Origin of the sequence: Pseudomonas sp. G(2018) (genome assembly GCF_005502415.1) — a bacterium.
Taxonomy (GTDB): domain Bacteria; phylum Pseudomonadota; class Gammaproteobacteria; order Pseudomonadales; family Pseudomonadaceae; genus Aquipseudomonas.
Window position 1 is genome coordinate 171510 of record NZ_SCOO01000007.1, and the last position, 54146, is coordinate 225655.

60 protein-coding genes and 4 pseudogenes (2 of these 64 cut by a window edge) are annotated in these 54146 nt (G+C 60.2%); 31 read left to right on the forward strand and 33 right to left on the reverse strand.

Annotated features, from left to right (window positions below; translation table 11 throughout):
- The 3 genes and pseudogenes from FFS64_RS32175 to FFS64_RS09850 form a co-directional block, all read right to left on the reverse strand.
- A pseudogene (locus FFS64_RS32175) lies at positions 1 to 517 on the reverse strand (methyl-accepting chemotaxis protein) (its annotated part extends 47 nt beyond the left edge of the window); the annotation flags it as partial.
- A gap of 195 nt (positions 518 to 712) precedes the next feature.
- Complete coding sequence (locus FFS64_RS09845) at positions 713 to 1051, reverse strand: hypothetical protein (RefSeq protein WP_137805211.1); 339 nt, start codon at positions 1049 to 1051, stop codon at positions 713 to 715.
- A gap of 132 nt (positions 1052 to 1183) precedes the next feature.
- On the reverse strand, positions 1184 to 1681 hold the full coding sequence (locus FFS64_RS09850) for a helix-turn-helix domain-containing protein (RefSeq protein ID WP_137805212.1): 498 nt from the start codon (positions 1679 to 1681) through the stop codon (positions 1184 to 1186).
- Positions 1682 to 1780: 99 nt separating this feature from the next.
- Between FFS64_RS09850 and FFS64_RS09855 the strand changes: the two genes are divergently transcribed.
- Together FFS64_RS09855 and FFS64_RS09860 are read left to right on the forward strand one after the other, a co-directional pair.
- Positions 1781 to 2404, forward strand: coding sequence for an isochorismatase family cysteine hydrolase (locus tag FFS64_RS09855; RefSeq protein ID WP_137805213.1), 624 nt, complete (start codon positions 1781 to 1783; stop codon positions 2402 to 2404).
- Positions 2405 to 2412: 8 nt separating this feature from the next.
- The gene (locus tag FFS64_RS09860; RefSeq protein ID WP_137805214.1) at positions 2413 to 3978 is read left to right on the forward strand and encodes an aldehyde dehydrogenase (NADP(+)); all 1566 of its coding nucleotides are present in this window, start codon (positions 2413 to 2415) and stop codon (positions 3976 to 3978) included.
- Positions 3979 to 4089: 111 nt separating this feature from the next.
- Here the strand turns inward: FFS64_RS09860 and FFS64_RS09865 are convergent, their stop codons facing one another.
- The 3 genes from FFS64_RS09865 to FFS64_RS09875 all read right to left on the reverse strand — a co-directional run bounded on the left by FFS64_RS09865 (position 4090) and on the right by FFS64_RS09875 (position 7229).
- Positions 4090 to 5160: a GGDEF domain-containing protein gene (locus FFS64_RS09865; RefSeq protein ID WP_256660430.1), complete on the reverse strand. Its 1071-nt coding sequence runs from the start codon at positions 5158 to 5160 to the stop codon at positions 4090 to 4092.
- Positions 5161 to 5314: 154 nt separating this feature from the next.
- On the reverse strand, positions 5315 to 6220 hold the full coding sequence (locus FFS64_RS09870) for a hypothetical protein (protein WP_137805215.1): 906 nt from the start codon (positions 6218 to 6220) through the stop codon (positions 5315 to 5317).
- A gap of 85 nt (positions 6221 to 6305) precedes the next feature.
- Entirely contained in the window at positions 6306 to 7229 is a 924-nt protein-coding gene (locus tag FFS64_RS09875; RefSeq protein ID WP_137805216.1) for a LysR family transcriptional regulator, read from the reverse strand.
- Positions 7230 to 7403: 174 nt separating this feature from the next.
- On the opposite strand from FFS64_RS09875, the gene FFS64_RS09880 reads away from it, so the two are divergent.
- The 16 genes from FFS64_RS09880 (at position 7404) to FFS64_RS09955 (ending at position 25123) form a co-directional block, all read left to right on the forward strand.
- Positions 7404 to 8543 carry an iron-containing alcohol dehydrogenase gene (locus tag FFS64_RS09880; protein WP_137805217.1) on the forward strand — a complete coding sequence of 380 codons (1140 nt, stop codon included), beginning with the start codon at positions 7404 to 7406 and terminating at the stop codon, positions 8541 to 8543.
- 107 nt (positions 8544 to 8650) lie between these two features.
- Positions 8651 to 9430, forward strand: a complete 780-nt coding sequence (locus FFS64_RS09885) for an enoyl-CoA hydratase-related protein (protein WP_137805218.1) — start codon at positions 8651 to 8653, stop codon at positions 9428 to 9430.
- 1 nt (position 9431) lies between these two features.
- Positions 9432 to 10640 (forward strand): CaiB/BaiF CoA-transferase family protein, encoded by a 1209-nt coding sequence (locus FFS64_RS09890; protein WP_137805219.1) that lies wholly within the window; start codon positions 9432 to 9434, stop codon positions 10638 to 10640.
- Positions 10641 to 10724: 84 nt separating this feature from the next.
- Positions 10725 to 11771, forward strand: coding sequence for a TRAP transporter substrate-binding protein (locus FFS64_RS09895; protein ID WP_137805220.1), 1047 nt, complete (start codon positions 10725 to 10727; stop codon positions 11769 to 11771).
- Positions 11772 to 11804: 33 nt separating this feature from the next.
- Positions 11805 to 13682: a TRAP transporter large permease subunit gene (locus tag FFS64_RS09900; protein ID WP_256660432.1), complete on the forward strand. Its 1878-nt coding sequence runs from the start codon at positions 11805 to 11807 to the stop codon at positions 13680 to 13682.
- Between the two features lie 67 nt (positions 13683 to 13749).
- Entirely contained in the window at positions 13750 to 14208 is a 459-nt protein-coding gene (locus FFS64_RS09905; protein ID WP_137805222.1) for a thioesterase family protein, read from the forward strand.
- A gap of 10 nt (positions 14209 to 14218) precedes the next feature.
- Positions 14219 to 15178, forward strand: coding sequence for an amidohydrolase family protein (locus FFS64_RS09910; protein WP_137805296.1), 960 nt, complete (start codon positions 14219 to 14221; stop codon positions 15176 to 15178).
- A complete protein-coding gene (locus FFS64_RS09915; RefSeq protein WP_137805223.1) occupies positions 15171 to 16130 on the forward strand; it encodes an amidohydrolase in 960 nt (319 codons plus the stop codon). Before FFS64_RS09910 ends, FFS64_RS09915 begins: the two co-directional genes overlap by 8 nt.
- Before the next feature lie 20 nt (positions 16131 to 16150).
- Positions 16151 to 17728, forward strand: a complete 1578-nt coding sequence (locus FFS64_RS09920) for an aldehyde dehydrogenase (NADP(+)) (RefSeq protein WP_137805224.1) — start codon at positions 16151 to 16153, stop codon at positions 17726 to 17728.
- Between the two features lie 130 nt (positions 17729 to 17858).
- Positions 17859 to 18431 (forward strand): PPC domain-containing DNA-binding protein, encoded by a 573-nt coding sequence (locus tag FFS64_RS09925; protein ID WP_137805225.1) that lies wholly within the window; start codon positions 17859 to 17861, stop codon positions 18429 to 18431.
- 73 nt (positions 18432 to 18504) lie between these two features.
- Positions 18505 to 19812 (forward strand): OprD family porin, encoded by a 1308-nt coding sequence (locus tag FFS64_RS09930; protein WP_137805226.1) that lies wholly within the window; start codon positions 18505 to 18507, stop codon positions 19810 to 19812.
- Between the two features lie 236 nt (positions 19813 to 20048).
- Entirely contained in the window at positions 20049 to 20177 is a 129-nt protein-coding gene (locus tag FFS64_RS31650; protein ID WP_256660434.1) for a hypothetical protein, read from the forward strand.
- Positions 20178 to 20384: 207 nt separating this feature from the next.
- A complete protein-coding gene (locus FFS64_RS09940; RefSeq protein WP_095193634.1) occupies positions 20385 to 21698 on the forward strand; it encodes a C4-dicarboxylate transporter DctA in 1314 nt (437 codons plus the stop codon).
- Positions 21699 to 21752: 54 nt separating this feature from the next.
- Positions 21753 to 22457 (forward strand): FadR/GntR family transcriptional regulator, encoded by a 705-nt coding sequence (locus tag FFS64_RS09945; RefSeq protein ID WP_137805228.1) that lies wholly within the window; start codon positions 21753 to 21755, stop codon positions 22455 to 22457.
- Positions 22458 to 22492: 35 nt separating this feature from the next.
- Positions 22493 to 23182 carry a GntR family transcriptional regulator gene (locus tag FFS64_RS09950; protein WP_137805229.1) on the forward strand — a complete coding sequence of 230 codons (690 nt, stop codon included), beginning with the start codon at positions 22493 to 22495 and terminating at the stop codon, positions 23180 to 23182.
- A gap of 315 nt (positions 23183 to 23497) precedes the next feature.
- A complete protein-coding gene (locus FFS64_RS09955) occupies positions 23498 to 25123 on the forward strand; it encodes a methyl-accepting chemotaxis protein (protein ID WP_137805230.1) in 1626 nt (541 codons plus the stop codon).
- 78 nt (positions 25124 to 25201) lie between these two features.
- Here FFS64_RS09955 and FFS64_RS09960 read toward each other — a convergent pair whose 3' ends face one another.
- Together FFS64_RS09960 and FFS64_RS09965 are read right to left on the reverse strand one after the other, a co-directional pair.
- A complete protein-coding gene (locus tag FFS64_RS09960) occupies positions 25202 to 25399 on the reverse strand; it encodes a YbdD/YjiX family protein (RefSeq protein ID WP_008051268.1) in 198 nt (65 codons plus the stop codon).
- A gap of 15 nt (positions 25400 to 25414) precedes the next feature.
- Complete coding sequence (locus tag FFS64_RS09965) at positions 25415 to 27472, reverse strand: carbon starvation CstA family protein (protein WP_137805231.1); 2058 nt, start codon at positions 27470 to 27472, stop codon at positions 25415 to 25417.
- Positions 27473 to 27779: 307 nt separating this feature from the next.
- Between FFS64_RS09965 and FFS64_RS09970 the strand changes: the two genes are divergently transcribed.
- The 3 genes from FFS64_RS09970 to FFS64_RS09980 all read left to right on the forward strand — a co-directional run bounded on the left by FFS64_RS09970 (position 27780) and on the right by FFS64_RS09980 (position 30357).
- Positions 27780 to 29141: a cache domain-containing protein gene (locus FFS64_RS09970; RefSeq protein WP_137805232.1), complete on the forward strand. Its 1362-nt coding sequence runs from the start codon at positions 27780 to 27782 to the stop codon at positions 29139 to 29141.
- Positions 29142 to 29174: 33 nt separating this feature from the next.
- Positions 29175 to 29807, forward strand: a complete 633-nt coding sequence (locus FFS64_RS09975) for a response regulator transcription factor (RefSeq protein ID WP_137805233.1) — start codon at positions 29175 to 29177, stop codon at positions 29805 to 29807.
- A gap of 145 nt (positions 29808 to 29952) precedes the next feature.
- Complete coding sequence (locus FFS64_RS09980; RefSeq protein ID WP_137805234.1) at positions 29953 to 30357, forward strand: hypothetical protein; 405 nt, start codon at positions 29953 to 29955, stop codon at positions 30355 to 30357.
- Between the two features lie 85 nt (positions 30358 to 30442).
- Here the strand turns inward: FFS64_RS09980 and FFS64_RS09985 are convergent, their stop codons facing one another.
- The 6 genes from FFS64_RS09985 to FFS64_RS10010 form a co-directional block, all read right to left on the reverse strand.
- Positions 30443 to 31462: an ABC transporter substrate-binding protein gene (locus FFS64_RS09985; RefSeq protein ID WP_137805235.1), complete on the reverse strand. Its 1020-nt coding sequence runs from the start codon at positions 31460 to 31462 to the stop codon at positions 30443 to 30445.
- A gap of 93 nt (positions 31463 to 31555) precedes the next feature.
- Complete coding sequence (locus FFS64_RS09990) at positions 31556 to 31771, reverse strand: molybdopterin-binding protein (RefSeq protein WP_007904463.1); 216 nt, start codon at positions 31769 to 31771, stop codon at positions 31556 to 31558.
- A gap of 352 nt (positions 31772 to 32123) precedes the next feature.
- On the reverse strand, positions 32124 to 33470 hold the full coding sequence (locus FFS64_RS09995; protein ID WP_137805236.1) for a glutamine synthetase family protein: 1347 nt from the start codon (positions 33468 to 33470) through the stop codon (positions 32124 to 32126).
- A 23-nt stretch (positions 33471 to 33493) separates the two neighbouring features.
- Positions 33494 to 34048, reverse strand: coding sequence for a helix-turn-helix domain-containing protein (locus tag FFS64_RS10000; RefSeq protein ID WP_137805237.1), 555 nt, complete (start codon positions 34046 to 34048; stop codon positions 33494 to 33496).
- Positions 34049 to 34073: 25 nt separating this feature from the next.
- The gene (locus tag FFS64_RS10005) at positions 34074 to 35363 is read right to left on the reverse strand and encodes an FAD-binding oxidoreductase (RefSeq protein WP_137805238.1); all 1290 of its coding nucleotides are present in this window, start codon (positions 35361 to 35363) and stop codon (positions 34074 to 34076) included.
- Between the two features lie 285 nt (positions 35364 to 35648).
- On the reverse strand, positions 35649 to 36851 hold the full coding sequence (locus FFS64_RS10010) for an NAD(P)/FAD-dependent oxidoreductase (protein WP_137805239.1): 1203 nt from the start codon (positions 36849 to 36851) through the stop codon (positions 35649 to 35651).
- 30 nt (positions 36852 to 36881) lie between these two features.
- Between FFS64_RS10010 and FFS64_RS10015 the strand changes: the two genes are divergently transcribed.
- Both FFS64_RS10015 and FFS64_RS10020 read left to right on the forward strand, forming a co-directional pair.
- Positions 36882 to 37148, forward strand: a complete 267-nt coding sequence (locus FFS64_RS10015; RefSeq protein WP_137805240.1) for a hypothetical protein — start codon at positions 36882 to 36884, stop codon at positions 37146 to 37148.
- A gap of 1 nt (position 37149) precedes the next feature.
- The gene (locus FFS64_RS10020) at positions 37150 to 37719 is read left to right on the forward strand and encodes an Rrf2 family transcriptional regulator (RefSeq protein WP_137805241.1); all 570 of its coding nucleotides are present in this window, start codon (positions 37150 to 37152) and stop codon (positions 37717 to 37719) included.
- A 3-nt stretch (positions 37720 to 37722) separates the two neighbouring features.
- On the opposite strand, the gene FFS64_RS10025 is transcribed toward FFS64_RS10020, so the two are convergent.
- Complete coding sequence (locus FFS64_RS10025; protein ID WP_137805242.1) at positions 37723 to 38064, reverse strand: hypothetical protein; 342 nt, start codon at positions 38062 to 38064, stop codon at positions 37723 to 37725.
- Positions 38065 to 38135: 71 nt separating this feature from the next.
- On the reverse strand, positions 38136 to 38354 hold the full coding sequence (locus FFS64_RS10030; protein ID WP_137805243.1) for a hypothetical protein: 219 nt from the start codon (positions 38352 to 38354) through the stop codon (positions 38136 to 38138).
- Positions 38355 to 38524: 170 nt separating this feature from the next.
- Here FFS64_RS10030 and FFS64_RS10035 point away from each other — a divergent pair, with 170 nt between their 5' ends.
- Both FFS64_RS10035 and osmE read left to right on the forward strand, forming a co-directional pair.
- Positions 38525 to 38764 carry a hypothetical protein gene (locus FFS64_RS10035; RefSeq protein WP_137805244.1) on the forward strand — a complete coding sequence of 80 codons (240 nt, stop codon included), beginning with the start codon at positions 38525 to 38527 and terminating at the stop codon, positions 38762 to 38764.
- A 13-nt stretch (positions 38765 to 38777) separates the two neighbouring features.
- Complete coding sequence (osmE, locus tag FFS64_RS10040; RefSeq protein WP_095193615.1) at positions 38778 to 39131, forward strand: osmotically-inducible lipoprotein OsmE; 354 nt, start codon at positions 38778 to 38780, stop codon at positions 39129 to 39131.
- Positions 39132 to 39175: 44 nt separating this feature from the next.
- Here the strand turns inward: osmE and FFS64_RS10045 are convergent, their stop codons facing one another.
- Positions 39176 to 39367, reverse strand: a complete 192-nt coding sequence (locus FFS64_RS10045; RefSeq protein ID WP_137805245.1) for an SPOR domain-containing protein — start codon at positions 39365 to 39367, stop codon at positions 39176 to 39178.
- A 218-nt stretch (positions 39368 to 39585) separates the two neighbouring features.
- On the opposite strand from FFS64_RS10045, the gene FFS64_RS10050 reads away from it, so the two are divergent.
- Positions 39586 to 39948: an NUDIX hydrolase gene (locus FFS64_RS10050; RefSeq protein ID WP_137805246.1), complete on the forward strand. Its 363-nt coding sequence runs from the start codon at positions 39586 to 39588 to the stop codon at positions 39946 to 39948.
- Positions 39949 to 39954: 6 nt separating this feature from the next.
- On the opposite strand, the gene FFS64_RS10055 is transcribed toward FFS64_RS10050, so the two are convergent.
- From FFS64_RS10055 to FFS64_RS10095, 9 genes are all read right to left on the reverse strand, one after another.
- Complete coding sequence (locus FFS64_RS10055; RefSeq protein WP_137805247.1) at positions 39955 to 40653, reverse strand: alpha/beta hydrolase; 699 nt, start codon at positions 40651 to 40653, stop codon at positions 39955 to 39957.
- Between the two features lie 42 nt (positions 40654 to 40695).
- The gene (locus FFS64_RS10060; protein ID WP_137805248.1) at positions 40696 to 41469 is read right to left on the reverse strand and encodes a 1,6-dihydroxycyclohexa-2,4-diene-1-carboxylate dehydrogenase; all 774 of its coding nucleotides are present in this window, start codon (positions 41467 to 41469) and stop codon (positions 40696 to 40698) included.
- 94 nt (positions 41470 to 41563) lie between these two features.
- A complete protein-coding gene (gene benC, locus FFS64_RS10065; RefSeq protein ID WP_137805249.1) occupies positions 41564 to 42577 on the reverse strand; it encodes a benzoate 1,2-dioxygenase electron transfer component BenC in 1014 nt (337 codons plus the stop codon).
- 10 nt (positions 42578 to 42587) lie between these two features.
- Entirely contained in the window at positions 42588 to 43076 is a 489-nt protein-coding gene (gene benB, locus FFS64_RS10070) for a benzoate 1,2-dioxygenase small subunit (RefSeq protein ID WP_137805250.1), read from the reverse strand.
- Positions 43073 to 44437, reverse strand: a complete 1365-nt coding sequence (gene benA, locus FFS64_RS10075) for a benzoate 1,2-dioxygenase large subunit (RefSeq protein ID WP_137805251.1) — start codon at positions 44435 to 44437, stop codon at positions 43073 to 43075. Before benA ends, benB begins: the two co-directional genes overlap by 4 nt.
- A 191-nt stretch (positions 44438 to 44628) precedes the next feature.
- A complete protein-coding gene (locus FFS64_RS10080; RefSeq protein ID WP_095193606.1) occupies positions 44629 to 45588 on the reverse strand; it encodes an AraC family transcriptional regulator in 960 nt (319 codons plus the stop codon).
- A gap of 207 nt (positions 45589 to 45795) precedes the next feature.
- Positions 45796 to 46725: a catechol 1,2-dioxygenase gene (gene catA / locus FFS64_RS10085; protein WP_137805252.1), complete on the reverse strand. Its 930-nt coding sequence runs from the start codon at positions 46723 to 46725 to the stop codon at positions 45796 to 45798.
- Positions 46726 to 46779: 54 nt separating this feature from the next.
- On the reverse strand, positions 46780 to 47070 hold the full coding sequence (catC, locus tag FFS64_RS10090; protein WP_008029082.1) for a muconolactone Delta-isomerase: 291 nt from the start codon (positions 47068 to 47070) through the stop codon (positions 46780 to 46782).
- A 10-nt stretch (positions 47071 to 47080) separates the two neighbouring features.
- Positions 47081 to 48229, reverse strand: coding sequence for a muconate cycloisomerase family protein (locus FFS64_RS10095; RefSeq protein ID WP_170948651.1), 1149 nt, complete (start codon positions 48227 to 48229; stop codon positions 47081 to 47083).
- A 127-nt stretch (positions 48230 to 48356) separates the two neighbouring features.
- Between FFS64_RS10095 and FFS64_RS10100 the strand changes: the two genes are divergently transcribed.
- A complete protein-coding gene (locus FFS64_RS10100) occupies positions 48357 to 49241 on the forward strand; it encodes a LysR family transcriptional regulator (protein ID WP_137805253.1) in 885 nt (294 codons plus the stop codon).
- 94 nt (positions 49242 to 49335) lie between these two features.
- On the opposite strand, the pseudogene FFS64_RS10105 reads toward FFS64_RS10100, so the two are convergent.
- From FFS64_RS10105 to FFS64_RS31655, 3 genes and pseudogenes are all read right to left on the reverse strand, one after another.
- A pseudogene (locus tag FFS64_RS10105) lies at positions 49336 to 49576 on the reverse strand (DUF1652 domain-containing protein).
- A gap of 101 nt (positions 49577 to 49677) precedes the next feature.
- Complete coding sequence (locus tag FFS64_RS10110) at positions 49678 to 50577, reverse strand: polysaccharide deacetylase family protein (protein ID WP_137805254.1); 900 nt, start codon at positions 50575 to 50577, stop codon at positions 49678 to 49680.
- Positions 50578 to 50727: 150 nt separating this feature from the next.
- A pseudogene (locus FFS64_RS31655) lies at positions 50728 to 50847 on the reverse strand (ABC transporter substrate-binding protein); the annotation flags it as partial.
- Between FFS64_RS31655 and FFS64_RS10120 the strand changes: the two are divergent.
- The 3 genes and pseudogenes from FFS64_RS10120 to FFS64_RS31660 form a co-directional block, all read left to right on the forward strand.
- Positions 50836 to 50964 (forward strand): annotated as a pseudogene (locus FFS64_RS10120) (ABC transporter permease); the annotation flags it as partial. The pseudogenes FFS64_RS31655 and FFS64_RS10120 overlap by 12 nt on opposite strands.
- A 90-nt stretch (positions 50965 to 51054) precedes the next feature.
- Positions 51055 to 51735, forward strand: coding sequence for an SOS response-associated peptidase (locus tag FFS64_RS10125; RefSeq protein ID WP_137805255.1), 681 nt, complete (start codon positions 51055 to 51057; stop codon positions 51733 to 51735).
- A gap of 262 nt (positions 51736 to 51997) precedes the next feature.
- Positions 51998 to 52270, forward strand: a complete 273-nt coding sequence (locus tag FFS64_RS31660) for a hypothetical protein (protein ID WP_137805256.1) — start codon at positions 51998 to 52000, stop codon at positions 52268 to 52270.
- A gap of 59 nt (positions 52271 to 52329) precedes the next feature.
- Here the strand turns inward: FFS64_RS31660 and FFS64_RS31250 are convergent, their stop codons facing one another.
- The 3 genes from FFS64_RS31250 to FFS64_RS10140 all read right to left on the reverse strand — a co-directional run bounded on the left by FFS64_RS31250 (position 52330) and on the right by FFS64_RS10140 (position 53562).
- Positions 52330 to 52485, reverse strand: a complete 156-nt coding sequence (locus FFS64_RS31250) for a hypothetical protein (protein ID WP_171017074.1) — start codon at positions 52483 to 52485, stop codon at positions 52330 to 52332.
- A 67-nt stretch (positions 52486 to 52552) separates the two neighbouring features.
- Positions 52553 to 52864: an AzlD domain-containing protein gene (locus FFS64_RS10135; RefSeq protein WP_137805298.1), complete on the reverse strand. Its 312-nt coding sequence runs from the start codon at positions 52862 to 52864 to the stop codon at positions 52553 to 52555.
- Positions 52864 to 53562 (reverse strand): AzlC family ABC transporter permease, encoded by a 699-nt coding sequence (locus FFS64_RS10140; protein WP_137805257.1) that lies wholly within the window; start codon positions 53560 to 53562, stop codon positions 52864 to 52866. Before FFS64_RS10140 ends, FFS64_RS10135 begins: the two co-directional genes overlap by 1 nt.
- A 147-nt stretch (positions 53563 to 53709) precedes the next feature.
- On the opposite strand from FFS64_RS10140, the gene FFS64_RS10145 reads away from it, so the two are divergent.
- Positions 53710 to 54066 carry a DUF2784 domain-containing protein gene (locus FFS64_RS10145; protein ID WP_137805258.1) on the forward strand — a complete coding sequence of 119 codons (357 nt, stop codon included), beginning with the start codon at positions 53710 to 53712 and terminating at the stop codon, positions 54064 to 54066.
- Between the two features lie 40 nt (positions 54067 to 54106).
- Here FFS64_RS10145 and FFS64_RS10150 read toward each other — a convergent pair whose 3' ends face one another.
- On the reverse strand, positions 54107 to 54146 hold the final stretch of the coding sequence (locus FFS64_RS10150) for a sensor domain-containing diguanylate cyclase (protein WP_137805259.1). It continues 1514 nt past the right edge of the window; the window shows 40 of its 1554 coding nt (coding positions 1515-1554); the start codon falls outside the window, past its right edge; it ends in the stop codon at positions 54107 to 54109.

Below are 54146 nucleotides of genomic sequence, written 5' to 3' on the forward strand. Positions count from 1 at the left end.
GTTCGGCCAGTTGACGCACTTCATCGACCACCACGGCAAAACCACGCCCCTGCTCTCCTGCCCGCGCCGCTTCGATTGCCGCATTGAGGGCCAACAGATTGGTCTGATCGGCAATGCTGCGAATCACCGCGATGATCCCTGCTATCTGCTGCGAGCGTTTTCCCAGATCGCCCACCGCACCGGCGACCACGTCCATGGTCTGGTCGATATGGGTGATGCCGGCCAGGGTCTGGCTCATGTCGGTGGAAATGTTGGTGGTCAGCACCTCGGTATTGCGCGCCAGTTGCTCCACGTCTTCAGCCTGCTGGGACATCTCGGTCACCGAATGCGCCAGTGCGGTGACGCCGCTGGCCATCTCTTCGGTGGCGGTGTGCTGCGAAGTCGCCCGATCGGCCACGGCCTGAGTGGTATCGCCCAGGTGATTGGAGATCTGCATCAGTGCCGTGCTGCTGTGGCGAATCGAACCCACCAGATCGCCCAGGCGCTGGATGAATTGGTTGAACGCGCAGGCCAACTGGAACCGTGCCAGTGGCACAGTGAAGTCCGAGGCGTTGAGCGGTTACACCCCGGAAAATGCCGACAACCAGTATTACTACCGGCCACTGGTGTTCAATCAAGAAAATGGCTGGAGAAAATTCGGCTACAAACACCCATCCAGACACGTCCGGCAAGAACGTGCCCAGGGGATGAAACGAGTCTTTTTTGTCAGCGCTTACAGGCACGCCTGCGCAGCACGCTCCAGTGAGGAAGCCCCGAACGTCGATGCCAGCAGCGCGCGTTCGTACAAGTACACCTTGCCACCCTCTGACGTCTTGTACGCCTCGAGTACATCGTTGGCCGTGACCTTGCTCGACACCACAATTCGATAGCTTCGCTGGGTTTCCGAGACCGTCGCGTGCAGCGAATCTTCCTGCAGTTTCGGCAAGACGCATTGCGCGTAATCCACGGGCGCCTTTTTCGTCTGCAAGGTCAGGGTCGGGTCGTTAGGGGTAGAAGCACAGCCCGACAACAGCAAGGATGCGGCAATAGCCAGTCGGGAAATCATGTTCATCGCGCCAATTCCTGGAGAAGCGTTTTTAGGTAGGCGCGATTTTCCTTGTTTCCCGGATACAACAGAACTTGTGATGGGTGATGGTCACTATTATTCGAACGAATAGTAAAAAACCGTGCTGTCTGTACCTCCTCACTTCTCCTTGAACGCTTCACGCCGTGCCTGTCGCTCCTGGACATAGGCTGGCGAAGGCTCGCTGACCAGCTCTTCCCGACGCAATAGTTCGCCGCAGTACTCGCAAAGCGGCCCTAAACCGGCGAGATGACCACAGGTCCGGTGGGTATAACGCACCGCCAACTCTTCCGCCTCCGATTTGCACCAGGTTTCTCCCCAGGCACGCAGGGCCAGCACCACCGAGTAAAACGCCTCGCCCTTAGCGGTCAGGTGATATTCGTAACGCAGCGGCCGTTCGTTGTAGGGGCGACGCTCGACCATCCCGTCCGACTCCAGGCTTTTCAAGCGCGCAGCGACCATCTGCGGCGTACCTCCTGTCTGCGCCTGGATCTCGTCGTATCGATGGTTGCGCATGAACAACTCGCGCAACACCAAGACCGTCCATCGATCTCCGACGATGTCCTCGGCCCGTGCAATCGGGCACAAAGTTTCGGGACTACTCTTTTTTACGGCCATGCAGGCTTGCCTCTTTCACAGTAACTATGATTATCATATCAACACCCTGCCGGGGCAAGCCCTTGGCACAGGTCAGCCAACCTCTCTGGAGAATTCGTCATGTCGAACGCTGCCTACCCGCTGGATCGCACCGCCTACCTGCTAGTCGATCCCTACAACGATTTCCTGTCCGAAGGTGGCCGGGTCTTTCCCTTGATCAAGCCGATCGCCGAGCAGGTCGACCTGCTCGATAACCTGCGAGCCCTGGATCGCACTGTTCGCGCCCTGGACATTCAGGTGGTCATCGTACCGCACCGTCGCTGGGAAAAAGGCGACTACGAAAACTGGGATCACCCAAGTCCTTCCCAATGCAAGATCCAACACATGCACCACTTCGCCCGCGGCGAATGGGGTGGCGAATGGCACCCCGATTTCGCACCGAAGGAAGGCGACATCATCGCCTCGGAGCATTGGGGCTCGAGCGGTTTTGCCAACACCGACCTGGATTTTCGCCTCAAGCAAAAAGGCATCACCCACGTGATCATCGTCGGTCTGCTGGCCAATACCTGCATCGAAGCCACCGCCCGTTACGCCCAGGAACTGGGCTACCACGTCACCCTGGTGCGCGACGCTACCGCCGCGTTCAAGCCGGAAATGATGCACGCCGCCCATGAGTTGAACGGTCCTACTTTCGCCCATTCGATTGTGACGACCGAGCAACTCATCGCCACCCTGCAGCCGTGAGACCAAACATGAAATTGACTGGAAACCTCCTGATTGGCAACCGTGAAGTCCCTGCCAGCGAAGGCACCATGAAGGCGCTCAACCCCGCCTCCAATCAGTGTATCGAACCGGATTTCGCCTTCGGCGGCATCGCCGATGTCGACCTGGCGGCGAACCTTGCCGACGAGGCATTCGACCTTTACAGCCATACCTCGCTTGCCGAGCGTTCGGCGTTCCTTGAGCGCATCGCCGACAACCTTGAGGCCGTGAGCCAGGAACTGGCGGCACGCACGGCGCTGGAAACCGGTTTGCCCCAGGCCCAGTTTTTAGGCGAAGTCGCCAGGGCCGCCACCCAGTTCCGTCAGTTCGCCGATGTCGTTCGCAAAGGACGTTTTCTGCATCTGGCCATCGATCCCGCCCAGCCCGATCGCCAGCCACGCCCGCGCATGGATCACCGCCTGCAGAAAATCGCCATCGGCCCAGTGGCCGTTTTCGGGGCGAGTAATTTCCCCATCAGCTACTCGGTGGCCGGGGGCGATACCGCCTCGGCACTGGCAGCGGGCGCAACGGTCATCGTCAAGGCCCATAACGCTCACCCGGGTTCCTCGGAAATCCAGGCCCGCGCCATCCTCAAGGCCGTGCAGGAAAGCGGCTTGCCGGAAGGCGTGTTCTCGATGGTGCGTGGTGGCGGCAACGCCATCGGCGAGGCCCTGGTCGACCACCCGTTGATCACGTCCGTGACCTTCACCGGTTCCGAACAGGGCGGCATGGCCCTGTATCGCCGCGCGCAACTGCGCCCTGACCCGATCCCGGTGTTTACCGAGATGACCAGCGTCAACCCGACGTTCATCCTGGCCCAGGCACTCGCGACACAAGGGGCGCAGATCGGTGACGGCTTTGTCGAGCGCATGCTGGTCAATGTTGGCCAGGCCTGCCTCAAACCGGCGATCCTGATCGCGGTCGAAGGCCCGGGCTTCGAGGCATTGCGTACCGCCATGGTCAAGCGCGTGACCGATGCACCGGCGCGGCCGATGCTGACGCCAGGGATTCACGGGGCTTACCTCAGTGGCCTCGACCAGTTGCAAAGCGCCGGTGCAACCCTGGTTGCCATCGGCTCGGTAGCCCATGCCGACCTTGATGGGCGATCAGCATTGCTTGAAGTCGACGGCCAGCGTTTCCTGGCCGAGAAAGCATTGGCCCATGAAGTCTTCGGGCCGGCGGCACTGCTGGTGAAGGTCAAGGATGAGGCCGAGATGTTTGCGGTCGCCCGCTCGCTTCGCGGTCAGCTCAGCGCGACGCTGCATCTGGAGGAAGGAGACATGGAACTGGCCCGGCGTTTGTTGCCGGTGCTGGAGCGGCGCACCGGACGGATCGTGGTCAACGCCTTCGCCCATCCACAGGAAGTGTCCTTCGCCACCATCCATGGCGGACCGTTCCCGGCTTCGTCGGACAGCCGCTTCACCTCGGTGGGCATGACCTCCATCGAACGCTTCCTGCGCCCGGTGACGTACCAGGGCTTCCCGGATGCGTTGCTGCCGCAAGCACTGCGTGAACTCAATCCCTTGGGATTGCCGCGTAGCGTGGAGGGTCAATAACCGATATGTGGGAGCGAGCCTGCTCGCGAAGGGGCCGTATCAGTCACCCACGATGGCAGATGCCAGCCCGCCTTCGCGAGCAGGCTCGCTCCCACAGGTAATCGGGTCAGGTCAGGAGTACGTGGTTGCCGGGGCTTTCTGCATGGCACACACCCGGTTCCGCCCATCACGCTTGGCCTGGTACAACCCGTCATCGGCACGGGTCAGCAAGCTTTCCAGATTGTCACCAGGTTGCACGAAGGCCACGCCGAAGGACGCGGTGATGGTGTCCAGCACGGTGTCGGTGCCCCGCGCCTTGATCCGCAACGACTGGACCTTCAGGCGCAACAGCTCGGCGAAGGCGCAGGCGCTGTCGAGGTTGGCGCAGTCTTCGAGTACTACACAGAACTCTTCGCCGCCGTAACGCGCGGCAAAGGTGTTGGGTGCCAGCGCACCGCGCAACACCTGACCGACATGCTGCAATACCCGGTCGCCCAACGGGTGACCATATTGATCGTTGAATTGCTTGAAGTGATCGATGTCCAGCATCACCAGCGCCACACGCGCGGTGCCCTTGGCCAACGCCTGCTCCAGCATGCGGGTGAAAGCCGTCCGGTTCAGCAGTTCGGTCAAGCCATCCAGCGTCGCCGCTTGTTGCGCACGCTCCAGTTTGTCGCGCAGGGTCTTGATCTCGTTTTGCGCCGAATACAGTTGGGAAAGGAACTGCTCCTGCTGACGCTGCATCAGCCGGGTACTCTGTTGCAGTTCGTTCAAGATGCCCGGCAAGCGATCGCTGACCGGCTCCTCAAGCATCTCCAGGCACTCCCCGAGTCGGTTCTGAAAATTGACACTACCTTTGACGCTGCGCGAGACATCGCGCTCCATGCCATCGACCAGGCTGATGACCTGCTGCTGCTCCGCGCGGGCATCTTCCAGCTCGTCACGGATGATGTACTCGCGAAACAACCGGGTCGCGGATTCCGGCGGGCAACCGTCGAAGTCTCTGACGACCCGGTCCAGATGGCGATTGAGCTCCGGTTCCTGGCCTTTGCTGTAGGTGTACCACAGCGCGTAATGCACCGGATTGGGCGGGATATTGTGGCGAACCATCAGGGGAACGGCTTGCTTGAGCAGCGCCGCCGCCTCGCGGGAGTCTTCCGGATAAAGCGCTAGAACATTCGCACGCGATTCAGATTGGCTCATAACATCACTGTGTTTGTTAATCATTGGCATTAAAGCAGCGCGCTGAGCATACCGATACGCCTGACAAACGGCTATCCCGGCTTTGTTTTGCACATGATTTTTATGAGCGTCACAACCCCCTGTGGGAGCGGGCTTGCTCGCTCCCACAATGGGTCTAGTGGTGTTCTGGCGGGTTGTAAGGCTCGATAAATCCGCAACCGAGGATTTCGTTCAGGCGCCTGGCATCGCTCAAACGCCGAAACAGCCCCGGCGTCATCCACGGCGCATGACCGTCAACATTGGGCGCCCCCAATCCGGTCCGCAGATCGTCGATCAGAATCGAGCGGGTTTCGAAGGAGATCCGCGTCAATCCGCTGCTGTTGCCGACGCCGACATGGGCATGCGCGCCGGAAAAGGCAATCAGGCTGCCCGGTGCGATATCGACGGCAATGCCCTGCTGCGGATCGATCGCCTCCAGCAGATGCGGGATGGCCTCATCGGCATCCACCGCGTTGCGACCGTCGCGATGGGAGCGTTGCAAAATCGCCTGCATGTCGAACTCCGCACTGGAATTGAGCAGCGGTCGCTGCCACAACGCCGGATACAAGGCGAAGGTGCGCCCCGTGGTGATTGGATAAATCGGTGCCCACCAATTGGTCTGGGCATACAGATTCGAGCCCCAGGTGTCGCGGTGAAAGGCGATGGTGGCCGTGGTGCGGGCGCGTGGCGCGACGTGCTGCGGCTCACGGTGCGGCTGAAAACGCAGGTGCAAGCGATCGCAAGCCAGGGTGTCCAGGTCAATCCCGATGCTCTCGACGACAGCCTGCCAGCGCCGCTGGACTTCGGCAGAGCTGGCGAAAGCGTTCTGGCACCGGGAAAAACGTACGGTCTGCTCGCTGTGGCTCAGGTGACGATGAATCGCTTGCGGCGACCACGGATGCAGCGCCTCCTCGAGCAACTCACGGGCGACCGCCACCAGCGCCGCCATGGCCGGCAAGTCAGTGACGCGAATGATCTCCCCGGCATAGATCCGGTCGTGAAACTGCCGAGCGCCGCCCGGTATGTCCAGCGCACTGTACATGGCCTGAAGTCCCCTGGAATGCGCCTCTGACTCTAGCGCCGCACCCTCACTGCGCAAAGGCTCAGCTGAAGCAAAAAGCAGCGGATCAGCCCGGATTCAACAACGCCTGGCGCAGCAGCCTGGCCGCCGGTGAATCCGGCACGCCTTTGCGCGAAACCAGCTCATACGGCTCGCTGCGTGAGGTAATGGCCAGCGGCAGCGTGGTGGTGAAACCGTTGCCGGAACAGAAGTTCGCCACGTCCGTCGAGACCAGCGCCACCAGCGTCGGGTTCTCCTGCAACAACGACAGCGTGGCAAAGGCCGACGTGGTTTCCAGCAAGTGTACCGGGAAGCGCAGGTTGGCTTCGTGAAACTCCCGTTCCAGCAGCAGGCGCATGGGCATGTTGGCGCGATAAACCACCCAGCGATAATCCACCAGATCCTTCAAGGTCAGCCTCCTGGCATAGGCGAATGGATGCTGGGTGCTGGCGATCACCGCCAGGGTTTCCTCGACGAAAGTCGCGCTCTCATACAGATAGGGTGTGGTGCTGATGGTGGTACGACAGATCGCCAGGTCCAGCCGTCCGGCGTCGAGTTGGCCCAGCAGTGCGGCGCTGGTGTCTTCGACGATCTCCACGGACATTTTCGGGTTGTCGGCGATCACCCGGCTGATCGCCGTGGTCAGCAGCGGCACGGCGCCCATGATGGTGCCCACCGACACGCGCCCGCCCTCGCCGCTCATGATGCCGATGATCTCTTCGCGCAGGTGAGCAAGATCGGTCTGGATCAACCGCGCGTAACGAATCACCGAGCGCCCGGCATCGTTTGGCTCAAGCCCGCGGTTAGTGCGGGTGAACAGCGAAGTGCCGAAGGTGGTTTCGATTTCCTGCAGCGCCTTGCTCGCGCCGGGCTGGGTCAGGGACACCTGCTTGGCCGCGCCCAGCAAGGAGCCGTGCTCATCAAGGGCTATCAACAAGCGCAATTGCTTGATGTGCAAACGGGACATGATCGAGTTGAGTGAGGGCGTCATCAGGGTTAACTAGAAGTTATAGAGGTATCGAAAGTTGTCAGTATCGGGGTCACCACGACGGCCCTATAGTCCGCTCCACAGTCAGGCAATGCAATGGGTTTGACCATAACGCCACCGCGCTACCGCCGCGAACCGATTGCAACAATAACAATCCTGTATAACTTGTGGTGAATCATGTCCCTCATCAATTACGTCACCAAAATCCAGTTCGGCTACGACAGCCTGGCGCACCTGGCCGCCGAAGCCGAGCGTGCCGGCATTACCCGTGCGCTGATTGTCACCGACCTGGGCGTGCGCAATGCCGGCATCGTCGACAAGGTCATCGCTGCCCTCGGCGCCAACCGCCCTTACACGATCTTCGACGCGACCCCACCCAACCCGAACGAACACGCCGTACGTGAAGCGGTCGCGCTATACCGCCAGGGCGAGTGCGACGGCATCATCGCGGTTGGCGGTGGCTCCTCCATCGACTTGGCCAAAGGTGTGGCGGTGTGCGCCACCCATAATGGCCCGCTGCAAAGCTTTGCGGTGATCGAGGGTGGACTGGAACGCATCACCTCGGCCACCGCGCCGTTGATCGCGATCCCGACCACCGCCGGTACCGGCAGCGAAGTCGGCCGAGGGGCCATTCTGATTCTCGACGACGGTCGCAAGGTCGGCGTGATCTCCCCCTATGTCGTACCCCGCGTGGCCATCTGCGATCCCGAGCTGACCCTCGGCCTTCCCCCGATGCTCACGGCCGCCACCGGCATGGATGCCATCGCCCATTGCATCGAGACCTTCATGGCACCCGCCTTCAATCCGGCTGCGGACGGCATCGCCCTCGACGGCCTGTGGCGCGCCTGGAGCCACATCGAACGTGCTACCGCCGAGCCCGGTGATCGCCAGGCGCGGTTGAACATGATGAGTGCGTCGATGCAGGGCGCACTGGCGTTCCAGAAAGGCCTGGGCTGCGTACACAGCCTGTCCCACGCCCTTGGCGGGATCAATCCGAAACTGCACCACGGTACCTTGAACGCGATATTCCTGCCGGCGGTGGTGCACTTCAACGCCGACTCCCCCACCGTGCGCGACGAGCAAAAGCTCGAACGCCTGCGCCATGCCATGGGTCTGGCAGCCGACGCCAACATCGGCTCGGCCATCGAGGCCATGACCCGGCGCCTGGGCCTGCCGACCCGCCTGAGCGAAATCGGCGTCGACGAAAGCCTGTTCGAGCACATCATCGAGGGCGCGCTGCACGATCACAGCCACAAGACCAACCCGCGCGAGGCATCCAGCGCGGATTACCTGACGATGCTCCGGCAATCGCTGTAAGCACCGCCGCACCCTGCTTTCCAACAATAAAAATTCAGGAGGCCAACCCATCGCCGCAATCACGCTTACGTTCTCGTGAAACGTGAAGCAGCGATGGCAGAACAACCATGAAGCCCACTGTCCTTTTCGAACGGCAAGACAACCTTGCCATCGTCACCCTCAGCAACCCGGGAAAAATGAATGCCCTCAACCTGTCCATGTGGCAGGACCTTGGGGACGTCATGAGCACACTGTCCGCCGACCCGAGCGTGCGCTGCGTGGTGTTGCGCGGCGAAGGCGAACAGGCCTTTGCCGCCGGTGCCGACGTCGGTGAGTTTCCAAGCGTACGCGCCAATCCTTCTCAAGCCCGCGTGTATGCCGAAGTCACCTCGGCGGCGATGCGCGCGGTTGCCGACTGCCGGCACCCGGTGATCGCGATGATCCACGGCGTGTGCGTCGGCGGTGGCCTGGAGATCGCGGCGCTGTGCGACTTGCGCATCTGCGGCACGTCCAGCCGCTTCGGCGCGCCGGTCGGCAAGCTCGGCCTGGTCATGTCCTATGACGAAATGGCCGGGCTGGTGGCGCTGGCCGGGCGTTCCACCACCCTGGAAATCCTCCTCGAAGGTCGCATCCTCGATGCCCAGGACGCCTACGTGAAAAACCTCGTGACCCGGGTCGTCGCCGATGCCGAAGTCGAGAGCGAAACCCTCGCCACCGCCCGACGCATCGCCAACGGCGCGCCCCTGGTCGCCCGCTGGCATCGCCAGGCCGCACGCCAGCTCGAAGCCGGCCAGGCGCCCAGTGCGGCGCAGATCGATCACAGCTACTTCTGCTACGACACCGACGATTTTCAGATCGGTCTCAAGGCGTTCATCGCCAAAGCCAAACCACAATTCGAGGGTAAATGACATGGGACCGCTGACAGGAATGCGCGTGGTAGAACTGGCTCACATCATGTCCGGGCCAGTGTGCGGCATGATGCTGGCCGACATGGGTGCCGACGTGGTCAAGGTCGAGAAAGTGCCCGACGGCGATGACTCCCGGCGCTTCTCGCCGATCATGGCCAGCGGCGAGTCCGCTTCGTTCATGGTGGTTAACCGCAACAAGCGCGGCATCGGCCTGAACCTCAAGACCGACGGCGGCCGCGACGTGCTGCGCCGCCTGCTGATGGACGCCGACGTGGTCACGGAAAACTACCGCGCCGGCACCATGGAGAAATTCGGCCTGGGCTACGACACACTGAAAACCCTGAATCCGGGGCTGATCTACTGCGCGATCTCCGGTTACGGCCGCAGCGGCCCGTTCGGCGACAAGGGCGGTTTCGACCTGATCGCCCAAGGCATGAGCGGCATGATGAGCATGACCGGTGAAGCCGGGCGTGAGCCGGTCAAGGCCGGTTCGCCGGTGGCCGACATCAACTCCGGCATCCTCGCCGCGCTCGGTATCTGCGCCGCTTACGCCGCCAAACAAAAAACCGGGCTGGGGCAAATGGTCGACACCTCGCTGTTCGAAGCCGGCCTGCAACAGATGTTCTGGCCGGCGGCGGCCTACTTCGCCGATGGCACCATCCTGCCAAAAATGGGCTCGGCCAACTCCACCAGCGCACCGTACCAAGTGTTCCGCACCGCCGACGGCTGGATCAACATCGGCGCCGCCAACCAGGCCAACTACGAACGCCTGGTCGAAGCCCTGGCCGTTCCGCAACTCAAGGCCGACCCACGCTTCGCCAGCAACGCCCTGCGCATGCAGCACCGTCTGGCGCTGGTGGAAATCCTCAACGAAGTGCTGGTGGCCCGCACCACTGATGAGTGGATGGTGCTGTTCGACAGCCTCGGCCTGCCCGCCGGACCGGTCCTGGACATCGCCGCCGCCCTCGCCCACCCGCAAACCCAGGCACGGGGAATGGTGGTGGAAACCGAACACCCGACTGAAGGCCGCGTGCGCGGTATGGGCCTGCCGATTCACTTTTCCGACATGGACAACGCTCCGCCACAAACCAGCCGCCCGGCACCGTTGCTCGGCGAGCACACCCGCGAGGTGCTCATGGAAAGCGGTTATGACGAAGACGAAATCGATGACCTGATTCGCAGCAAGGCGGTGCTGGCGCGGGCCTCCTGAGTCGCCGGCAAACCATAAAACCCTATGGGAGCAAGCTCGCTCCTACAGAACAACCAGAACAACAAAAACAAAAAGGTGAATAACATGAGCCGTATCTTGACCGAAGCCGTCAGCCGCCGATCTTTCCTGGTCGGTGCCGGCGTCACCGTTGGCGGTGCATTCGCCGCCAGCCTGCTACCCACCAGCGGCGTGTTTGCCGCGACCAAACCCATTGTGTTGCGCTACAGCAGCAGCCTGCCCGACACCCATCCGCTGAACAAACAGATGAAGGCCGCGTCCGAGGCGATCAAGGCCGAAACCAACGGCGACGTGGACCTGCAGGTGTATGCCAACGCCTCCATGGGCGGCGACACCGACATGCTGTCCCAGGTACGCGCCGGTGCGGTGGATTTCATTCCCCTGCCCGGTGCGATTCTCTCCACCCTGGTGCCGGCGATGTCCATCGAGAGCATGCCGTTCGCCTTCAAGGACTATGAAACTGTCTGGGCCGCGCTGGACGGCAAACTGGGCGACTACGTGCGCGCCCAGACCACCAAGGTCGGGCTGATCCCGATGGAGAAAGTCTGGAACAACGGCTTCCGCCAGATCACCAGTTCGACCCGCCCGATCAACACCCCTCAAGACCTCGCCGGCTTCAAGTTACGTGTGCTGGTCAGTCCATTGTGGACCTCCATGTTCAGCGCCCTCGGTGCCGCCCCCACCGGCATCAGCATCAACGAAACCTACTCGGCGTTGCAGACCAAAGTCGTCGACGGCCAGGAAAACCCGTTGGTAGTGGTCGAGTCGGCGCGCTTCTATGAAGTGCAGAAATATTGCTCGCTGACCGACCACATCTGGGGCGGCTTCTGGATCCTCGGCTCGGGCAAGACCTTCCCGAAACTGCCCAAGGACGTGCAGGAAATCGTCTCCCGGCAGATCAACGCCGCCGCTCTGGTTCAACGTCAGCAAGTGATCGACCTCAACGCCAGCCTGGAGCCATCGCTGACCGCCCAGGGCATCACCTTCAATAAGGTCGACCGCTCACTGTTCCGCGCCGACCTGCAGAAGAAAGGTTTCTACACCCAGTGGAAACAGAAATACGGCGATGAAGCCTGGAACCTGCTTGAACAATACGCGGGTCAATTGTCCTGAGTCGGAGACACAGTCATGAAAAACGAGATACCTATGACGGACGTTTCTCCTGCTGAAGGACTCAGCCCACGCCACACCGCACTGCGCCTTGGCCGCTCCCTCGACACCGCCCTGCGCTGGGCGACCGAGGGCAGCGCCGCGCTGCTGGTGATCCTCGAAGTCACCTTGCTGTTCTGCAACGTGTTCTCCCGCTACGTACTCAACCAGCCGATTGTCTGGGGCGACGAAATGGCCTCGCTGCTGTTCCTGTGGCTGGCGATGCTCGGGTCGGTGGTGGCGATGCGGCGCGGCGAGCACATGCGCCTGACATCGTTCATCGCCCGCCTGCCGGCGGAAAAGCGCGCCTTCGTCGACACCTTCGGCGCGGTGATCGTCATCACCTTTATCGTGATGCTGTTCTCGCCAGCCTGGGAGTTCGTCAGTGATGAATGGATCATCACCACCGCCGCCCTGGAAATTCCCAACGCGTTTCGCGTGTCGGCCATCGCCGTCGGCCTGAGCCTGATGCTGTTGACCTGCGTCGCACGGCTGTTGACCAGCGCGCGGCTGATCGACTTCACCGTGTCGGTGGCGATGCTCGGCTCGCTGGCGGCGCTGCTGTGGGCCGGTGAAGGCACCCTGCTGCTGATGGGCAACTGGAACCTGATCGTGTTCTTCATGATCGGCGTGATGGGCATGATCGTCATCGGCGTACCGATCATGGTTGCGTTCGGCCTGGCCACCGTGGCGTATCTGTCGACCATGACCAGCACACCGCTGACCCTGGTGGTCGGGCGCATGGACGAAGGCATGGCCAGCCTGATCCTGCTGGCGATTCCGCTGTTCGTGTTCCTGGGCGCGCTGATCGAAGCCATGGGCATGGCGCGGGCGATGATCCGCTTCCTGTGTTCGTTGATCGGCCATGTGCGCGGAGGGCTGTCCTATGTGCTGATCGGTGCCATCTACCTGATCTCGGGGATTTCCGGCTCGAAAGCGGCCGACATGGCGGCCATTGCCCCGGCGCTGTTCCCGGAAATGAAGAAACGCGGCGAAGATGAAAACGAACTGGTGGCGATGCTCAATGCCTCTGGTGCGATGTCGGAAACCATCCCGCCGAGCCTGGTGCTGATCACCATCGGCTCGGTCACCGGTGTGTCGATTTCCGCGCTGTTCACCGGCGGTTTCATGCCGGCGGTGGTGGGTGCGATTGCCATGGCGGTGGTGATCTGGTGGAAAAACCGCAAAGGCGAGGCTTCTACCGGCAAACGCGCCTCGGGCAAGGAAATCGGTCATTCGCTACTGCTGGCGATACCGGCCCTGGCCCTGCCCTTCGTGATCCGCACCGCGGTGGTCGAGGGCGTCGCCACCGCCACCGAAGTGGCTGCCATCGGCGTCGCCTACACCTTTATCGTCGGCTTGCTGTGCTACCGCTGCTTCGAGTGGAAGCGCCTGTACCCGATCCTGGTCAGCACCGCGTCGTTGTCCGGCGCGATCCTGATCATCATCGGCAGTGCCACCGCCATGGCCTGGGCCCTGACCCAGTCGGGCTTCTCCCATCAACTGGCGCAGGTGATGTCGACCGTACCCGGTGGTGCCTGGGGTTTCCTGATCATCTCCGCCGTGGCCTTCATCCTGCTCGGCAGTTTCCTGGAGGGCATTCCGGCCATCGTGTTGTTCGGGCCGCTGCTGTTCCCGATTGCCAAGACCATGGGCATCAACGACGTGCACTACGCCATGGTCGCGATCTTCGCCATGGGCCTGGGCCTGTTCGCGCCGCCATTCGGCGTGGGGTTCTATGCCGCCTGCGCCATCGCCAAGGTCGATCCGAGCGGTGCCATGCGCCGGGTCTGGCCGTACCTCGGTGCGCTGGTCGTAGCCCTGGCGGTGTTGATCGCCGTGCCGTGGATCTCCATCGGTTTCCTGCCGTCCTGAATCACCTTTTGACACCCCTGCCGACGGTCGCCGCCGCGACCGTCGACACTCAAACACGAGGTTGCTTATGAATTTCTCCACCCTGGAAACCGGCTCCACCACCGAACGCCGGCTGATCGTCGACCCGCCGCGCACCATCTCGTTTCTTGGTGAGGACTTGCGCATCTACGCCACTCCGCGTTTGGTGGATGACATCGAACAGGCCTGTCTGGACTACCTGCTGACCTTCCTCGACGACGGCGAAAATACCGTGGGCGCGGCGGTGGATATCCGCCACGTGGGCGCCACGCTGCTGGGCATGTCGGTGAGCATCGTGGCCACGGTCACCCGCATCGAAGGCCGCAGCGTCACCTTCAATGTCGAAGTGCGCGATGACGTGGAACTGGTGGCGACGGCGGCGCACACACGGGTGGTGGTCAACGTCGCCAAACTGCGTAGCCGCGTACAGGCCAAGGCCGCCGCAGCCGAAGCCGGCGAAGTCGACGATGGCGCGCTCAGTCCTGCACGCCTCACTGCGTCGCGTTGAGTGCCTCGACATGATCACCCTGCATGAACGCAACGGCTTGCCCAACCTCGCGGCCAAGGATGCACTGCCGATCGTCGATGCCCACCATCACCTGTGGGACCTCGGCAACGGCCGCTATCCTTGGTTGCAAGACGAGTATCACGAGGATTTTTTCCTCGGTGACTACCATTCCCTGCGCCGTGATTTCCTGCCCGGGCACTTCCTCGCGCTGACCGAAAATCAACGCTTGATCGGCACGGTGCATGTCGAGGCCGAGCGCGCCCGGGATGAGCAGGTCGCCGAAACCCGCTGGCTGGAACAGGTGAACGCCCGCTACGGTTTCCCCAACGCCATCGTCGCCCACGCCTGGTTCGATCGCGAAGACAGTGCCGAGATCCTCGCGGCCCAGGCGGCCCGGCCGCTGGTCAAGGGTATCCGCTCGAAGCCGGTGACGTCGGCCTCACCGGACGTCTCGATTGCCGGAGCGCCTGGCACCCTGCAGGACCCGAAATGGCTGGAAGGCTTTGCCCTGCTCGAGCGCTACGACTTGTCCTGGGACCTGCGCGTGCCGCCGTGGCACCTGGTGGAAGCGGCGCAAGTGGCAGCGATGTTTCCGCGGATCCGCATCGCCCTCAACCACACCGGTTTCGCCTGGGACCGCAGCCCCGAAGGCATGGCGCGCTGGCGCAAGGGCCTGGAAGCCCTGGCCTTGCAACCCAACGTGCACATCAAGCTCTCGGAATTCGGCCTCAAGGATTTGCCGTGGCGCTTCGAGGACAATCGCATCGTAGTACTCACCGCGCTGGAGATCTTCGGCGTCGAGCGCTGCATGTTCGCCAGCAACTTCCCGGTGGCGGGGTTGCGCGCCTCCTACGACACCCTCGCCGATGGCGTCGCCGCGATGCTTGCGCCCATGGGCCGCGAGGTTCAGGAGGCGGTGCTCGCCGGCAATGCCCAACGTTTCTACCGCCTGGAGACCCGCCATGAATGACCCATCGGCCATCGACTGGCGCGCGCGTTTCCTGGCTAGCGGCGATGACGCCGACTTGCCCATCGTCGATGCCCATCAGCACTACTTCGATATCGACGCCCATTACTACCCGTGGCTGAACGACCGGCCGTTGCGGCCGTTTCGCTACGGCGATTACTCGTCGATCTGCCGCAACTTCCTGCCCCGGGACTATCGCCGCCTGACCGGCATGCACCGGATTGTCCAGACCGTACTGATCGAGGGCGAGTGGGATCCGGCAACGCCGCTGGAAGAAGTGCGTTTTGTCGAGTCGCTGGCCGAGGATGAACAAACCCTGGCCGCCATGGTGGCCCAGGCCTGGCTCGACCGGGAAGACGCCCCCGACCTGTTGCGTGAGTACGCCCGACACCTGTTGGTGCGCGGCATACGCCACAAACCGACGGTCATCCGCCGTGAAGACTGGCGTGAAAATTTCGCCGCGCCCGGTTCCCTGCGTGATCCACGTTGGCGAGACGGCTACGCCCTGTTGGCGGAGTACGGCCTGCACTTCGAATTGCAGGCGCCCTGGTGGCACCTGCCGGAAGCGGCCGAGTTGGCCAGGGACTTTCCCGACGTGACCATCGTGGTCAACCACACGGCGCTGCCGTCCGACCGTTCCCGTGAAGGTTTGGCGGCTTGGCGTGAAAACCTGGCGCTGCTGGCCCGGGAGCCGAACGTCGCACTGAAGATTTCCGGTATCTGCATCCCCGGCGAGCCATGGCCCGTGGACGCGAACCGCGGGGTAGTCAACGACGCGATTTCGATCTTCGGTGTCAGCCGTTGCGCATTCGCTACCAATTACCCGGTCGATGGCGTGGTAAACGGCATGAGCGAGATTCTCGACGGCTTCAAGACCATCGTTCGCGACCGCCCCGTCACCGACCGGCTGGCGCTGTTCCATGACAACGCCCGACGCCTTTACCGACTTGTTTGAACAGCCCTTCAGGAGTTCCCATGTTTGAAGTTTCAGGCCACAACTACATTGCCGGTACCCGTTCAGCGAGCGGTACCGTCACCCTGCAAAGCTTTGATGCCAGCACGGGCGATGCGCTGCCCTATCGCTTCCATTCGGCGACTGTGGAAGAGGTGAATGCCGCCGCCGAAGCGGCCGCCAGTGCCTACCCGATCTTCCGTCATCTGTCGGCCGAACGCCGCGCCGAATTCCTCGATGCAGTCGCCGCTGAACTGGATGCACTGGATGACAGCTTCATCGCCCTGGTCTGCCGCGAAACGGCCCTGCCCGCCGGACGCATTCAAGGTGAGCGGGCACGCACCAGCGGCCAGATGCGCCTGTTCGCCAGAACCCTGCGTCGTGGTGATTTTTACGGGGCGCGCATCGATCGGGCACTACCAGAGCGTCAACCATTGCCGCGCCCGGACCTGCGTCAGTACCGCACCGGCCTGGGTCCGGTGGCCGTGTTCGGCGCCAGCAACTTCCCGCTGGCCTTCTCCACCGCCGGCGGCGATACCGCTGCCGCGTTCGCCGCCGGTTGCCCGGTGGTGTTCAAGGCCCACAGCGGCCACATGGCCACCGCCGATTACGTCGCCGGCGCGATCCTGCGCGCCGCAGAAAAAACCAATATGCCCAAGGGCGTGTTCAACATGCTCTACGGCAGCATCGGCGAGGCGCTGGTCAAGCATCCGGCGATTCAGGCCGTGGGCTTCACCGGTTCGTTGCGCGGTGGCCGCGCACTGTGCGACATGGCAGCGGCCCGTGCGCAGCCGATCCCGGTGTTCGCCGAGATGAGCAGCATCAACCCGGTGCTGCTGATGCCTGAAGCACTCAAGGCACGCGGTGACAAGATCGCCAGCGAGCTGGCTGCTTCCGTGGTGCTGGGCGCAGGCCAGTTCTGCACCAATCCAGGCTTGGTGCTGGGCATTCGTTCGCCGGAGTTCTCGGCGTTCCTCGAACGTTTTGCCGCCGTCATGGCTGAGCAACAGGCGCAGACCATGCTCAACAGCGGCGCGCTGAAAAGCTACTGCCACGGCCTGGAAAACCTTGGTGTTCACCCAGGCATGACGCGCCTGGCCGGCACAGCGCAACAGGGCAATCAGGCACGGCCGCAACTGTTCAAGGCCGATGTCAGCCTGCTGATCGAGGGTGACGAACTGCTGCAGGAAGAAGTCTTCGGCCCGACCACCATCGTCGTCGAAGTGGCGAGCCATGCCGAGCTGATCCAGGCCCTGCACGGCTTGCGCGGCCAGTTGACCGCGACCCTAATGGTCGAGGACGCGGAGCTCGACAACCTGGGCGATGTCCTGGCCCTGCTGGAACAAAAAGTCGGGCGCGTACTGTTCAACGGCTACCCCACCGGGGTGGAAGTCTGCGACGCCATGGTCCACGGCGGCCCGTACCCGGCCACCTCCGACGCGCGCGGCACCTCGGTGGGGACCCTGGCGATCGATCGTTTCCTGCGCCCGGTGTGCTACCAGAATTGCCCCGACAGCCTGCTGCCGGATGCACTGAAAAACGCCAACCCGCTGGGCATCGCCCGGTTGCTGGACGGCGTCATGAGTCGCGAAGCGCTGTAAGCCCGCGAATCAACGCAGCACCCCACGCCCACTGTTAATCCCATGACAGCAGCGCCTGGTCCCCCAGGCGCCGGGCATCGCTGTGCCTGAAACGCTTCATCCCTACAAAAACAACAACAGAGGAAGTCCCATGCAAGTGCAACGTCAACCGAAACAACCCCTGTCGAAACTGCTGCTGGCGATCAGCGCCGCCATGCTGATCGGCTCAATCCTGTCCCCATCGGCCATGGCCGAAACATCGACCACCGCGACGACCACGACCATGCAATGCGCAACCGAAACCACCCCGCGCTACACCAAGACCGCCACCGGTTATCTGATGGTCCTGCGCATGGGCGACAACGCCTACAAGGAACTGACCAAACTGGCCATCGCCGAAAAAATCCCCAGTGCCTCGATCAGCGGCATCGGTTTCGGCAACGTGAAATTCGGGTTCTGGAACAAGGATAAAAAGGACTTCGACGCCAAGACCTTCAGCAACGTCGAGATGGCCAGCATCACCGGCTCCGTGGCGTGGAAGAACGATCAGCCTTCGATTCACATGCATGGCGTCGCCGGCGACAGCACTTTCCAGGCCTACGGCGGCCACATCCTCGACTTCGAAGTGACCACCGGCTCGATGGAAATCACCGTCATCGTGCACCCCCGTCGCCTGGAACGCGGGATCGATCCGTGCATCGGCGCCAATGTGCTGGGTATCTGACCCCGACCGTCTGCCTCTCCCACCGCAACGGTGGGAGTTCCCCACTTCCAACGAAAAAAAACGGGCAACATACATGAGCAGTAAATACATAGCGGCGACCTTGGCGCTGGGCGGCATCGTACTCGGCAACCAGGCACAGGCGGATTTTTTGGGTGACAGCAAAGCCACCCTGGGCCTGAAGAACTTCTACTTCAACAACGACAACCGCGACGGCACCGCCGCCCCTTCGAAAACCGAAGAATGGGCGCAGGGTTTCCTGCTGGACTTCAAATCGGGTTACACCGACGGCCAGGTCGGTTTCGGCGTCGACGCGCTGGGACTGATGGGGGTGACCCTGGACAGTGGCAAGGGGCGCCACGTCGGCAGCAGCATGATTCCCTCGGACAGCGATAACAGCGCCGTCGACGAGTGGAGTCGCCTGGGCCTGACCGGCAAGGTCAAGGTCTCGAAAACCGAACTGCGCCTGGGCACGTTGATGCCGAGGTTGCCGATCCTGGTGTCGAACGACGGTCGGCTGTTACCGCAGACCTTCGAAGGCGGCCAACTGATGTCGAGCGAGTTCAAGGACCTGACCCTGATCGGAGGGCGGATCGAACATGCGACGGGCCGCGGTTCCAGCGATCAAACCGGCCTGGCGGCCACCGGCGGTACGCGGGAGAGCAACCACTTCGACTTCGCTGGCGGCGACTGGAAAGTGACCAAGGACCTGACCGCACAGTATTACTACGCACACCTGGACGACTACTACACGCAGCAGTTTTTCGGCCTGATCCACACCCTGGTGATCGCCGACAATCAATCGCTGAAAACCGACCTGCGCTACTTCAATACCGATTCATCGGGTGAAAACAGCAGCGGGACGTCCGGCTACCGGATCAGCGGCTACACCCAGGGCAATGACGGCGAAATCGACAACCGCACCTGGAGCGCCGCGCTGATTTACACCCTGGGCGCCCACGCCTTCACCGCCGGTTATCAAAGCGTGTCCGGCGGCAGCGGCTTCACCCAGCTCAACCAGGGTGGCTTACCGGACAAGGGTGCTGGCGGCGCCAGCCTGTACCTGTACACCGACCGTTTGATCCAGACCTTCACCCGCGCGGGCGAGCGCACCGCATTCGGCCAATACGCCTACGACTTCGCGGCACTCGGCCTGCCGGGTCTGAAGGCCTCGGTCATTTACCTCAGCGGCGACAACATCAAGACTGCCAGCGGTTCGACTCAGAAGGAATGGGAGCGAGACATCAGCCTCGATTACACCTTGCAGTCCGGTCCGCTCAAGGGGGTCGGATTCGGCTGGCGCAATGGTGAGTCCCACAGCCAGGCGTCTCGGAATCAGGACCAGAATCGCTTGATCGTCAGCTACAGCATTCCACTGCTCTGACTCCTCCCTTCAAGTCCTACCATACAAGCGAGCCAGCTTGCGAAGACGGCATCACATTCAACATTTTTGTTGCCTGACATTCCGCGTTCGCGAGCAGGCTCGCTCCCACAAAAGCTTGCAGTTGAGCCATTAATCGCTTATTTCGGCATTGTCATAAAAGCGTACGATAATCAACTCCATTCATTGCTGGAGGGATGCCAGCTTCATGAAGACTGTTTGCAGCGTGAGGAAACACCATGTCCCTGAATGCGCTGTTCATCTACTGGCCACTGCTGGCAATCGCCATCGCCACCACCCTGTGCCGCCTGATTCACCAGGCCAAGGCATCTGATCGGGCACTGGGCATACAACGCCCGGAACGATAGCGCTCAGGTTCCCCCCCTAACCAGATAACGGTGTCGGCACCACTGGTCAGACCGGTCATGCCAATTTTCTCCTTTCCCCTTGTATTCGCCAAAAAACCTGGCCTAAACTGCGCCTGCACTGGACATACCGGTAAGACCACAATAATTAAGTCCTGAATCTGATGCGCCATGCGCACGGCAGCCAGGACACCGACCAGGATTCCTCCCATGCTCAGATGGTGCTCGCGTTCAATCTTCCTTCAAGTGGTTCTCGGACTGGTGCTCGGCATCATCTGCGGGCTGACCCTTCCCGAATACTCTGCACAACTCAAACCCCTCGGCGACGGTTTCATCAAACTGATCAAGATGCTCATCGGCCTGATCGTGTTCTGCGTGGTGGTCAGCGGCATCAGCGGCGCCGGCGACTTGAAAAAAGTCGGGCGCATCGGCCTCAAATCGGTGATCTACTTCGAAATACTGACCACCATCGCACTGGTGATAGGCCTGGTGTTCGCCTTCACCACCGGCATCGGCAGCGGCGCCAATATTCATCTGGATCAGCTGTCCGCCGCCGATATGGGCGACATCGCCCAGCGTGGCCAGCACATGCACACCACCACGCAGTTCCTGATGGACCTGATCCCGACCTCGGTCATCGGTGCTTTCGCCGACAACAACATCCTGCAAGTGCTGCTGTTCTCGGTGCTGTTCGGCAGTGCCTTGAATCTGGTGGGCGAAGCGGCCTCGGGGATTTCCAGGCTGATCAACGAACTCAGCCACGTGATCTTCCGCATCATGGGCATGATCGTGCGCCTGGCGCCGATTGGTGTGTTCGGGGCGATTGCGTTCACCACCAGCAAATATGGCCTGGACTCGCTGCAGCATCTGGGCAGCCTGGTCGGCCTGTTTTACCTGACCTGCGTGGCGTTCGTGGCCTTGATTCTCGGTCTGGTGATGCGTCTGTCAGGCTTGAAGATGTGGCCTTTGCTCAAGTACCTGCGCGAAGAATTGCTGATCGTGATGGGCACCGCCTCCTCCGACGCCGTACTGCCGCAAATCATGCGCAAGCTCGAACATCTGGGCATCGGCAGCTCCACGGTGGGCCTGGTCATTCCAACCGGCTACTCGTTCAACCTGGACGGCTTTTCGATCTACCTGACCCTGGCCATCGTCTTTATTGCCAATGCCACCGGCACACCACTGGCGATGACCGACCTGCTGACCATTCTGCTGGTGTCATTGATCACCTCCAAAGGTGCCCACGGGATTCCCGGTTCTGCACTGGTGATTCTGGCGGCAACGCTGACCGCGATTCCGGCCATTCCGGTGGTCGGTCTGGTGCTGGTGCTGGCGGTGGACTGGTTCATGGGCATCGGCCGGGCGCTGACCAATCTGATCGGCAACTGCGTCGCCACGGTGGCCATCGCCCGCTGGGAAAAAGACATCGATATCCAACGGGCAAACAAAGTTCTTTCCGGTCAGGTGGGGTATACCTTCCAGCCGAGAAAACCGGTTGTTCCCGGACATCAGCAGGAATTTTAAACAAACTGTGCCCGCCCCACGGGCGGGCACATTGATAGCGACCTGGAGCGAAATGTGATTACCTCGTCAACCGTCGTCAATTCAGTGGTAGAAAAACTTCGGGCCGCTCTGGCCCGTGGTCAATGGCGCTCCGGCGACATGTTGCCGGGCCAGCGTGAACTGGCCGAGCAACTGGGCATCAGCCGCCCAAGCCTGCGTGAAGCGGTGATCGTGCTGGAAACCCTCGGGCTGGTGCGTTCGATGCCGGGCAAAGGCGTGGTGGTACTGGATGCCCACCCGGACGACAGTCAAAGCCATGACAGCGCGGTAGCCGGCGCGAGCCTCGAAGATGTGCTGCAACTGCGCTACACCCTTGAGCCATTTATCGTCGGTCTGGTGGCGCAGTCGATCAGCAGCAAGGAAGTCGGGCAACTGCGCCTGACCTTGATGGACATGCGCGAAGCCCTGGAAGCCGGCGACAGCGAAGCCGGGGTCAACGCTTACATCGCGTTCCACGAAGAGCTGTTCACACTGACCTCCAATCCGATTTTCCAGAGCGTGGTGCAGCAGACCAGCAATGCCCTCAAGCAAAGCGCGGACGTGCTGCGCAACTCGCCAGAGCATCTGGCCGAGCGCCTCGAAGAAAACGAAGCCGTGGTACGTGCCATCCGCAGCAAGAACAGCGCTCAGGCCAGTGCCGAGATGCGCCGGCACATCCTTCGCGAAGGTCAGCGGATGGGCATCGAATTGAACATTCCGGAAGACAACCTCAGCCGTTGAACCCCGAACCTGAAAATTGAAGCTGGAGACAGGCCATGAACAGCGTAGCCTCACCGCAAACTCTTGTTGACCTGCCCTTCCCCATGTCTGCGGATGATCTCTATTCGCGGGTCTTCGACGCCATTCTTGAGCAGCGCCTCCTGCCCGGCAGTCGCTTTACCGAGGACAGCCTGGGACAGATGTTCGGCGTTCGACGCAGTGAGATTCGCAGCGTGCTGACGCGCCTGGCCCATCAGCAAATCATCATCCTACGCACCCATCACCGGCCACGAGTCGCCGCGCCTGATGCGGAACAAACCCGGCAAACGCTGCACGCCCGACGGCTGGCCGAGATCACACTGGTGCGGCTGGCCTGTCAGCGCCCTGAGCCCCTGGATTTAGACCGCTTGCGCGCAAGCGTCGAGCGTGAACGCCAATGCACCGAGCGCGGCCAGGCACTTCGACTATCCGGAGACTTTCATCTGGCGTTGGCAGAGTTGGCGGGGAATGCACCCTTGGCGCATTTTCTTGAAGGCCTGGTACCGCAGACATCGCTGGCGATTGCCCAGATAGATGCGCAGGTCGAAGGTTATTGCGATTGGCAGGTGCACGAAGCCGTTTTGGATGCGGTTGAGCGTCGAGATGCGGTGATGGCTGCAACCCGGCTCAGTCGACACCTGGATCATCTCGAGAGGATGTTGCTGAACGCACCGGTAGCGCTGCGCCAAAAGCGCATTGCCGGTTAGTCGACTTCACCGCAAATTCGGATCGCCACAAAAAACAAATGTGGGAGCGGGCTTGCTCGCTCCCACAATGTATTGAGTGGTATCCCGGTCGTAGATACGACTCGATAACCCCGGCCCCCTGCCTCTCGTTCAGGCGTCGGAAGACGCCGTCAGCTTATTCTGTCAGACGTCGCTAATTCGTCATTTCTCGCCGGTCAGGCAGCGACTTTTTTCGTCCGCACAGTACATGATGTCAATGTGCCTTCCGCGCATGAACACAACAGCCCCTCCCCCTTCGATTACTAACTGAATTAGTTGACCCAGGAAGACCGGACTATGGAAAGCTGGAAAATCAGGACTCATCTTCTGCTGCTGACCAGTGCTTTACTGCTGGGATTACTCTGTGTCGGCGGCCTTGGACTCAAGGGCATGCAATCAGCCGTACGCAGCCTGGAAACCGTCTACCTCGATCGAGTCGTCCCGCTGCGGGACCTGAAAAAAATCGCCGACCTGTATGCAGTGAACATCGTCGATGCCACTCACAAAGCACGCAATGGCAACTTCACCAAAACGGAATCGCTGAGCCGGATCGAGCAGGCCCAAAAAGAAATCGATCAGACGTGGCAGTCCTACAAATCGACGCAACTGATTCCGGCAGAAACGCGGCTTATCGCGCAAATCGACCCACTGATGGACGCCACCCGCGGGCCACTGCAAACATTGCAGGGCATGCTGCGCCAGAACGACGACGCGGCGCTCGCACGATTCGCCACCGATCAGCTGTATCCGCTGATTGACCCCTTGTCAGACAAATTTTCCGAGCTGATTGAAGTTCAACTGGTGGAAGCCAGGAACCAGTTCGAACTCAACCAGGTCGGCTACACCGCCAATCTTCAACTCTGCCTGTTGATTCTGGCATTGGCACTGATAGCGGGAGCAGGCTATTCGCTGTTCTTCTCCAGGATGTTGAGTCGCCAGCTCGGCGCTGAACCGGCAGAACTGGCTTCGATCAGTTCGAACATTGCTCAAGGAAACCTGGCTCACACGCTCAGTGATCGACAACGACCGTCGACGGGTGTGTTGCACTCCGTCCAGGCGATGCGCCACAGCCTAAGCGATATGATCGGCAAGATCAGCCAGGCCTCCGAACAAATCGAAGGGGCCACACTGCAATTGTCTGCGTCATCGGAACAGGGACTGAGCAGCGCCGCACTGCAAAGCGAGACCGCCTCTTCCATGGCCGCCACGGTAGAAGAGCTGTCCGTGAGCATCAATCACATCGCCGACAATGCTCGACAGGCCCAAAGCACTGCACAGAAAGCCGGCGAAATCACCGGTGAAGGCATGGCGGTCATGCACGCCTCCATCGAGGAGATGGGGCAGATTGCCGATCTGGTTGCGCAAAGCTCATCGGACATCGATCAGCTGGCGATTCAGTCAAACGATATCAGCCTGATTGTCGAAGTGATTCGGGGCATCGCTGAACAAACCAACCTCCTTGCCCTGAATGCCGCCATCGAAGCGGCACGCGCCGGTGAACAAGGCCGTGGCTTTGCCGTGGTCGCCGACGAAGTTCGCAGTCTGGCCGCACGTACCGCTCAATCCACCACGGAAATCGTCACCCTGGTCAATGCCATACAAAACGGGATGGTCAAAGCGAAGGACAGCATGTCCGCCGGTTGCGAGCGTGTGACTCATGGCCAGAAACTGGTCGAAAGCGCCGGACAATCCATGAGCAAGATCAAGGGCGTACTGGACGAATCCATTGCGGCCGTCAGTTTCATTTCGTTGTCGCTACAGGAACAACGCGCAGCCAGTGAACAAGTCGCCAGTAACGTCGAACGCGTGGCACAAAGCGTAGAAGAGAACGCTGCCGCCCAGGGCGGGATCGTGCGAACAACCCAGGAGCTCAAGGCCATGTCCGATGGGCTGGGAGGTATTCTGCAGCGGTTCAGCCTGTAACGGACTCACGCGGGGTAGAGACGGACGGAACACAGAGATAAAAAAACCCGGCTTATTCAGCCGGGTTTTTTTATTGCCTCAACAACACTTCGGCCCCGCCTTGCTGCCGTAACGGGCTTCCTGGCGTTCGCGGAAGAACGCCTCGTAGTCCATCACCGGCTTGTCCGGGTGCTTGCTTTGCATGTGCTCGACGTAGTTGTCGTAGTCGGGCATGCCGACCATCAGGCGCGCGGCCTGACCGAGGTATTTTCCGAGGCGACTCAAGTCATTGAACATGCTGCAAACCCTCGATCAAGCTTCTGGCAGTGCCTGGTATGGCGCTTCTTTATCCGTGCGTTCCTTGGTGCCCCAGGCGGCGATGCCGACCTTGAGAGCAAAGAACAGGATGCTGAATACCACGAACAGGAACAGTGCGGTCAGTGTGGCGTTGGTGTAGGCGTTGAAGATCACATGCTGCATTTGATCAATGTTCTTCGCCGGCGCCAGCACCTGACCGTTGGCCAGGGCATCGCTGTATTTCTTGGCCAGCGACAGGAAGCCGATCGCCGGGTTGGCGTCGAACAGCTTGATGAAGCCCGCAGTGCTGGTGCAAATCAGCAGCCACACGGCTGGCAGCAAGGTCACCCACACATAACGCTGGCGCTTCATTTTGATCAGCACCACGGTGCCGAGCATCAGCGCGATACCGGCCAGCATCTGGTTGGAGATGCCGAACAGCGGCCACAGGGTGTTGATGCCACCCAGCGGATCGATCACGCCCTGGTACAACAGGTAACCCCACATGGCCACGCAACCGGCAGTGGCGATCAGGTTGGCGGTCCAGGATTCGGTGCGTTTGAGCGCCGGCACGAAGGAGCCGAGCAAGTCCTGCAGCATGAAACGCCCGGCACGGGTACCGGCGTCGACCGCAGTCAGGATGAACAACGCTTCGAACAGGATCGCAAAGTGGTACCAGAACGCCATGGTGTTTTCACCCGGCAGGACGTGGTGCAGGATCTGCGCGATACCCACCGCCAGGGTCGGTGCACCGCCGGCGCGGGCCAGGATGGTGGTTTCACCGATGTCCTTGGCCACGGCTTGCAGCGCCTCCGGGGTAATCGCAAAGCCCCAGCTGCTGACAGTCTGAGCAACCGAAACAGCATCGGAACCCACAATGGCCGCAGGGCTGTTCATGGCGAAGTACACGCCCGGATCGATCACCGATGCAGCAACCATGGCCATGATCGCCACGAAGGACTCCATCAGCATGCCGCCGTAACCGATGTAACGGGCATGACCTTCGCTGGCCAGCAATTTCGGCGTGGTGCCGGAAGCGATCAGCGAGTGGAAACCCGATACCGCGCCACAGGCAATGGTGATGAACAGGAACGGGAACATACCGCCCTTCCACACCGGGCCAGTGCCATCGATGAACTGGGTCAGTGCCGGCATTTTCAGCTCGGGCATGGTCACCAGAATGCCGATCGCCAACGCGACGATGGTGCCGATCTTGAGGAAGGTAGAGAGGTAGTCACGGGGTGCCAGAATCAGCCACACCGGAAGAACGGCAGCCACGAAACCGTAACCGATCAACATCCAGGTGATCTGCACGCCGGTGAAGGTGAACGCCTTGGCCCACACCGGATCAGCGGCAATCTGCCCGCCCAGCCAGATCGAGCCCAGCAGCAGGAACACGCCGATGATGGAGATTTCACCGATGCGGCCCGGGCGGATGTAGCGCATGTAGATGCCCATGAACATCGCGATCGGGATGGTCGCCATGACCGTGAACATGCCCCACGGGCTTTCGGCCAGGGCCTTGACCACGATCAGCGCCAGCACCGCGAGGATGATGATCATGATCAGGAAGCAGCCAAACAGCGCGATGGTGCCGGGGATGCGGCCCATTTCTTCGCGGACCATATCGCCCAAGGAACGACCGTTGCGGCGGGTGGACATGAACAGGACCATGAAGTCCTGCACGGCACCGGCCAGCACCACCCCGGCGATCAGCCACAGCGTACCGGGCAGGTAGCCCATCTGCGCCGCCAGGACCGGACCGACCAATGGCCCCGCGCCGGCGATGGCCGCGAAGTGGTGACCGAAGAGGACGTGTTTGTTGGTCGGTACGTAGTCCAGACCATCATTGTTGAGCACTGCGGGGGTCGCTCGATTGGGGTCGAGCTGCATCACTTTATTGGCGATGAACAGGCTGTAGTAGCGGTAGGCAACCAGGTAGATAGCAACGGCTGCGACGACAATCCAGAGGGCGTTGATCGCTTCGCCGCGGCGCAGGGCCACGACACTCAGCGCAATCGCTCCCAGGACGGCCACGGCAAACCAGGCGAGGTGTTTAGCCAGACGGGGCATAGAGGGGTCTCCTGCCGACAGCTTGTGACTGCGGCGGTAATTTTTATAATTGTGTCCGCTGTGCGGAGCTGGCCCAATATCCGCGCATGCCGTCCACAAATAAATCCGCGTTACTACGTACGCGGCGTCTACGTAGTTCTACGTAGAGAACGCCTTCCACTGTAGGAGCGAGCTTGCTCGCGAAAAAGGTTCAGCCGATGCCACTCAGCGCCTGGAATGCCATCGCGAGCAAGCTCGCTCCTACATGGCCTATGTTTGGCATATGATGCCGGGCCTTCGCCATCCCTCGTTACGGCCGGGAGCACAGATGCAGCTCAAACACAAAATCGTCGCGCTCGGAATTCTGCCGCTGGTGTTGGCCATTGCCGTCATCTGCGCCCTGGTGATTTCCCTGAACCGGCAACTGGGTGATCAGCAGGCGCAACTGATCGAAGACAGCATTCTGGCGAGCAAGCGCGCGGAACTGAAAAACTACGTGGAAATGGCGCAAAGCCTGATCGAGCCGCTGTACGACGACGGCCACGGTGACGCGCACGCCCAGAAACAGGTGCTGGAGGAACTGCGCAAGCTCAGCTTCGGTATCAACGGTTACTTCTTCGTCTACGACCACGAAGGCCGCAGCCTGATGCACGCGCGGCAGTCGGAACTGGTGGGCAAATACCTGTGGGACATGAAAGACCCGCACGGCCTGCCGGTGATCCAGGCGTTACTGAAAAGCGCACAGTCTGGCGAAGGTTTTCAACGGTACGCCTGGAACAAACCCTCCTCCGGCCAGGTGACCGACAAGCTCGCCTACGTGGTGATGCTGGATCGCTGGGGCTGGATGCTCGGCACCGGCATTTATCTTGAAGACGTTGAACGCGCGACCCAGCAGGCCCGCGACGAAGTGGCCATGGGCATCCGCAAGACCATGATGGCGATTGCCGTGGTCGCCCTCGTCGCGGTGCTGTTTGTGTTTGCCACCGGCATGACCCTGAACGTCAGCGAGCACCGCCTGGCGGACAAGAAACTGCAGCGTCTGACCCAACGTATCGTCAGCCTGCAAGAGGAAGAACGGTCACGGGTTTCCCGCGAACTGCACGACGGCATCAGCCAGGTGCTGGTGTCGATCAAGTTTCAGTTCGAGCTGGCCAGCCATGTGTTGGAGAATGGCCAGGACAAGGGCCTGGGCATATTACGGGACGCCACCGAACGCCTCGGCGAAGCGATCGGCGAGGTCCGCAGCCTGTCCCATGATTTGCGTTCATCGCTGCTCGACACCCTCGGGCTGCCGGCGGCCATCGGTCAGCTGGCCGCGGAATTCGAGCAACGCAGCGGGCTGCGGGTGACCTACAACGACAATGAATTCGACTGCCATCTGGTCGAAGGCGCGGCGGTGTCATTGTTCCGCATCGTCCAGGAAGGCCTGACCAATATCGAACGGCATGCCCATGCCAGGAACGTTTGCATTACCCTGCACGGTTCTGAAGACAACGTGCGCCTGACGCTGGTCGATGACGGTGTCGGTTTCAACGTCGCCCAGGTCGAACGTCGTCACGCGGGCATCGGCCTGCGTAATATCCGTGAACGCGTCGAACATTTTGGCGGCCGGTTCGACCTGATATCGATACCTGGACGCAGTGAGCTGGACGTTCTGCTTCCAATGAAATGGCCCGGCGGTAAACGCTGACGCCTCCCAAAACAACAAGAGTGAATGCCTGCGATGAACCTGCCCTCCCCGATCCGCGTCGCGTTGGTCGACGATCACTCCCTGGTCCGTGACGGAATCAAGGCGCTGCTGGCCGTCATGTCGCCCCTGGAAGTGGTGGGCGAAGCCGAAAACGGCGTCGAGGCGATCGAGATGGTCGGGCGCTGCCAACCGGACCTGCTGCTGGTCGACATCAGTCTGCGGGACATGAACGGCCTGGAGCTGACCCGGGTGCTGCGCAGCCAGTACCCGTCGCTCAAGGTGTTGGTACTGAGCATGTACGATAACTACGAGTATGTGAGTGAGTCGGTGCGTTCCGGTGCCAGTGGCTATGTGCTCAAGAATGCCCCCTCACGGGAAATCATCGCGGCCATCGAAGCGATTACCAGCGGCGGCACCTTCTACAGCGCCGAAATCGCCCAGCGGCTGATCGCCGATAAAAGCACTGACAACGAGCTGACACCCCGGGAAAGCCAGGTGCTGTACAAAATGGCCCAAGGGCTCAACAACAAGGAAATGGCCCGGGAACTGGACATCAGCGTGCGCACAGTGGAAACCCATCGCCTGAGCATCCGTCGCAAGCTCAACATCGACAAGCCTGCGGCACTGGTCAAATACGCCATCGATCACGGGATCATTACCTTGTAGGAGCAAAGCTTGCTCCTACAAAGAACGGTTCCGCGCAACCATTGACTGCGTCAATAGTCACCATTAACTCAATGAAGTTCTCTTAAAAACTGTGCGGCGTAACATCTGCTCCATACCAACCAACAACACCCCGGAGCACACGATCATGAAACGCCAAACCATCCTCAGCATCGCTTTCTCGATCTTCGCAGTGAACGCTTTCGCCGCTACCTCTGCTCAACCTGTAGTCGCTGAAGGCGGCTCGGATCGTCTGATCGAAAGCCGTGTGGCTGAAGGTGGTTCGGATCGTCTGCTCCAGAATCGTGTGGCTGAAGGTGGCGCTGATCGCCTGCTCGAAAAACGCGCTGTGGCTGCCGATGGTTCGGATCGTTTGAAAGGCAACACCATCGCCGCCGATGGTTCTGATCGCCTGAAAGGCAACACCATCGCCGCTGATGGTTCTGACCGCCTGAAAGGCAACACCATTGCCGCTGATGGCTCTGATCGCCTGAAAGGCAACACCATCGCCGCTGATGGTTCTGACCGCCTCAAAGGCAACACCGTCGCCTGAACAAATAGCTTCACCGAAGTCCCCAACGAAAAAACCCGGCCTGATCAGCCGGGTTTTTTCATGGTTTTTATCCGGCGATCACGCTTCAACTGCCCGCGCCACCGTGTGCTTCTTCAAAAAAGTAGTCTTTCCAGCTGTCCGCCTTGTTTTTCAGCACGCCCAATGCCTGCAGTTTCTCGGCATAGACCGCCGTGCGTTGTGGCACGACGGTGAAGTCGATTTCGGGATCGTTGACGATTTTCTCGACCAGCGACAGCGGCAGCTTCGATTGCTCGACCCGGATATAGGTCTGAGCGGCGGCGGACTTGTCGGCCTTGATGATTTTTTCGGCTTCGGCCAGGGCGTCATAGAACGCCTTGTAGGTTTTCGGGTTTTCGTCGTGGAATTTTTCAGTGGTGTACAGCACGTTGAACGTAGCCTGGCCACCCAATACGTCGTAGGAACTCAGCACTTTATGCACGTTGGGGCTCTGCAGTTCCTGATACTGGAATGGTGGGCTGGAGAAGTGCGAGCTGATTTCCGAGCCACCGGCGATCAGCGCCGCTGTCGCATCCGGGTGCGCAAGGCTGATCGAGATGTCGTCGAATTTCTTGTACTGGTCATTGCCAAATTGTCTGGCGGTTTCAATCTGCAACGTGCGCGACTGGAACCCGACACCCGCCGCCGGTACTGCGATGCGGTCCTTTTCGGTGAAGTCCTTGAGGCTCTTCACGTTCGGGTTATTGGTCAGCAAATAGTTAGGCATTGACCCCAGCGAGGCGATGGCCTTGACGTTCTGTTTGCCCTTGGTTCGATCCCAGATGGTCAGCATCGGCGGCACGCCCGCCGACACCACATCCAGCGCGCCCGCCAACAACGCCTCGTTCATCGCCGTGGCGCCGGAAATGCTGTTCCAGTCGACCTTGATGTCGAGGCCCTGGGCCTTACCCTGTTTCTCGATGAGTTGCTGATCGCGCACCACATCCAGGATCAGATAGCCGATACCGAATTGCTGGGCAATGCTGATTTTACCTTCGGCCTGAGCACCGGGACTGAGCAATGCGCTGACCGCCGCCACGGAGGCCGCCAACAGGGTCAACGCTGGATGCTTGAAGCGAGTTGCCATGAAAACCTCTGATCACTGAATTAATGGGTTGGCCGAAAAGCGCCGACAAAAAAGCGGCCAGAGCCGCTGTTTTTAGGGTTCTTGAGCCGAGACTCAGAGCTTGGCAATCGAGACTTCGGTGGATTTCACGAAGGCAATGACTTCGCTGCCGACCTTCAACTCCAGGTCGCGCACCGAACGGGTGGTGATGACTGAGGTGACGATGCCGGAGGCGGTTTGTACGTCGATTTCCGAGACCACTTCACCTTCCAGGATTTCCTTGATGACACCCTTGAACTGGTTACGGACGTTGATCGCTTTGATGGTCATGATGAGGCTTCCTGTCTGATGTCGAGTACATCCACCTGGATGTGCAGGCCTTCAAGGTGCACCGCCCCAACCAACATTAAAAGGAATATAAAATTATCAATTTATAATTATTGGATATATGTCAAATTTCAGGCAAAAAAAATCCCGGGCAGCTGATGGACGCCCGGGACTTAAAAATGCATAAACCGTGGTGGTGAACGCGGGGCGGATATTACGGAATATTTCCCGCTGTAACAAGATATTTTAGTTAACTGTTCGGTTACTAATTTCTCTAAGCCCTTAAATAACCTGATATTTTTTATGGTTACCGTCGAAACCACCTGAACTATGTCTGTAGGAGCGAAGCTTGCCTCTACAGATACCAGCGGTACTCCCGTGCATCGATGTCGTGCATGAAAGCCAAATGATCCTGGCGCTTGTTCTCGCAATACACATCGACAAACTCCGCCCCCAATCCTTCACGCAATTGCGGGTTGCCTTGCATGGACCGCACGGCTTCCAGCATCTCCAGCGGGAAATCGATACCGCTGCTGCGGTCTTCATTAAGCGGGGCGATCGGTTCGCGGCCGTTTTCCAGGCCTTGCTCCAGTCCAACCAGTATCGCGGCAAGCACAAGGTAGGGGTTGGCATCCGCACCGGCCAGGCGATGTTCGATGCGCAGGTTTTTCGCGTCCGACTCCGGCACCCGCAGGCAGGCATCGCGATCTTCAAAGCCCCAACTGGCGCGGGATGCGACGTTCACGGTGGCGCTCAAGCGGCGCATGGCGTTGTGATTCGGAGCAAAGATCGGCATGCAATGTGGCAACACGTCCAGGCACCCGGCCACTGCGTGGCGCAGCGCTTGTTGCCCGTTCGCCGCCAGCAGGTTGTTGCCTGCTTCGTTGTAGAGGCTTACATGCACGTGCATGCCGCTGCCAGGATGCTGCAAGTAGGGTTTGGACATGAAACTGGCGCGATACCCATGTTTGAGCGCAACACCACGAGTGCTGCGGCAAAACAACGCCGCCCAGTCCGCCGCGCGCAATCCGTCATCCAGATGGCCGAAATTGATTTCGAACTGTCCCGGACCGAGTTCGGCGGTGATCACCGTGGCATCGATGCCTTGCGTGCGCGCGGTCTCGACCATGTCATCGAGCACCGGGGCGAATCGCGAGAGGCGTTCGATGTGCATGTTCGGCTGATCATCGGCGTCGCCGGTCAGTGGATCGCGCGCAAACTGTGGCAAGCCATCACGCAAGTGGCTATCGAACAGGTAGAACTCCAGTTCGAACGCCACCACCGGAAAAATGCCTTTGCGACGCAGGCGTTCCAGCACCTGCGCCAATACTTCGCGCGGCTCGAAGACGATCGGTTTTTCGGTGCCGTCGGAGGTGATCAGCATCTGCCCCAACGGCTGTTGCTCCCAGCTCACCTTCTTGAGTGTGCCGGGCACCAGACGCCGAGGTGCATCCGGGTCACCGTCGTTGAAGCAGTAGTCGCCGATCTTGAACAGCCCGCCCTGGGTGCCGAGCAACACGCAGTTTTGCGGCAACTTGAGCGCGCTGCCGGCCGCCACTTTTTCCAGCATCTCGATCGGGTATCGCTTGCCGTAGAAATGGCCTGGAATGTCCAGGGAAATCAGGTCGACGTAGCGCACCTCAGGGTAGCGCTGACGAAACCCGCGCACTTCGTCCAGCAGATCAGAGCACACAGCATCCATCGTCTTGTTCCTTGTTGTTTTTATCAGGTGTAAACCCACAGCACGCGGGTGAGTTGGTCCGAGAGATTGCCGTAGCGGCAATGGGCATGACTGGCCAGCTGGAAACTGTCGCCGGCGCGCAAGGTGACCGGCTCGTTGTCATCGAGCCACAGCGTCAACTGACCTTCCAGGACATAGCCGCCCTGCTCCGAGCTGTCTTTCATGTGCCGGTCACCGCTGCTGGCGCCGGGCTCCAGCTGGCTTTCGAGCATGGAAAACGACGCGCGCATTTTCGGCGAGACCAGGATGTCGGTGATCCCGTCGGCGTAATATAGGGTGCGACGCTCGTCCGGTCGGGTCACCCAGGACAAGGCCATGGGTTTGGGCAGGCTGTAGAAATAGGTGGTCGGCACACCAAGGGTTTCGCTGATGGCGGTCAAGTCCGCCACCGTTGGCCGGGACAACCCGCGCTCGACCTGGGAAAGAAACCCCACGGAGCGACCGATTTTGTCCGCCAGCTCCTTCAGGGTGTATTTCTTGTGTTTGCGCAGGTCCTGGATCAGGATCGCCAGCGCCGAAATCTCTTCTTGCATGTCCATCTAAAGGCTTCCAGAAAGTGCCGATTCAAATGCTGTCGCGCAGCCGGTACCAGGCTTTGCCGATGGCTTCCAGCGGTGCGGCCATGTACTTGCCGCCGGGAAAACTGTTGTTGGTCAAGCCTTGGTACAACGCCAGCTCGTCCGATTGGCCAAGTATCGCATCGGAGACGGCCCGCGCCCCGGCCAGGGTCGGCAGCACGCCGTGACCGGAATAGCCCTGCAACCAGTACAGATCGCCGCGCCCGCCGATGTCGGGCGTGCGCTTGAGGGTCAGGTCGATGTGGCCACCCCAGGCGAACTCCAGCTCTACCCCTTTCAATTGCGGAAACACACGCTCCAGACAAGGCCGGGTGGCGCCGGCGATGTCCTTCGGCATGCCACCCAGGTAAGTGCAACCGCCACCGAACAGCAATCGATGATCGGGGGTACGGCGGAAGTAATCGAGTACGAACTGGTTGTCGGTGACACACACGTTGCTCGGTAATAGCGCAGTCGCCTGTGACTCGGCCAGTGGCGCCGTGGCCACCTGATAAGTCCCAACGGGCAACACGCAACTCGAAAGCTGCGGATCGAGCCGGTCGAGATAAGCATTACAGGCCAGTACCAACACATCGGCGCGAATGCGACCGCGTTCAGTGGTCACCACATACCCGTCGCCCTCCTCGCGATAATTCAGCGCCTTGCTTTGTTCATGAATCACGCCACCGGCCCGCTCAATCGCGGCGGCCAGGCCGAGCGCCAGTTTCAGCGGATTCAAGTGCCCGCCTTCGGGATCGAACAGCCCGGCCTGATAGCGCTCGCTGGCGACCCACTCCGGCAGCTGATGGCGCTCAATGAAACGCAAACCATCATGCCCCCATTTGTGACTGGCCTCATGCTGCCATTCGGTCAGCAAGCTGACCCGTCGTGGCATCACCGAGGTCCAGAGGTGGCCAGGCCGGTAGTCGCAATCAAATCCGTGGCGTGCCGGCAGTTCTCGCAACTCCCGCGCCGCCCAACGCATGCCATCCCACAGACGTCGCGCGCGCTCATACCCCAGCGCCGCTTCCAGCGGCGGCATGTCGCAGGACCAGCCAAGAATGGCCTGGCCTCCATTGCGTCCAGACGCCGCCCACGCCACCCGACTGGCTTCCAGCACTGTCACGCGTTTGCCGGCCAGGGCCAGGCGCAACGCGGTATGCAACCCGCTGAAACCGGCGCCGATGACCAGTACTTCGGTGTCTTGCTCGCCATCGAATGGCGCACGGTTTTTTACGTGATCGGCGCAGGTATGGGCGTAGTAGCTGGCGACATGTTGGGTGGATTGCTGAAACATTACCGGTTCCATGAAATTTTATAGTTTTAATTTCATGAAAAAATACACCAGTATTTTCACACTGGCAAGGTTTTGATGACAGGGGTGAAGGGTGCTCGGCCTTGTCCGCGATCCCATTGTGGGAGCGTACTTGCGGCACTCCGGAGCTTGCCAAAGGGACTCGCCGCAAAGGCGAAACGGCCAGCCGCCGTTACCGCAGCAATGGATATGTACCCAAACAAAAAAAATCCCACCCGGAAAAACCCGGGCGGGATTCGCTGAAACGGCCAGCATTATGGGAAAGACTTAGGCAATCGGAATCAAAGGATCCGCCGCCGCCCAGGCAACATCACGATCCGCCACTGGTGGATAAATCCACACAGTATTGATCTGCGTCTTGAGTTCCTTGCCCTCTTGCTTGGTCAGCTTGACCTGGCGATCCCACCCTTCGGTGTAAACCGCGCCCCAGGCGCCCAGATCCAGGCAGGTAACGTATTTCGGCTGGCGGTACGGCGTCGGGTCCACGCCGAGGATATGCGCGGCCACGTTGTTACCGGCATGTCGGCCCAACATGATGGCGTGCTGGCAAGTCATCAGTGCGTGGTTGCCGATGTCATCGGTGGCCGCATAAGCGACGTCGCCGGTGGCGTAGATGTCATCCTGGCCAATGACTTTCAGGTTCGCATCAACATGCAGGCGGCCGAGATGATCACGTTCGCCGGGGACCTGCTCGGTCAGCGAGCTGGCGCGTACGCCGGTGGTCCAGACCACGGTTTTAGCATCGATACGCTGGCCATCGGACAAGCTCACACCATCTGCATCAACCGCAACAACCGAGGCGTTCAGATGCCAGGTCACGCCGGTTTCAATGCTGGCTTCAGCGATTTTTTCCGCAATTTCAGGGCCCATGGAACCACCGACCTTGTTACCGCGGTCAACGATGATCACCTTGATATCCGCACGATCACCGAGGATGGCACGCAAGCGGGTCGGCATTTCAGTCGCCGTTTCGATCCCGGTGAAACCTCCGCCGGCAACCACTACGGTGTTGCGTGCAGCGCTTTCTGGCTGATTGACCAGATTCTTGAGGTGGTTTTCCAGGCGTACGGCTTGTTCGATCTGATCGACGTCGAACGCATGTTCAGCCACGCCTGGGGTATCAGGCAGTGCCAGGCCGCTGCCGGTAGCCAGTACGAGTTTGTCGTAGATAACCACCTGTTTGTTGCCCGAAGCATCAATGTAGCCAACACGTTTTTGCGCGACGTCGATGGTCTCGGCGGCGCCCTTGATGAACTTCACGCCGACCGCATCCAACAGCTTGCCAATCGGCGCGGCCAGTTGATGGGCGTTCGGCTCGTAAAAACGTGGGCGAATCCGCAACTCGGCCTGAGGAGCCAGCACCGTCACTTCGACGTTGTTGTGATCATGGATGTTGAACAGACGCGTCGCACTGATCGCTGTCCACATACCACCGAAACCCGCACCAACTACCAGGATGTGTTGTTTCATTTTTAACTCCAGTGAAGAACCAGGCATTGAATGTTGTTAAAGGACCAGGAGCTTGGCGCGAGTCTCTCTTGGAAAGCGCCGTTCACTGCCGATCTGACAACTGCGACTTTATTGATCCGAGTTACATCACGCAACCTGTTTTTTGCGATGGTTTCCATCGATGATTTTGATACAGGCCTGAAAGGCGCCATGCAGCTGGCTACAAAAGGATTTAGGCTTCAATGGGGCAACAATCCCATTCGTTGTCCAGTTAACGACCAGCTGATATCATTTGCGACAACACTAGTCGGAGATTGAAATGGCTCTTTACAGCGCAGGCGTCGAATACGGCCTTCACTGCCTGACTTTCCTGGTAGGCAATTGCGGCGATACCCGCGAAGCGAGTGTGCGTGACCTGGCCGAGCTGCAAGGTGTGCCGCTGGACTATCTGGCAAAAATCTTCACCAAACTGGCCAAGGCAAAACTGGTGGTGGCGACCGAGGGCGTGCGTGGAGGATTCAAGCTGGCTCGGCCGGCGGACGAAATCACGCTGCTGGATATCGTCAACGCCATCGACGGGCGCAAGGCTATTTTCGAATGCCGGGAAATTCGCGGTCGTTGCGCACTGTTTGAAGGTGAGACGCCGGAATGGGCGGTGGACGGACGCTGCTCGATCCATGCCGCGATGCTGACGGCGCAGAAGCGCATGGAAGAGGCCCTGGCCCAGCAGACGATCCTGGACATCGCCCGCAGGGTAGGACGCAAGGCCCCGGCGGAGTTCAACGCGAAGGTGGACAGCTGGATGAACGATCGCCGGGAAAAGAAAGGCACCGCCAGTACCCAGACAAGCGACGATCAGCTCATCCAGGTCACCGCGGTCTCCGACTGAATCCTACAGGCAATCACGCACTGCCTTGCGCAGTGCGCCGGACTTGGCCCAGGGCGGTCCCTGATACAGCGAGACCTGGCTTCCATCCTTCGACTTCACGATGTCCAGCACTTCATCGGCCGTGATGATGCTGGGCGCGGTAATCCGGTAGCCGTTGGATATCGAAGTTTGTGTGGTGCTGGATACCTCTTTTTGCCACGGGGGCAACACGCACGCGGCCAGCTCTTTCGGTGGTTTTTCACTGTACTTGCTGACATTCGGCTCGCCCGGTACCAGTGACGCCGGCAACGAACATCCCGCCAGCAACGCCAATACCACTCCCCCCAATAACATCCGACTCTGCATGAAACGTCCTTAATCCTGAAAAAACAAAATGTAGTCTGTCGTCGCACGGACTTCCATGGCATGACGGAACCTCAGCGACTGGCGTTGTTATCGCCAGGCTCCGGGTAGGACCGTTCGTTCAAATAGGTCATCCATCGCTCATAGGCTTCGTGTTGCCATTGGCTGACCCGCTCCCATTCCGGCCCGCTGAGCTGGTGTTCGGAGATGAGTTTCATCATTTCGCTGGTGGCCGCATCCAGATCGGCAATCAGCTCATGGGCACGCGCTCTGAAATCATCGGTTGCGGTCATTTTGAACGTCCCCCGCCCTTGCCGAAAAATCGGTACTTCACTACGACAGCGGATTTTGCCGATCGCGCAATCTTCCCGACCAAAGGAAGCGGTCCGGGACCAGACGAATACAACGCCCTCTTGCAGGAATGGGTCTAAAATTTCAAGGCGCAGAGTTGCAGGAGGTCATCATGTGGCTTAACGAATCGGAACAAGAACTTCGACGCGATCTGCAAGGGCTTGCATCGGATTTGCGATGGTCGGCGGTCGAACTTTTACGCATCGCAGAGCAGTTGCGCCTGACCGGCAATGATGTCGATGCAGAGGCCGTCAGGAGGCTGTGCGATCTGTTCCAGGGTGATGAGCAACGGTTGGCAGGCTATGCCGAGGAAGTGAAAGCCAAATACATCACCCGCAACAAACCCCAATAGCGGACACGCTGCGATGAAAAGCGCTCTCTTGATGTTCGCCGCGTTGCTCACGGCATTGCCAGGCTGCAGCAGCAACTCGCAAATCTACCGGGACCAGCCGCTGGTGGCCAAGGTCGAGACCGGCATGAGCAAGGAGCAAGTCGAGCAAATCGGCGGCCCACCGTTATCGGTCACGAACCGTAGCGTCGAGCCGGGCACTTGCTTTGATTACAAGCTGACCCAACCCGGTCATCAGCACCCGTTCAATGTCAGTTTCGATGATCGGGGCAAGGTCGATCACAAGAGCTTCATGACCTGTGCCGAATGGAGCAACACCCAGCAAAAGGCCAGGGAATCACGCTCTGGTGGTGGGGGCGGCGGATATTAGCGCTTTTGTAGGAGCGAACTTGCTCGCTCCTACAATTTCCAGGGTTACTGGCTGCGCGCCTGCTTGCTCGACCGCGACTTGCAGCCTGGCAGAGACGCCGCAAACGCCAGCGCTTCTTCTCGGCTGCCAAACGACCCGAGTCGATCACCTTTGGTGCAGACCCGCCATGGGCCATTGTTCACGCTGACGACGTCATAACCGTTCATGTGCATCTTGTTCAGCATCGGAACACTCATGGTCACCTCCATCTTCGCAATGATATCCAAAGCTAACGTGCCTACCTTACACCTGCTCTTCGCCAAAAGGCCGACCAGACGTCGTGTCAGGATTCCGTCATTCGACTGCACTTTCAGGCGTGGCAACCGCTCTAAACAGGCAAGTTCCGGCAAAACGATTCCGGCGTGAATATTGCAGTTTTATGACAATTTTATGTCAAAGAGCTATCAGGCAATACATGAAAGTACGCGCAACCGTCATTTGCGAGCAGGACCGCCACATTCTCCTGGTGCGCAAACCGAGGAGTCGCTGGATGTTGCCCGGCGGCAAGGTCGAGCCCGGTGAAACCACGGTGGGAGCCGCCACGCGTGAGCTGCACGAAGAAACCGGGCTTGATGTCGAGGACATGCTGTACCTGATGGAGCTGGAAACCGGCAGCACCCGGCACCACATCTTCGAGGCCTCCGTGATCAATCTGGATCAGGCGCGGCCACGAAATGAAATCTTCGACTGCATCTGGTTTCCGCTGGATGCGGTACAGAACCTGAGTACCAGCGACGCTACGCTCAGGATCGTCAGAGCGTTTCAGCGTCGCCTGTAGGTTTCTCTACGCCGTGGCCAATGCCGTCGCGGCCTTGTCAATAAACGCGGCAATCTCCGCCGGCATCGAAGCCAGGGACGCATGACTGGCGTTCAAGGTCAGAATCTCCCGGGCATTCAGTCGCCCTGCCATCCACTGCTGGTTCTGCGGCGCGATCATCCGGTCATCGGCCGACACCTGATACCACGACGGTTTGTTCTTCCACGCCACGGTGCTGATCGTGTCGCCAAAGGTGCTGGCCAAGGGGGCTTTCTGGGTGATGCCCATGACCAGTCCTTCGGTCGCCGGCAAGTCCTGGCAGAAACTCTCATGGTAAAGCTCAGGCTTGACCCACAGATATCCGTCGCTGTCGGGAGCCAGGTTGGCTGCTGCCGCCGGGAGATGCCGTTGCGTAATGCCGCCGGGGCTTTCACCGGTGTCCGGCGCGAACGCAGCGATATAAACCAGGCCCACGACATTCGGTTGATCGCCCGCCTCTGTTATCACCGCACCGCCATAGGAATGACCCACCAACAGCACAGGTCCGGCCACTCGCGCGACCATTTTACGGGTGCGTTCAGCGTCATCGGCCAATGAAGTCAGGGGCATTTCCACTGCCTGGATGCGGGTGTAGCCCTTGCCCAGCAGTTTGACGATGACTTTGTTCCAATGGGCGGCACCGCCCCAGAAACCATGGACCAGCACAATCGTGGGTTTTTCGCTCATGACCTTGACTCCATTGACCGATAAGGTTGTTGGCGCGTCGTGTCAGCCCTGATCGCCGCCACCCACGGGCATGACCATACCGGTGATATAGGACGCTTCGTCGCTGGCCAGAAACAGAATAGCCCCGGCTTGCTCATCCAGCGTGCCGTAGCGCTTCATCAGGCTGCTGTCGAGGGTCTGGTCAACGATCTGCTGATACCAGACTTTCTCTTGCGCGCTTTGCTCGGCGCTGTTGCGTGGAATCACCCGCGGCGGCGCTTCGGTGCCACCGGGTGCCGTGGCGTTGACCCGAACCCCGCGCCCGGCGGTTTCAAACGCCAGGCAAGCGGTCAGCGCGTTAACCCCACCCTTCGCCGCGCCATAGGGCACACGATTGACACTGCGGGTGGCGATGGACGACACGTTGACGATCGCTCCATTGCCCTGCTCCAGCATGAAGGGCAACGCGGCGTGACAGCACCATAAGGTCGGGAACAACGAACGGCGGACCTCAGCCTCGATCTGCGACGCCTCGTAATGCTCGAACGGCTTGGCCCAGATCGTCCCGCCGACGTTATTGATCAACACATCGAGGCGATCAAAGCGCTCGACGGCGGTTTGCATCACCCGGCTGCATTCCTCGTACTGCTCAAGATCGGCGGTCAGGGCCAGCACCTGGCTGTCTTTCGCCAATTGCTGCTGAACCTCGAACACCAGCTCGGAGCGATCGACCAGGATCAGCTTCGCCCCTTCCGCCGCCATACGTTCTGCAACGCGCCGACCGATGCCCTGGGCAGCCCCGGTGATCAGCGCGACTTTTTCGTGAAATCTGTTCATGTGCTCTCCACAAACCTTCAAATACACACAATCCCTGTGGGAGCGGCGGTGCGACGATTCGACTTGCCCGCTCCCACAAGGGACTGCGCGCGACTTACGCCGCGCTGGCGGCAAATTTTTCGTAGTAGAAGTTCGCAGGCTCGATGCCTTGTTCGCGAATGAACTGGCTGACCGCCTCGACCATCGGCGGTGGGCCGCACAGGTAGACGTCAACGTCGCCATCGTTCAAGTGCTTTGGCTCGATGTGCTGGGTCACGTAGCCCTTGAGTGGATGTTGGCTATCGGGGCTGGCCACGCAGGCGCTGTAGCTGAAGTTGGGGATGCGCGCGGCGAAGGCTTCGAGGCGGTCGAGCTCCACCAGGTCGAAATCATGGGTCACGCCGTAGATCAGATGCAGCGGATGATCACTGCCCTGCTCGGCGATTTTCTCCAGCATCGCGGTAAACGGCGCCAGCCCGGTGCCACCGGCCAGCAACAACAACGGCCGGCGGATGTCGCGCAGGTAGAAACTGCCCAAGGGCCCCGCCAGACTCATGCTGTCGCCAGCCTTGGCCATGCCGGTGAGGAAACTGCTCATCAAGCCGCCAGGCACGTTGCGAATCAGGAAGCTGACTTCACCGTCTCGTTGCAACGAGCTGAAGGAATACGCGCGGGTCTGCTCGCTGCCGGGAATGCCCAGGTTCACGTACTGCCCCGGCAGGAACGCCAGTTTGCTCAACGCCTCGCCCTTGATCGACAGCGCGATGGTGCTGTCGGACAACTGGCGCACCGCACTGATGGTCGCCTCGTAGCTGGCCTGACGGGTACGGCAGACTTCCGACGAGGTCGGCACGCGTACCACGCAATCGCTCTGGGCACGCATCTGGCAGGTCAGGACGAAACCCTGCTCGACCTCTTCCGGGCTGAGGGCATCTTCGATGTACTCCGCGCCCAGATCATAGGTGCCGGCCTCGGCAAAACACTTGCAGGTGCCGCAGGCGCCGTCACGGCAGTCCAGCGGGATATTGATGCCCTGGCGGTACGCGGCATCGGCCACGGTCTCACCGGCATTGGCGTCGATGAACCGGGTGACGCCGTCTTCGAAATTGAACGCAATGGAATGGGTCATGACGGCCGCCTCACAAGTGGTAAACATCGATGACCTGGCGAACGTAATCGTTCTTCAGGATCACTTTCTTGGCTTTGATCAGCGGGTTTTCACCGCGCACATCAAGGGTGTAGAAACTGCTGCCGAAGTAGCTGTCGACGGTCTTGTAGCGAAAGCTCAGGGTGTGCCAGTTGAAGCGCACCTTGCACAAGCCGTCGGCCTGTTCCAGCAGCTCGATGTTGCAGATGTTGTGGGACGTGCGGGTGTCCGGAACGCTTGCGCTGGAGCGCTCGGTCTTGATGCGGAAGATGCGGTCTTCCAGGCCGGTGCGGTTGCCGTACCAGATCAGCGAGATTTCCCGCTGCGGGTCTTCGGTCAACTCGTCATTGTCATCCCACGACGGCATCCAGAAAGTGGCGTCCGGGGCGTACAGCTCCAGCCACTCATCCCACTGCCGGTCATCGAGGTAACGCGCTTCGCGGTAGAGAAAGTCGCGCACGGTATCAAAGGAAATGGTCATTGCACGTCCTCCACGGCGATCAACTTCGACTGCTCGGCGGCCAGGGCCTTGAGCATGGTCTGCTGCCAGTATTTATGTTGCAGCACGAACAGGCCTTCGTCTTCGGTGCGCACGCCACTGAGCAGCGGATGCAGGTCGATTTCCTTGGCCGCGTCATCGGCACCTTCGATCCAGTGCTCGGCGCCACGGGACATGTCGTTCCAGGTCGTCACGCTGCCCTGGTAGCTGGTCTGGCAGGAGCGGAACTCTTCCAGATCGTCAGGCGTGGCCATGCCGCTGACATTGAAGAAATCCTCGTACTGGCGAATGCGGCTGGAACGCGCGTGGTCGCTTTCGCCTTTGGGGGCGATGCAGTAAATGGTGATTTCCGTGCGGTCGACCGAGATCGGCCGGGCGATGCGGATTTGCGAGCTGAACTGGTCCATCAGGTACACGTTCGGGTACAGGCACAGGTTGCGCGAGTTCTCGATCATCCAGTCGGCGCGGGCCTTGCCGAAATCCTGGGCCAGCTCATCGCGACGTTCATACAGCGGACGGTCTTCCGGGTTGGCCCAACGGGTCCAGAGCAGCATGTGGCCCTTGTCGAAGGAATAGAAACCGCCGCCCTGCTTGGCCCAGCTACCGGCGCTCATGGTCGGATTTTCGTCACCGGCCTCGCGTTGCTTGCGCTGGTTCTGGGTGGCCGCGTAGTTCCAGTGCACCGAGCTGACGTGGTAGCCATCGGCGCCGTTTTCCGCAGTGAGTTTCCAGTTGCCTTCGTAGATGTAGCTGGACGAACCGCGCAGCACTTCCAGGCCATCGGCGGACTGATCGACGATCATGTCGATGATCTTCGCCGACTCGCCCAGGTGTTCGACCAAAGGCAGCACATCAGCGTTCAGGCTGCCGAACAGGAAGCCGCGATAAGACTCGAAACGCGCCACTTTGGTCAGGTCGTGGGAGCCTTCGCAGTTGAAGCTCGATGGGTAGCCGGCGTTGGCCGGGTCTTTGACTTTGAGCAGCTTGCCGGAATTGTTGAAGGTCCAGCCGTGGAACGGGCAGGTGTAGGAACTCTTGTTGCCGGACTTGTGCCGGCACAGGGTCGCGCCGCGATGACTGCAGGCGTTGATGAAGGCGTTGAGCACACCGTCCTTGTTGCGCGCGATAAAGATCGACTGGCGCCCCATGGTGGTGGTGTAGAAATCGTTGATGTTGGGGATCTGGCTCTCGTGGGCCAGATACAACCAGTTGCCTTCGAAGATGTGCTGCATCTCGAGATCGAACAGGCGCGGGTCGGTGAACATCTCGCGTTTGCAGCGATAGATGCCCTGCTCTGGATCGTCTTCAAGCAGGGACTCAAGGTATTCGGGTCGCAGGGTCATGGCCGCCGCCTCCATTGTTATTGTTCAGGCAAGGCTCATGCTAGGACGGGGCAATGGGGGTGGACTATCCGCGGGGTGCAGACCTTTATCCGATTTGTGCAGGATGGTTTTTTATCGGAGCGAAGCTACCGAGATAGATGTCTGCCAAGACTTGAAACCTGTGGTGTATTCAGACTTGCGCTTACAACAAATCAATGCCGACGCTTGAGGGTGTCGGACGGCAATTCGCCGAACTGCTTGCGATAGCTGTCGGAGAACCGTCCCAGATGCAGGAAACCATAATCCATGGCCACCTCTGTGACATTGCGCACATTGCAGGTCGGGTCGCTCAGACAGGCGTTGATGCGTTCCAGGCGTTTTTGGCGGATGTAGTTTTTCGGGGTGGTGTCGGCGTTGCGTTCGAACAGGCCGTACAACGAGCGCAAACTCATGTGCGCCTGGCGCGCCAGTTCTTCGCTGTCGATGTTCTGCTTGAGATTACGGGCGATGTAGTCGGCAATCGCTTCGAAGGTGGCGGTCTGCGAGCCGAGTTCGAGGCGGCTGACGTTGGTTTTCATCAGGCTGAGCATCTTGCTGACGATGATCTGCGCGTAGTGCTCCTGCACCTTGGGGATCTGCTCGGTGGCTTCGGCTTCCTGGCAGATCATCGCCAGCAGGCCGACGAAACCTTCCAGTTCATTGAGCTGATAACGGTTCTCCAGAAACCGTACGCCCTGCCCCGGATAGCGCCAACGCTGCTCATCGCAGACGGACTCAAGCAGCGTCGTGGGGACCTTGAGGATGAATTTTTCGCAATCGTCGGAGTACGTCAGGTCGACCGGATCGTCGGGGTTGATCAGCAGTAATTCACCGGGGGCGAAGTAGTGCTCCTGCCCGTGTCCGCGCCACAGGCAATTGCCCTGCAGCAACACTTGCAAGTGATAGATGCTTTCCAGCGCGCCCGACGTGACACGAACGCTGCCGCCGTAACTGATGCGGCACAGGTCGAGGCTGGCAAATTTGCGGTGGTTGAGACTGGCCAGTGGCCGCCCGGCGCGGGGCATGAGGATGCAATGGTTGCCGACATGCTGATTGACGTAGCCCGACACCGCGTATGGGTCGGCATGGTCAAATACAGTGCTGCGCTGACTCAACAGTTGCACTTGCATCATCAGGTCACTCTCGTTGTTCTTATGGGGTGCGTCGGGTCATTCTAAGGCAGTACTTGCAGCGGTGTATCAGTGGACCGACCTGTGGCCGGTGAAACCTGTGAGCGAGCATGCTCGCGATGGACTTGAGGACGCCGCGGGGATTCAGGCACCCAGCGTCATCATTAGCGACCATCGCGAGCAAGCTCGCTCCTACAGGGGCGGATGTGTTCAGTCCTCCAGTGCACGAACCCGCTCGTGGCGCTGCTGCTCTTCAGGCTGGGCCGACGACTGCAGGGTGAAGTCGAAGTCGATTTCGGCAAAGCGACCGCTGACACCGTGCGCCGCTGCACGCGCCTGGTCTTCGCTGAAGGTGATTTTCGCAATCAGTTCATCGCGGGTGGCGTAGGCGAAATCGTCATGCAGGTACTGATCACCATCCAGGTTGATCTGGGTGGTCAGGTGACGATGGTCCGGCGCGGAAATGAAGAAGTGGATGTGCGCCGGGCGCTGGCCGTGACGGCCCAGTTGATCGAGCAGTTGTTGGGTCGGACCGTCCGGCGGGCAGCCGTAGCCCGACGGCACGATGCTGCGGAAACGGTAGCGGCCTTCGGCATCGGTGACGATACGGCGGCGCAGGTTGAATTCCGATTGCGTGGTATCGAAGTACGAGTAGGTGCCGCCGGTGTTGGCGTGCCAGACATCCACCACGGCGCCGGCCAAGGGTTCGCCAGCCGTGTTGAACACGCGGCCTTGCATGAACAGGGTCACACCCGGATCGACGCCATCGTCCAGACGCGCTTCACCTTGGGACAGCGGCGCACCGGCCACGTACAGCGGGCCTTCGATGGTGCGCGGGGTACCGCCGGATTTGCCGGCCTGTTCGTCTTCGGCGTCCATCAACAGGTCGAGATAATGTTCCAGGCCCAGCCCGGCCACTACCAGCCCGGCCTCCTGGCGTGCACCCAGCACGTTGAGGTAGTTGACCGCTTTCCAGAACTCTTCCGGGGTCACGGCGAGGTCTTCGATGATGTTCACCGAATCACGCAGGATGCGGTAGACCAGCGCTTTGGTCCGTGGATCGCCGGCGTCATTGTGCAGGCCGCTGGCTTCTTCGAGAAATTTCTGGACTTCGGCAGTATGGGAAATCTTGACGTTCATTTTATCGGTTCCTCATCTTGTAATTATTGGCAAAGCGAACTGAACAGGCTGGGTTCAGCGGTCATCCTCGCGAATGGACGAAGGATGCCGGCACATCGCGGTGACTTCGATCGCCATGTACGGATACAACGGCAATTGCATGAGCAAATCGTGCAGTTCCTGGACGCTGTCGACATCAAACACGCTGTAATTGGCGTACAGGCCGGCGATACGCCACAGGTGACGCCACTTGCCTTGGTCCTGCAGGCGCTGGGCCAGGGCTTTTTCGTCGGCCTTGAGCTGCGCGGCGCGCTCGGGGTTCATGTCGACCGGCAAATTCACGGTCATCTTTACGTGGAACAGCATAATGCTCTCCTCAGGCTTGATGAATGGCAGTGGATGTCTTGTCGCGGCGGAAAAACGCCAGGCGTTCTTCATCCAGGCTCAGGCCCAGACCCGGGGCTTTCGGCACATGCAGCTCGAAATCGCGATACACCAGCGGTTCGCCGAGAATGTCTTCGGTCAGCAGCAGCGGGCCGAACAGTTCGGTGTCCCACGCCAGTTTGTTCAGGGTCACAAAGGCATGAGCCGAGGCCATGGTGCCGATGCCGCCTTCGAGCATGGTCCCGCCGTACAGGCCGATGCCGGCCGCTTCGGCGATAGCGGCAGTACGCAGCACAGCGCGCGGACCACCGTTCTTGGCGATTTTCAGGGCGAACACCGATGCCGCGCCTTCGCGGGCCAGGTTGAACGCATCTTCCACGCACTCGATGGACTCGTCGGCCATGATCGGCGCCGGGCTCATGGCATTCAGGCGCGCCATGCCGGCGCGGTTATTACGCGAAATCGGCTGTTCGATCAGGTCGATGCCATTGGTGCCGAGGATCCGACAGGCCCGCAGCGCCACCGCTTCGTCCCAGGCCTGATTGACATCGACCCGCACGCTGGCGCGATCGCCCAGAGCCTTCTTGATGGCAATGACGTGGGCCAGGTCGCGGTTGACCTCGCCGGCACCGATTTTCAGTTTGAAGATGCGGTGGCGACGCAGGTCGAGCATTTTTTCCGCTTCGGCGATGTCCTTCTGGGTATCGCCACTGGCCAGGGTCCAGGCCACCGGCAGCGCATCACGCACGCGGCCGCCGAGCAACTCGCTGACCGGCACACCAAGGCGCTTGCCCTGGGCGTCGAGCAGCGCGGTTTCGATACCGGATTTGGCGAAGGTGTTGCCACGGATGCTGCGTTCCAGGCGCAACATCGCCGCGTTGACGTTGCCGCTGTCCTGGCCGATCAACAGGGGCGCGAAGTGCGTATCGATGTTGGTCTTGATGCTGTCAGGGCTTTCATTGCCGTAAGCCAGGCCACCGATGGTGGTGGATTCGCCGATACCTTCGATGCCATCGGCGCACCGCACGCGAATGATCACCAGGGTCTGGTTCTGCATGGTGTGCATCGCCAGCTTGTGCGGGCGGATGGTCGGCAGATCGACGATGATCGTCTCGATCGATTCAATGGCAGTTGCAAGCATTTCGATACCCATCAGGTTCTTGGAGTTCTGGAATCGATTCTCGTACGGCTTTTTTCCCGACGCCAATATAGAATTGGTCTGACTTGATACCTTTAAGGTATGCAACCAATCTGCGACTGGAGGCTCCATGGAACTGCGTCACCTGCGTTACTTCCAGGTATTGGCTCAAACCCTCAACTTCACCCGCGCCGCCGAGTTGCTGCACATCGCCCAGCCGCCCCTGAGCCGGCAGATCCAGCAACTGGAGGACGAGCTGGGGGTGATGTTGCTCGAGCGCGGTCGGCCGCTGAAGCTGACGGATGCCGGGCGGTTTTTCCATGAACACTCCACGGCCCTGCTCGAACAACTGAACAAGGTTTGCGACAACACGCGGCGCATAGGCCTGGGGGAAAAGACCTGGCTGGGCATCGGTTTTGCACCGTCGACGCTGTACGGCGTGCTACCGGAACTGATCCGCCGCTTGCGCAGCGGCGAGCCGTTGGAGCTGGAGCTGGGGCTGTCGGAAATGACCACCTTGCAACAAGTGCAGGCGCTCAAGGCCGGACGCATCGATATCGGCTTCGGCCGGATACGCATCGACGACCCTGCGATTGTCCAGACGGTACTGACCGAAGATCGCCTGGTCGCCGCCCTGCCCGCCGGCCACCCGTTGCTGGCCGGCCCCATCAGCCTGCGCGACCTGGCCAGAGAACCCTTCGTACTCTACCCCGGCAATCCACGCCCCAGCTATGCAGACCATGTGATCGCCCTGTTCGAATCCTATGGCGTGAGCATCCACGTGGCGCAATGGACCAATGAGCTGCAAACGGCGATCGGCCTGGTGGGGGCCGGGATCGGGGTCACGCTGGTGCCGGCTTCGGTGCAATTGCTGCACCGCGACGACATCGGCTTCACGCCGCTGCTGGAAGACAACGCGACCTCGCCGATCATTCTCAGCCGACGGGTGGGCGATGTTTCACCAGGATTGAACCATTGTTTGCGAATGATTGAAGAGTTGCAGCCTAGGGATTGAATCTTCTGTAGCGAGAATAAATGGGGTAGTGCCGATGTTCGCTCCCACAAGAATTCCCTTCCAGCACCAGACATTCATTTAGCCGATTGGAGATTTACCGGGCAAACGCCCTGCGCCCCGCACTCATCTCGGTGCGCAACTCGCCGATCAGGTCGGTGATAGCCCGCACGCTGGTCAACTGCTCGGTCGATACGCCGTTGATCAGCAGTTCAACCCGGCCACTGACAGTGGTCGTAAACCTCGATGCGCAGCAAGCCTGCGCTTTCCGTGCATTCGCAGGACAGAGGGGTAAATCCGGACTCCACAATGTTGCACAAGACTGAGACGGGAAACATGGCCGATCCCTCGGACGGATTGGAACCCAATGAGAATAGCCGCGCTTTGCCATTTCTGCGCCAGGAAAAAGCGTTATCCGGTTCTCATTTCAAACACTTTTTCACTCGGAATTTTTCTTCCAGATCCAGTTCCAGAATCCCGGTAGTTGCACCGGTTGCGAACCATCGCGCACGGTGCGCGCCATCGCCGCCCGTTGCAGCGCGGCGGTGTCGTCGTAAAACGGCTGTTCTGCAACGTTCACTCCCGTCGCCCGGGCACTGTCGAGCAGGATCTGCAGGTACTCGCGGGTATGCCGGGCGGTGTAGCGGTTGAGGTCGTGGAAGGTCACCACCACCGGAATCACCCCATCGACCACCGGCAGTTCACCCAGGGCAATGCGCTCGCGCACTTCAGACATCGAGCGCAAGAAGTGAGCCCGCCGCCGGGGGCTGGCGTTGAAGCCCCAGATCTTGCCGTCGTTGGCGCTCAGGTCCGTCAGCAGCACATGCAGGCCATGTTGCTGATACGCGGCGAAGGTGCGTTTGTCGTAGTTCCAGAATGGCGGGCGCAGCAGGGTCGGTGGCGCACCGGTGATCGCGGTAATGTCGGCGCTGCCGTCGGTGAGTGCCTGTTCGAGTTCCTGTGGGTCGAGGGAACGATGATTGGTGTGCGAAGGCGTCGCGGTGTGGAAGCCGAGAATGTGCCCGGCATCGCGCTCGCGGTGCATGATTGCGCGCCCGATCTCGCTGCCGCCGGCCCGCGAGGCACGGGTCTGCACGAAGAACACGGCCTTGATGTCCGCTTGCAGGGGATTGCGCGCCAGACTGTCGAGCACGGTTTCCGTAGGGTTCCAGAAACTCGATGCGCTGGGGCCGTCATCGTAGGTCAGCAGGAAGCGGATCGGCGGTTGGGTTTGCAGACGTTGTTCGGTCTGCGGCGTCATTTCGATGGGAGCGGCAATACAGCCCAGCAGACTGACTGCCATGGCACACGCCGAGAGAACCTTGAGCAACTGTTTCATGTTTTGCCTTGGGCCAGACCGTTACGGTCAACACGTCAAACGGCAAAATTCCTTCGCCCGTTCATCCTTCCTCGGCCCGCAGGTCGCTGCGGGCTGAGGTTGGATAAGGGTACACAGTGTTTGGTTCCAGCGCTTGCGAACGTCCCGCGCTTACTTCGCCAGTGCCTGCTGGAACGAGCTGTCGATGATCGGTGCGGTCGCCAGTGCAGTCGGCAGCGCCTTGACCTTGAACAGGAAGTCCGCGGTGCTCTGTAGCCCCTTGACGGCCTGTTCACCGGGTTGCGCAACGGCATGAGCCTGGCCTGGATGTTTCTGGTGGCCGCCGAACTGATCGCGGCGACCAAAGGCCTGGGCGATCTGCTCAGTGACGGTCGCGAAACCTCGCGTCGTTGACCGAGTTGCAGCGGGCGCAAGTGATCTGAGTCGGTCCCGGTGTTGAAACGACTATGCTGAAAACACCAACAGGAGGATTCGGCCATGTGCGGACGCCTGTCGCAATACCGGGGCATCCACGATTTCGTGGCGGTGCTGAGCATCCCCGACGCGTTGATCAATCACGTCGGCGACCAGCCATTGGCCCATTACAACGCCCCGCCCACCACGCAACTGGCACTGCTGCACCTGGAGGACGACGGCTTGCATGCCGATTTGCAGCGCTGGAGCTGGCGACCGCACTGGGCGACCGATCGCGCGGCACCGATCAATGCGCGGGTCGAGAAAGTCGCGCACGGTCCGTTCTTCCGGGCGATCTGGCCACACCGCGCGATCTGCCCGATCGACAACTGGTTTGAATGGACCGATGCCGGAGACGGCACACGACAACCCTGGCTGATCCGCCGTCGCGACCGGAGGCCGGTTTTATGTGCGGCGATCGGACAGTTCCCCATAGGCACGGCAGTGCCTCGGGACGATGACGGTTTCGTCATCATCACTGCCGACAGCGCGGGTGGGATGGTGGATATTCACGACCGCCGACCGGTGGTGTTGTCACCCGAGCTGGCGCTGGAATGGCTGGACCCGGCCACGCCCAAGGAGCGGGCCGAGCAAATGGTACTTTTGCAGGGGGAAGACAGTGATGTATTCGAGTGGTACAGGGTCGATAAAGCGCTTAACAATGCCAGAAACCAAGGGGCCGAATTAATTGCAAAGATCACTTGAACTGTCAGTATCGACAGAACCGCGGGCATAAGTAACAAGGTGATGTAAGTCACTGTTTCAACGATTGCTTCAACGAATTAACACTTATGAAAGCACATACGTTTTGTGAATGAACCGCTTGTCCGACAATCCTTTGGCCATACATACATTTACAATAAGTACGGCTAGCATCCGCGCCGCATTTCCAGTGCCACAGCCAGTTGACCAAAGAGTCAGCAGCTAAGGACACTCCCAAAAATAACAAGCCTTGCAGAGAACCAAATTGCGCGACGATTTTACAAATAATCAAGTCGTGAGTCTGGCGTGTGTCTATCTCACAAAGACTGAACACTACCAACTCGACTGTTTTATCGGGCAATACATACAAACCCGAAATCTAGGATCAGTCCCCAATATCGACAACCTTCTGAGTTCGACACTTGAATGCTATCCAGGCAGGCCGCCGGTGATGGTCAACGAGTTGAATGCCTGGATCGACAGGACGCTGGGCTATCGGGCCACTCATCCCGATTTTCTGTCGCTGGAAGACGTTTGAACCCCTTTTGAGTACTTGTGGGAGCGAGCAGGCTCGCTCCCACAAAAGAAAAGCGACCCTCAGGGTTTCAACGGGATTTCGATATCACGCTCCGACAGCTCTCTGCTGCGGTCATGCTTCCACGTCTTTTCTTCATGCTCCTGCTGCTCAATCTCTTCTTCCGAGGGTTCATCCTCTACTTCTTCGGGATCCGGACGCTTGGGTTCATTGGCCATGTTCACCTCTCTTCCTGAAGGGATCGTTCATCAACCTTAAGCGTAGAACAATTTCTCACGCCCTGACTTACAGCCACCAACGCAGCAAAAAGAAAAACCCCATGCTCAACAACATGCTGAGCAACGTGTTGCGGGTGTACAGCACCAGGCCGACGGCCACCAGCGAGCTGATCAGGTACGGGTTATCCCACTGCAGATTCAACTGTTTCTCGGGCATGAACACAATCGGCCCGCAGATCGCCGTCAACATCCCCGGCACGGCGAAACCGAGAAACTGCCGGGCATTGCTGCTCAGGCGCACCGGCAGCCGCGGCTCCAGAAAGACATAGCGGTTGAGAAACACCAACGCACCCATGCCGATAATCACCGCCCAGACCATCATGTGCGCGCTCCCCAGAATTTGTTGCAGATAAACCCGGCGGTCATGCCCGCCAACCCCGACAGCACCAGCGCCGAGCCCCATTGCCAGTAGCTGAACAGCACCGAGCAGAACAGCGACACCACGACGCAGACCACGGTTGGCACGTTGCGTACCACCGGGGTGATCAAGGCGATGAAGGTGGCGGCGATGGAGAAGTCCAGCCCCAGGTGCTCAAGCCCCGGAATGCTGCTGCCGAGTACGATCCCGGCCAGGGTGAAGAGGTTCCACGCGATGTAGAACGTCAGGCCCACGCCCAGGGCATACCAGCGGTCGAACTGTTGTTTGTCGTGCTGGCTGGTCAGGGCGAATAACTCATCGGTGAGCAGAAAACCCAGGCCCACCCGCCAGCGTCCCGGCAATGGCGAGATCACCGAACGCATGCTCATTCCGTAGAGCAAATGCTGGGAGGTCAGCAACAAGGTGGTCAGCAGGATCGAAAAGATCCCGGCCCCGCCCTTGAGCATGCCGATGGCCACCAGTTGCGCGGCACCGGCAAACACGATGCTCGACAGGCCCTGGCCCTGCAGGGGCGTCAGATTGGCTTCGATCGCCATGGAACCGGCCAGCAAGCCCCAGGGCGCTGTCGCCAGGGACAGCGGCATGATCGCCGCAGCGCCGCGCAGGAACGCCGCGCGCGGCAAGTGTGAATTGGACATAACGCTCTACAACCAGGGGAAAGACCCCAGACTGTGCCAGCAGTCGCGGCCAATGGCTTGAACAATCTTGCGCATCTTGCCACTCATCGGCTGCCCGCTTGCTTCGAGTACCATGGAGCCATTCACCTGACGCCTGCGGGAGTCGACATGCTCTACCGAATCGCCGCCGATGGACTGGTGCTGTTTCACCTTTCGTTCATCCTGTTTGTCGTGTTCGGCGGGCTGCTGGTACTCAAATGGCGCCGCTTGATGGGGTGGCACCTGCCCGCTGCCGCCTGGGGTGTGGCCGTGGAACTGTTCCACCTGCCCTGCCCGTTGACTCGCTGGGAAAACCTGATGCGACACGCCGCCGGGCAGAGCGGCTACGGCGCCGGTTTCATCGAACACTATGTGTGGCCAGTGATTTATCCGGCCGGCCTGACTCCGGCTATTCAGCTTTGGCTGGCCGGTGTGGTGCTGGTGATCAACGTAGTGGTCTATCTTCGAGTGCTCAGGACGCTTTAAAAGATCGCAGCCTGTCGCGCCCCGGTTCGGCAAGGCGCCGTCAGTTGGCAATGACGCTCATGTTGCGACCGCTGGCCTTG

What these genes read in the sequence shown, in the direction of transcription:
- FFS64_RS09845 (WP_137805211.1), bottom strand. Translation starts at nt 1,051, where the DNA reads ATGAACATGATTTCCCGACTGGCTATTGCCGCATCCTTGCTGTTGTCG.
- FFS64_RS09850 (WP_137805212.1), bottom strand. Translation starts at nt 1,681, where the DNA reads ATGGCCGTAAAAAAGAGTAGTCCCGAAACTTTGTGCCCGATTGCACGG.
- FFS64_RS09855 (WP_137805213.1), top strand. Translation starts at nt 1,781, where the DNA reads ATGTCGAACGCTGCCTACCCGCTGGATCGCACCGCCTACCTGCTAGTC.
- FFS64_RS09860 (WP_137805214.1), top strand. Translation starts at nt 2,413, where the DNA reads ATGAAATTGACTGGAAACCTCCTGATTGGCAACCGTGAAGTCCCTGCC.
- FFS64_RS09865 (WP_256660430.1), bottom strand. Translation starts at nt 5,160, where the DNA reads ATGAGCCAATCTGAATCGCGTGCGAATGTTCTAGCGCTTTATCCGGAA.
- FFS64_RS09870 (WP_137805215.1), bottom strand. Translation starts at nt 6,220, where the DNA reads ATGTACAGTGCGCTGGACATACCGGGCGGCGCTCGGCAGTTTCACGAC.
- FFS64_RS09875 (WP_137805216.1), bottom strand. Translation starts at nt 7,229, where the DNA reads ATGACGCCCTCACTCAACTCGATCATGTCCCGTTTGCACATCAAGCAA.
- FFS64_RS09880 (WP_137805217.1), top strand. Translation starts at nt 7,404, where the DNA reads ATGTCCCTCATCAATTACGTCACCAAAATCCAGTTCGGCTACGACAGC.
- FFS64_RS09885 (WP_137805218.1), top strand. Translation starts at nt 8,651, where the DNA reads ATGAAGCCCACTGTCCTTTTCGAACGGCAAGACAACCTTGCCATCGTC.
- FFS64_RS09890 (WP_137805219.1), top strand. Translation starts at nt 9,432, where the DNA reads ATGGGACCGCTGACAGGAATGCGCGTGGTAGAACTGGCTCACATCATG.
- FFS64_RS09895 (WP_137805220.1), top strand. Translation starts at nt 10,725, where the DNA reads ATGAGCCGTATCTTGACCGAAGCCGTCAGCCGCCGATCTTTCCTGGTC.
- FFS64_RS09900 (WP_256660432.1), top strand. Translation starts at nt 11,805, where the DNA reads ATGACGGACGTTTCTCCTGCTGAAGGACTCAGCCCACGCCACACCGCA.
- FFS64_RS09905 (WP_137805222.1), top strand. Translation starts at nt 13,750, where the DNA reads ATGAATTTCTCCACCCTGGAAACCGGCTCCACCACCGAACGCCGGCTG.
- FFS64_RS09910 (WP_137805296.1), top strand. Translation starts at nt 14,219, where the DNA reads ATGATCACCCTGCATGAACGCAACGGCTTGCCCAACCTCGCGGCCAAG.
- FFS64_RS09915 (WP_137805223.1), top strand. Translation starts at nt 15,171, where the DNA reads ATGAATGACCCATCGGCCATCGACTGGCGCGCGCGTTTCCTGGCTAGC.
- FFS64_RS09920 (WP_137805224.1), top strand. Translation starts at nt 16,151, where the DNA reads ATGTTTGAAGTTTCAGGCCACAACTACATTGCCGGTACCCGTTCAGCG.
- FFS64_RS09925 (WP_137805225.1), top strand. Translation starts at nt 17,859, where the DNA reads ATGCAAGTGCAACGTCAACCGAAACAACCCCTGTCGAAACTGCTGCTG.
- FFS64_RS09930 (WP_137805226.1), top strand. Translation starts at nt 18,505, where the DNA reads ATGAGCAGTAAATACATAGCGGCGACCTTGGCGCTGGGCGGCATCGTA.
- FFS64_RS31650 (WP_256660434.1), top strand. Translation starts at nt 20,049, where the DNA reads ATGTCCCTGAATGCGCTGTTCATCTACTGGCCACTGCTGGCAATCGCC.
- FFS64_RS09940 (WP_095193634.1), top strand. Translation starts at nt 20,385, where the DNA reads ATGCTCAGATGGTGCTCGCGTTCAATCTTCCTTCAAGTGGTTCTCGGA.
- FFS64_RS09950 (WP_137805229.1), top strand. Translation starts at nt 22,493, where the DNA reads ATGAACAGCGTAGCCTCACCGCAAACTCTTGTTGACCTGCCCTTCCCC.
- FFS64_RS09955 (WP_137805230.1), top strand. Translation starts at nt 23,498, where the DNA reads ATGGAAAGCTGGAAAATCAGGACTCATCTTCTGCTGCTGACCAGTGCT.
- FFS64_RS09960 (WP_008051268.1), bottom strand. Translation starts at nt 25,399, where the DNA reads ATGTTCAATGACTTGAGTCGCCTCGGAAAATACCTCGGTCAGGCCGCG.
- FFS64_RS09965 (WP_137805231.1), bottom strand. Translation starts at nt 27,472, where the DNA reads ATGCCCCGTCTGGCTAAACACCTCGCCTGGTTTGCCGTGGCCGTCCTG.
- FFS64_RS09970 (WP_137805232.1), top strand. Translation starts at nt 27,780, where the DNA reads ATGCAGCTCAAACACAAAATCGTCGCGCTCGGAATTCTGCCGCTGGTG.
- FFS64_RS09975 (WP_137805233.1), top strand. Translation starts at nt 29,175, where the DNA reads ATGAACCTGCCCTCCCCGATCCGCGTCGCGTTGGTCGACGATCACTCC.
- FFS64_RS09980 (WP_137805234.1), top strand. Translation starts at nt 29,953, where the DNA reads ATGAAACGCCAAACCATCCTCAGCATCGCTTTCTCGATCTTCGCAGTG.
- FFS64_RS09985 (WP_137805235.1), bottom strand. Translation starts at nt 31,462, where the DNA reads ATGGCAACTCGCTTCAAGCATCCAGCGTTGACCCTGTTGGCGGCCTCC.
- FFS64_RS09990 (WP_007904463.1), bottom strand. Translation starts at nt 31,771, where the DNA reads ATGACCATCAAAGCGATCAACGTCCGTAACCAGTTCAAGGGTGTCATC.
- FFS64_RS09995 (WP_137805236.1), bottom strand. Translation starts at nt 33,470, where the DNA reads ATGGATGCTGTGTGCTCTGATCTGCTGGACGAAGTGCGCGGGTTTCGT.
- FFS64_RS10000 (WP_137805237.1), bottom strand. Translation starts at nt 34,048, where the DNA reads ATGGACATGCAAGAAGAGATTTCGGCGCTGGCGATCCTGATCCAGGAC.
- FFS64_RS10005 (WP_137805238.1), bottom strand. Translation starts at nt 35,363, where the DNA reads ATGTTTCAGCAATCCACCCAACATGTCGCCAGCTACTACGCCCATACC.
- FFS64_RS10010 (WP_137805239.1), bottom strand. Translation starts at nt 36,851, where the DNA reads ATGAAACAACACATCCTGGTAGTTGGTGCGGGTTTCGGTGGTATGTGG.
- FFS64_RS10015 (WP_137805240.1), top strand. Translation starts at nt 36,882, where the DNA reads ATGTTGTTAAAGGACCAGGAGCTTGGCGCGAGTCTCTCTTGGAAAGCG.
- FFS64_RS10020 (WP_137805241.1), top strand. Translation starts at nt 37,150, where the DNA reads ATGGCTCTTTACAGCGCAGGCGTCGAATACGGCCTTCACTGCCTGACT.
- FFS64_RS10025 (WP_137805242.1), bottom strand. Translation starts at nt 38,064, where the DNA reads ATGCAGAGTCGGATGTTATTGGGGGGAGTGGTATTGGCGTTGCTGGCG.
- FFS64_RS10030 (WP_137805243.1), bottom strand. Translation starts at nt 38,354, where the DNA reads ATGACCGCAACCGATGATTTCAGAGCGCGTGCCCATGAGCTGATTGCC.
- FFS64_RS10035 (WP_137805244.1), top strand. Translation starts at nt 38,525, where the DNA reads ATGTGGCTTAACGAATCGGAACAAGAACTTCGACGCGATCTGCAAGGG.
- osmE (WP_095193615.1), top strand. Translation starts at nt 38,778, where the DNA reads ATGAAAAGCGCTCTCTTGATGTTCGCCGCGTTGCTCACGGCATTGCCA.
- FFS64_RS10045 (WP_137805245.1), bottom strand. Translation starts at nt 39,367, where the DNA reads ATGAGTGTTCCGATGCTGAACAAGATGCACATGAACGGTTATGACGTC.
- FFS64_RS10050 (WP_137805246.1), top strand. Translation starts at nt 39,586, where the DNA reads ATGAAAGTACGCGCAACCGTCATTTGCGAGCAGGACCGCCACATTCTC.
- FFS64_RS10055 (WP_137805247.1), bottom strand. Translation starts at nt 40,653, where the DNA reads ATGAGCGAAAAACCCACGATTGTGCTGGTCCATGGTTTCTGGGGCGGT.
- FFS64_RS10060 (WP_137805248.1), bottom strand. Translation starts at nt 41,469, where the DNA reads ATGAACAGATTTCACGAAAAAGTCGCGCTGATCACCGGGGCTGCCCAG.
- benC (WP_137805249.1), bottom strand. Translation starts at nt 42,577, where the DNA reads ATGACCCATTCCATTGCGTTCAATTTCGAAGACGGCGTCACCCGGTTC.
- benB (WP_137805250.1), bottom strand. Translation starts at nt 43,076, where the DNA reads ATGACCATTTCCTTTGATACCGTGCGCGACTTTCTCTACCGCGAAGCG.
- benA (WP_137805251.1), bottom strand. Translation starts at nt 44,437, where the DNA reads ATGACCCTGCGACCCGAATACCTTGAGTCCCTGCTTGAAGACGATCCA.
- FFS64_RS10080 (WP_095193606.1), bottom strand. Translation starts at nt 45,588, where the DNA reads ATGATGCAAGTGCAACTGTTGAGTCAGCGCAGCACTGTATTTGACCAT.
- catA (WP_137805252.1), bottom strand. Translation starts at nt 46,725, where the DNA reads ATGAACGTCAAGATTTCCCATACTGCCGAAGTCCAGAAATTTCTCGAA.
- catC (WP_008029082.1), bottom strand. Translation starts at nt 47,070, where the DNA reads ATGCTGTTCCACGTAAAGATGACCGTGAATTTGCCGGTCGACATGAAC.
- FFS64_RS10095 (WP_170948651.1), bottom strand. Translation starts at nt 48,229, where the DNA reads ATGCTTGCAACTGCCATTGAATCGATCGAGACGATCATCGTCGATCTG.
- FFS64_RS10100 (WP_137805253.1), top strand. Translation starts at nt 48,357, where the DNA reads ATGGAACTGCGTCACCTGCGTTACTTCCAGGTATTGGCTCAAACCCTC.
- FFS64_RS10110 (WP_137805254.1), bottom strand. Translation starts at nt 50,577, where the DNA reads ATGAAACAGTTGCTCAAGGTTCTCTCGGCGTGTGCCATGGCAGTCAGT.
- FFS64_RS10125 (WP_137805255.1), top strand. Translation starts at nt 51,055, where the DNA reads ATGTGCGGACGCCTGTCGCAATACCGGGGCATCCACGATTTCGTGGCG.
- FFS64_RS31250 (WP_171017074.1), bottom strand. Translation starts at nt 52,485, where the DNA reads ATGGCCAATGAACCCAAGCGTCCGGATCCCGAAGAAGTAGAGGATGAA.
- FFS64_RS10135 (WP_137805298.1), bottom strand. Translation starts at nt 52,864, where the DNA reads ATGGTCTGGGCGGTGATTATCGGCATGGGTGCGTTGGTGTTTCTCAAC.
- FFS64_RS10140 (WP_137805257.1), bottom strand. Translation starts at nt 53,562, where the DNA reads ATGTCCAATTCACACTTGCCGCGCGCGGCGTTCCTGCGCGGCGCTGCG.
- FFS64_RS10145 (WP_137805258.1), top strand. Translation starts at nt 53,710, where the DNA reads ATGCTCTACCGAATCGCCGCCGATGGACTGGTGCTGTTTCACCTTTCG.